This is a genomic window from Streptomyces griseosporeus (assembly GCF_014656055.1).
Classification (GTDB): domain Bacteria; phylum Actinomycetota; class Actinomycetes; order Streptomycetales; family Streptomycetaceae; genus Streptomyces; species Streptomyces griseosporeus.
The window spans coordinates 444,752-502,422 of record NZ_BNBR01000004.1; the positions used below are offsets into that span (position 1 = coordinate 444,752).

50 protein-coding genes and 2 tRNA genes (2 of these 52 running past the window's edge) are annotated in these 57,671 nt (G+C 72.1%); 31 read left to right on the forward strand and 21 right to left on the reverse strand.

The genetic code is table 11. The features are described 5' to 3' along the window. The 5 genes from IE308_RS21010 to IE308_RS21030 form a co-directional block, all read left to right on the forward strand. On the forward strand, nt 1-618 hold the 3' portion of the coding sequence (locus tag IE308_RS21010; protein WP_229908980.1) for an MFS transporter. It extends 690 nt beyond the left edge of the window; the window shows 618 of its 1,308 coding nt (coding positions 691-1,308); its start codon lies beyond the left edge, outside the window; the stop codon is at nt 616-618. 29 nt (nt 619-647) lie between these two features. After that, a complete protein-coding gene (locus IE308_RS21015) occupies nt 648-1,601 on the forward strand; it encodes an EamA family transporter (RefSeq protein WP_110628204.1) in 954 nt (317 codons plus the stop codon). A gap of 28 nt (nt 1,602-1,629) precedes the next feature. After that, nucleotides 1,630-2,586: a DMT family transporter gene (locus IE308_RS21020; protein WP_190219114.1), complete on the forward strand. Its 957-nt coding sequence runs from the start codon at nt 1,630-1,632 to the stop codon at nt 2,584-2,586. 68 nt (nt 2,587-2,654) lie between these two features. Beyond that, the gene (locus tag IE308_RS21025) at nt 2,655-3,569 is read left to right on the forward strand and encodes a LysR family transcriptional regulator (RefSeq protein WP_190219115.1); all 915 of its coding nucleotides are present in this window, start codon (nt 2,655-2,657) and stop codon (nt 3,567-3,569) included. 74 nt (nt 3,570-3,643) lie between these two features. Beyond that, entirely contained in the window at nt 3,644-5,155 is a 1,512-nt protein-coding gene (locus IE308_RS21030) for a M14 family zinc carboxypeptidase (RefSeq protein ID WP_190219116.1), read from the forward strand. A gap of 299 nt (nt 5,156-5,454) precedes the next feature. Here the strand turns inward: IE308_RS21030 and pepN (IE308_RS21035) are convergent, their stop codons facing one another. Together pepN (IE308_RS21035) and IE308_RS21040 are read right to left on the reverse strand one after the other, a co-directional pair. Next, the gene (pepN, locus tag IE308_RS21035; RefSeq protein WP_190219117.1) at nt 5,455-8,067 is read right to left on the reverse strand and encodes an aminopeptidase N; all 2,613 of its coding nucleotides are present in this window, start codon (nt 8,065-8,067) and stop codon (nt 5,455-5,457) included. 15 nt (nt 8,068-8,082) lie between these two features. Next, nucleotides 8,083-8,997, reverse strand: coding sequence for a LysR family transcriptional regulator (locus tag IE308_RS21040; protein ID WP_190219118.1), 915 nt, complete (start codon nt 8,995-8,997; stop codon nt 8,083-8,085). 108 nt (nt 8,998-9,105) lie between these two features. On the opposite strand from IE308_RS21040, the gene IE308_RS21045 reads away from it, so the two are divergent. Next, entirely contained in the window at nt 9,106-10,293 is a 1,188-nt protein-coding gene (locus tag IE308_RS21045; protein ID WP_229908981.1) for an MFS transporter, read from the forward strand. Nucleotides 10,294-10,297: 4 nt separating this feature from the next. Then, on the forward strand, nt 10,298-10,783 hold the full coding sequence (locus IE308_RS21050) for a DUF1203 domain-containing protein (protein WP_190219120.1): 486 nt from the start codon (nt 10,298-10,300) through the stop codon (nt 10,781-10,783). Nucleotides 10,784-10,796: 13 nt separating this feature from the next. On the opposite strand, the gene IE308_RS21055 is transcribed toward IE308_RS21050, so the two are convergent. Beyond that, nucleotides 10,797-11,813 carry an aspartate-semialdehyde dehydrogenase gene (locus IE308_RS21055; protein WP_110628196.1) on the reverse strand — a complete coding sequence of 339 codons (1,017 nt, stop codon included), beginning with the start codon at nt 11,811-11,813 and terminating at the stop codon, nt 10,797-10,799. A 330-nt stretch (nt 11,814-12,143) separates the two neighbouring features. Here IE308_RS21055 and IE308_RS21060 point away from each other — a divergent pair, with 330 nt between their 5' ends. Both IE308_RS21060 and IE308_RS21065 read left to right on the forward strand, forming a co-directional pair. Beyond that, nucleotides 12,144-12,686 (forward strand): sigma-70 family RNA polymerase sigma factor, encoded by a 543-nt coding sequence (locus IE308_RS21060; protein WP_110628195.1) that lies wholly within the window; start codon nt 12,144-12,146, stop codon nt 12,684-12,686. Nucleotide 12,687: 1 nt separating this feature from the next. Continuing rightward, nucleotides 12,688-13,434, forward strand: a complete 747-nt coding sequence (locus tag IE308_RS21065; RefSeq protein WP_190219121.1) for a hypothetical protein — start codon at nt 12,688-12,690, stop codon at nt 13,432-13,434. A gap of 56 nt (nt 13,435-13,490) precedes the next feature. Here the strand turns inward: IE308_RS21065 and IE308_RS21070 are convergent, their stop codons facing one another. Beyond that, on the reverse strand, nt 13,491-16,778 hold the full coding sequence (locus tag IE308_RS21070; RefSeq protein WP_190219122.1) for a S8 family serine peptidase: 3,288 nt from the start codon (nt 16,776-16,778) through the stop codon (nt 13,491-13,493). Between the two features lie 329 nt (nt 16,779-17,107). Here IE308_RS21070 and IE308_RS21075 point away from each other — a divergent pair, with 329 nt between their 5' ends. Next, entirely contained in the window at nt 17,108-18,736 is a 1,629-nt protein-coding gene (locus tag IE308_RS21075) for an IS200/IS605 family accessory protein TnpB-related protein (protein ID WP_190219392.1), read from the forward strand. 9 nt (nt 18,737-18,745) lie between these two features. Here the strand turns inward: IE308_RS21075 and IE308_RS21080 are convergent, their stop codons facing one another. After that, nucleotides 18,746-19,291, reverse strand: a complete 546-nt coding sequence (locus IE308_RS21080) for a CGNR zinc finger domain-containing protein (RefSeq protein ID WP_190219123.1) — start codon at nt 19,289-19,291, stop codon at nt 18,746-18,748. Nucleotides 19,292-19,404: 113 nt separating this feature from the next. Between IE308_RS21080 and IE308_RS21085 the strand changes: the two genes are divergently transcribed. From IE308_RS21085 to IE308_RS21105, 5 genes are all read left to right on the forward strand, one after another. Further along, nucleotides 19,405-19,848, forward strand: a complete 444-nt coding sequence (locus IE308_RS21085) for a VOC family protein (protein WP_110628191.1) — start codon at nt 19,405-19,407, stop codon at nt 19,846-19,848. Between the two features lie 3 nt (nt 19,849-19,851). After that, nucleotides 19,852-20,739, forward strand: coding sequence for a pyridoxamine 5'-phosphate oxidase family protein (locus tag IE308_RS21090; protein ID WP_190219124.1), 888 nt, complete (start codon nt 19,852-19,854; stop codon nt 20,737-20,739). 10 nt (nt 20,740-20,749) lie between these two features. Continuing rightward, complete coding sequence (locus IE308_RS21095) at nt 20,750-21,202, forward strand: NUDIX hydrolase (RefSeq protein WP_190219125.1); 453 nt, start codon at nt 20,750-20,752, stop codon at nt 21,200-21,202. Nucleotides 21,203-21,432: 230 nt separating this feature from the next. Further along, nucleotides 21,433-23,217: a TIGR03767 family metallophosphoesterase gene (locus IE308_RS21100; protein ID WP_190219126.1), complete on the forward strand. Its 1,785-nt coding sequence runs from the start codon at nt 21,433-21,435 to the stop codon at nt 23,215-23,217. A gap of 102 nt (nt 23,218-23,319) precedes the next feature. Beyond that, nucleotides 23,320-24,453: a serine hydrolase domain-containing protein gene (locus tag IE308_RS21105; protein WP_110628187.1), complete on the forward strand. Its 1,134-nt coding sequence runs from the start codon at nt 23,320-23,322 to the stop codon at nt 24,451-24,453. 87 nt (nt 24,454-24,540) lie between these two features. Here IE308_RS21105 and IE308_RS21110 read toward each other — a convergent pair whose 3' ends face one another. Then, nucleotides 24,541-25,605 carry a hypothetical protein gene (locus IE308_RS21110; protein WP_110628186.1) on the reverse strand — a complete coding sequence of 355 codons (1,065 nt, stop codon included), beginning with the start codon at nt 25,603-25,605 and terminating at the stop codon, nt 24,541-24,543. A 206-nt stretch (nt 25,606-25,811) separates the two neighbouring features. Then, complete coding sequence (gene pepN, locus IE308_RS21115) at nt 25,812-28,394, reverse strand: aminopeptidase N (RefSeq protein WP_190219127.1); 2,583 nt, start codon at nt 28,392-28,394, stop codon at nt 25,812-25,814. A gap of 187 nt (nt 28,395-28,581) precedes the next feature. On the opposite strand from pepN (IE308_RS21115), the gene IE308_RS21120 reads away from it, so the two are divergent. The 4 genes from IE308_RS21120 to IE308_RS21135 all read left to right on the forward strand — a co-directional run bounded on the left by IE308_RS21120 (nt 28,582) and on the right by IE308_RS21135 (nt 32,018). After that, nucleotides 28,582-29,220: a mycothiol-dependent nitroreductase Rv2466c family protein gene (locus IE308_RS21120; protein ID WP_110628184.1), complete on the forward strand. Its 639-nt coding sequence runs from the start codon at nt 28,582-28,584 to the stop codon at nt 29,218-29,220. 381 nt (nt 29,221-29,601) lie between these two features. Continuing rightward, nucleotides 29,602-30,069 (forward strand): hypothetical protein, encoded by a 468-nt coding sequence (locus tag IE308_RS21125; RefSeq protein ID WP_190219128.1) that lies wholly within the window; start codon nt 29,602-29,604, stop codon nt 30,067-30,069. Between the two features lie 15 nt (nt 30,070-30,084). After that, on the forward strand, nt 30,085-31,509 hold the full coding sequence (locus IE308_RS21130) for a hypothetical protein (RefSeq protein ID WP_190219129.1): 1,425 nt from the start codon (nt 30,085-30,087) through the stop codon (nt 31,507-31,509). A gap of 152 nt (nt 31,510-31,661) precedes the next feature. After that, complete coding sequence (locus IE308_RS21135; protein ID WP_190219130.1) at nt 31,662-32,018, forward strand: hypothetical protein; 357 nt, start codon at nt 31,662-31,664, stop codon at nt 32,016-32,018. 108 nt (nt 32,019-32,126) lie between these two features. Here IE308_RS21135 and IE308_RS21140 read toward each other — a convergent pair whose 3' ends face one another. From IE308_RS21140 to IE308_RS21175, 8 genes are all read right to left on the reverse strand, one after another. Further along, nucleotides 32,127-32,774, reverse strand: a complete 648-nt coding sequence (locus tag IE308_RS21140) for a superoxide dismutase (protein WP_190219131.1) — start codon at nt 32,772-32,774, stop codon at nt 32,127-32,129. Nucleotides 32,775-32,876: 102 nt separating this feature from the next. Further along, the gene (locus tag IE308_RS21145; protein WP_190219132.1) at nt 32,877-34,265 is read right to left on the reverse strand and encodes an amino acid permease; all 1,389 of its coding nucleotides are present in this window, start codon (nt 34,263-34,265) and stop codon (nt 32,877-32,879) included. A 138-nt stretch (nt 34,266-34,403) separates the two neighbouring features. Next, a complete protein-coding gene (locus tag IE308_RS21150; protein ID WP_110628179.1) occupies nt 34,404-35,294 on the reverse strand; it encodes a TauD/TfdA dioxygenase family protein in 891 nt (296 codons plus the stop codon). A gap of 31 nt (nt 35,295-35,325) precedes the next feature. Next, nucleotides 35,326-36,672: an LLM class flavin-dependent oxidoreductase gene (locus IE308_RS21155; protein ID WP_268256487.1), complete on the reverse strand. Its 1,347-nt coding sequence runs from the start codon at nt 36,670-36,672 to the stop codon at nt 35,326-35,328. Continuing rightward, nucleotides 36,669-37,403, reverse strand: coding sequence for an ABC transporter ATP-binding protein (locus IE308_RS21160; protein WP_190219133.1), 735 nt, complete (start codon nt 37,401-37,403; stop codon nt 36,669-36,671). Before IE308_RS21160 ends, IE308_RS21155 begins: the two co-directional genes overlap by 4 nt. Further along, a complete protein-coding gene (locus tag IE308_RS21165; RefSeq protein WP_190219134.1) occupies nt 37,379-38,230 on the reverse strand; it encodes an ABC transporter permease in 852 nt (283 codons plus the stop codon). Before IE308_RS21165 ends, IE308_RS21160 begins: the two co-directional genes overlap by 25 nt. 5 nt (nt 38,231-38,235) lie before the next feature. Further along, complete coding sequence (locus IE308_RS21170) at nt 38,236-39,300, reverse strand: ABC transporter substrate-binding protein (protein WP_190219135.1); 1,065 nt, start codon at nt 39,298-39,300, stop codon at nt 38,236-38,238. 228 nt (nt 39,301-39,528) lie between these two features. Then, nucleotides 39,529-40,728, reverse strand: a complete 1,200-nt coding sequence (locus IE308_RS21175) for an ROK family transcriptional regulator (protein WP_190219136.1) — start codon at nt 40,726-40,728, stop codon at nt 39,529-39,531. Nucleotides 40,729-41,195: 467 nt separating this feature from the next. Here IE308_RS21175 and IE308_RS21180 point away from each other — a divergent pair, with 467 nt between their 5' ends. Further along, on the forward strand, nt 41,196-41,777 hold the full coding sequence (locus IE308_RS21180; protein WP_110628175.1) for a biotin transporter BioY: 582 nt from the start codon (nt 41,196-41,198) through the stop codon (nt 41,775-41,777). Nucleotides 41,778-41,958: 181 nt separating this feature from the next. Here IE308_RS21180 and IE308_RS21185 read toward each other — a convergent pair whose 3' ends face one another. Beyond that, nucleotides 41,959-42,675, reverse strand: a complete 717-nt coding sequence (locus IE308_RS21185; protein WP_190219137.1) for a hypothetical protein — start codon at nt 42,673-42,675, stop codon at nt 41,959-41,961. 207 nt (nt 42,676-42,882) lie between these two features. On the opposite strand from IE308_RS21185, the gene IE308_RS21190 reads away from it, so the two are divergent. Then, nucleotides 42,883-44,592 carry a serine/threonine-protein kinase gene (locus IE308_RS21190; RefSeq protein WP_268256488.1) on the forward strand — a complete coding sequence of 570 codons (1,710 nt, stop codon included), beginning with the start codon at nt 42,883-42,885 and terminating at the stop codon, nt 44,590-44,592. Nucleotides 44,593-44,596: 4 nt separating this feature from the next. Here IE308_RS21190 and IE308_RS21195 read toward each other — a convergent pair whose 3' ends face one another. Further along, nucleotides 44,597-46,051, reverse strand: coding sequence for an amino acid permease (locus IE308_RS21195; RefSeq protein WP_190219139.1), 1,455 nt, complete (start codon nt 46,049-46,051; stop codon nt 44,597-44,599). A gap of 218 nt (nt 46,052-46,269) precedes the next feature. Here IE308_RS21195 and IE308_RS21200 point away from each other — a divergent pair, with 218 nt between their 5' ends. Together IE308_RS21200 and IE308_RS21205 are read left to right on the forward strand one after the other, a co-directional pair. Further along, entirely contained in the window at nt 46,270-46,758 is a 489-nt protein-coding gene (locus IE308_RS21200) for a ribose-5-phosphate isomerase (protein ID WP_110628171.1), read from the forward strand. A 50-nt stretch (nt 46,759-46,808) separates the two neighbouring features. Continuing rightward, complete coding sequence (locus tag IE308_RS21205) at nt 46,809-47,618, forward strand: Fpg/Nei family DNA glycosylase (RefSeq protein WP_190219140.1); 810 nt, start codon at nt 46,809-46,811, stop codon at nt 47,616-47,618. Between the two features lie 194 nt (nt 47,619-47,812). On the opposite strand, the gene IE308_RS21210 is transcribed toward IE308_RS21205, so the two are convergent. After that, the gene (locus IE308_RS21210; protein ID WP_190219141.1) at nt 47,813-49,069 is read right to left on the reverse strand and encodes a GNAT family N-acetyltransferase; all 1,257 of its coding nucleotides are present in this window, start codon (nt 49,067-49,069) and stop codon (nt 47,813-47,815) included. 162 nt (nt 49,070-49,231) lie between these two features. On the opposite strand from IE308_RS21210, the gene IE308_RS21215 reads away from it, so the two are divergent. The 3 genes from IE308_RS21215 to IE308_RS21225 all read left to right on the forward strand — a co-directional run bounded on the left by IE308_RS21215 (nt 49,232) and on the right by IE308_RS21225 (nt 51,313). Beyond that, the gene (locus IE308_RS21215; RefSeq protein ID WP_110628168.1) at nt 49,232-50,410 is read left to right on the forward strand and encodes a PP2C family protein-serine/threonine phosphatase; all 1,179 of its coding nucleotides are present in this window, start codon (nt 49,232-49,234) and stop codon (nt 50,408-50,410) included. Between the two features lie 29 nt (nt 50,411-50,439). Continuing rightward, entirely contained in the window at nt 50,440-50,901 is a 462-nt protein-coding gene (locus tag IE308_RS21220; protein WP_190219142.1) for an HD domain-containing protein, read from the forward strand. 217 nt (nt 50,902-51,118) lie between these two features. Then, the gene (locus tag IE308_RS21225) at nt 51,119-51,313 is read left to right on the forward strand and encodes a hypothetical protein (protein ID WP_110628166.1); all 195 of its coding nucleotides are present in this window, start codon (nt 51,119-51,121) and stop codon (nt 51,311-51,313) included. Between the two features lie 67 nt (nt 51,314-51,380). On the opposite strand, the gene IE308_RS21230 is transcribed toward IE308_RS21225, so the two are convergent. Beyond that, nucleotides 51,381-51,451: transfer RNA gene (locus IE308_RS21230), tRNA-Gly, on the reverse strand. 155 nt (nt 51,452-51,606) lie between these two features. Between IE308_RS21230 and IE308_RS21235 the strand changes: the two genes are divergently transcribed. From IE308_RS21235 to clpX, 5 genes are all read left to right on the forward strand, one after another. Next, nucleotides 51,607-51,683 (forward strand) — tRNA-Pro (locus IE308_RS21235). Between the two features lie 261 nt (nt 51,684-51,944). Next, a complete protein-coding gene (gene tig / locus IE308_RS21240; RefSeq protein ID WP_190219143.1) occupies nt 51,945-53,330 on the forward strand; it encodes a trigger factor in 1,386 nt (461 codons plus the stop codon). 363 nt (nt 53,331-53,693) lie between these two features. Then, nucleotides 53,694-54,305, forward strand: coding sequence for an ATP-dependent Clp protease proteolytic subunit (locus tag IE308_RS21245; RefSeq protein ID WP_162655716.1), 612 nt, complete (start codon nt 53,694-53,696; stop codon nt 54,303-54,305). 138 nt (nt 54,306-54,443) lie between these two features. Then, nucleotides 54,444-55,124 (forward strand): ATP-dependent Clp protease proteolytic subunit, encoded by a 681-nt coding sequence (locus IE308_RS21250; RefSeq protein ID WP_110628163.1) that lies wholly within the window; start codon nt 54,444-54,446, stop codon nt 55,122-55,124. A gap of 169 nt (nt 55,125-55,293) precedes the next feature. Beyond that, nucleotides 55,294-56,580, forward strand: coding sequence for an ATP-dependent Clp protease ATP-binding subunit ClpX (gene clpX / locus IE308_RS21255; protein WP_110628162.1), 1,287 nt, complete (start codon nt 55,294-55,296; stop codon nt 56,578-56,580). Between the two features lie 127 nt (nt 56,581-56,707). Here clpX and IE308_RS21260 read toward each other — a convergent pair whose 3' ends face one another. Both IE308_RS21260 and IE308_RS21265 read right to left on the reverse strand, forming a co-directional pair. Then, the gene (locus IE308_RS21260; protein ID WP_190219144.1) at nt 56,708-57,040 is read right to left on the reverse strand and encodes a hypothetical protein; all 333 of its coding nucleotides are present in this window, start codon (nt 57,038-57,040) and stop codon (nt 56,708-56,710) included. Nucleotides 57,041-57,153: 113 nt separating this feature from the next. Then, nucleotides 57,154-57,671, reverse strand: the 3' portion of a protein-coding gene (locus IE308_RS21265) for a hypothetical protein (protein WP_190219145.1). Its footprint extends 418 nt past the window's final position; the window shows 518 of its 936 coding nt (coding positions 419-936); its start codon lies beyond the right edge, outside the window — the gene reads right to left on this strand; its stop codon occupies nt 57,154-57,156.

Sequence of the window (57,671 nt, forward strand, 5' to 3'; positions counted from 1 at the left end):
AACGCGCTCAGCTACTCGGCCCTGTCGGTGCTCTTCCCGCTGTTCCTGCTGGAGTGGCTGCACGCCCCCGCGGCGCTCACCGGATCCGCGTTCACCGTCAACACCGTGCTGTGCGCGCTCGCCGGGGTGTACGTCGGCAGCCGCGTCCGGCGCGCCGGCGCCCGCCGGACCAGGCCCGCGGCCCTCGGCGGCACCCTGTTCTCCGCCGCGTTCGCCGCGCAGATCGTGCTCGGCACCGTACGCCCCGCCTCCGGTGCCGTCCTCGGCGTCGCCCTCGGTGCCGTGGTCGTCGTCTACACGCTCGGCGAGCTGATCCACAGCCCCGCCGCCGAGGTGCTCGCCGTGTCCGCGGCCCCGGAGGAGGCACGCGGCCGGTACATGGCCGCCTACCAGATCTCCTGGTCGCTGGCGAAGGCCGTGGCGCCCTCGCTGTTCACCGTCCTCTTCGCCGCGGACGGCCGGCTGCCCTGGGCCGTCCTGATCGTCACCTCCACCGTCGCCGCCGCCCTGCTCATCCGGGTCGAGCACCGCCTGCCCGCCGACGCGGTACGCCCCGTCCCGGTCACCGTCGCCCGCGGCGACGCCCCCGCCTCCACCGGCCACTCCGTCGCGGCCTGACGCCCGACAGCCACCCGAGGGACCCCGCCATGAACCGCACCGCCACCGTCCTGCTCACCGCCCTCGCCCCCGCCTCCTGGGGCACCACCTACGCCGTCACCACCGAGTTCCTGCCGCCCGACCGCCCCCTGTTCACCGCCCTGCTGCGGGCCCTGCCCGCCGGGCTGCTGCTCCTCGGCATCACCCGGGTGCTGCCCAAGGGCATCTGGTGGGGACGGGCGGCCGTGCTCGGCGCGCTGAACATCGGCGCCTTCTTCCCGCTGCTGTTCCTGTCCGCCTACCGGCTGCCCGGCGGCATGGCCGCCGTCGTCGGCTCGGCCGGACCCCTGTTCGTCGTCGGGCTCTCGGCGCTGCTGCTCGGGCAGCGGCCCACCGCACGGTCCGTCGTCACCGGGATCGTGGCCGCGTCCGGCGTCAGCCTGGTCGTGCTGAAGGCGGCCGGCGCCCTCGACGCGCTCGGCGTGGCCGCCGCCGTCGCCTCCACCGCCTCCATGTCGGCCGGCACCGTCCTGACCAAGCGGTGGGGCCGCCCCGACGGCGTCGGCCCGCTCGCCCTCACCGGCTGGCAGCTGACCGCCGGCGGCCTGCTCATCGCCCCGCTCGCCCTGCTGGTCGAGGGCGCCCCGCCCGCGCTGGACGGCCCCGCGATCGGCGGCTACCTCTACCTCGCGCTCGCCAACACCGCCGTCGGCTACTGGCTCTGGTTCCGCGGCATCGGCCGCCTCAGCGCCACCCAGGTCACCTTCCTCGGCCCGCTCTCCCCGCTGACCGCCGCCCTCGTCGGCTGGGCCGCGCTCGGCCAGAGCCTCACCCCGCTGCAACTGGCGGGCATGGCGCTGGCGTTCGGGGCGACGGTGGCGGGGCAGCTGGGCCGGCCGGGACAGCCGCCCGCGGGTGCCGCGCCCGTCAGAACGTTCAGTTTCCGCGAAAGGAATGCTCGAAAAGATTCGATGGACGTGACAGGTCCCGCGCTGCGACGGTAGGGCCCCACCCCCTCCCCGAAGGAGTTTCGTGGCCGTCGCCGCACCCCGCACCCACCTCACCCCCGTCCCGAGGGCAGCCGCCCTCGGGATCGGCTTCGCCGCCCTCGCCACCCTCGTCTGGTCCGGCAGCTTCGTCACCTCCCGGGCGCTCGGCGACAGCGTGCCCCCGGTGCAGCACGCCTTCTGGCGGTGGGTCGTCGCCCTGGCGGTCGTCGCCCCCTTCGGCGCCCGGCAGGCCTGGCGGCAGCGGCACCTGATCCGGCGCCACCTGGGCCACACCCTTCTCGCCTCCCTCCTCGGCGTCGCCGTCTACAACACCCTCGTCAACCAGGCCGGAGCGACCACCCCGGCCGCCAACATGGGCATGATCATGGCCGCGTCGCCGGTCCTGATGGCGCTGTACGAACGCGCCGCCGGAATCCGCCTCGGCGCCCGCCGCACCGCCGGACTGCTCACCGCCTGCGCGGGCGTGCTGCTGCTCGCCGGGCGCGGCGCCGGCGGACCCGCCCCCGGCGACCTGTGGATGATCGCCGCCGCCTGCTGCTTCGGCTCCTACAGCGCCCTGCTGCGCCGCCGCCCGGAAGGACTCGGCGGTACGGCCTTCCTGTTCACGACGTTCCTGCTGGGCACCGTGATGCTGCTGCCCGCCCAGGCCGTGAGCCTCGCCGTGCAGGGCGGCTTCACCCCGACGCCCGGCACGGTCCTGCCCCTGCTGTACGTCGGCGTGGTCTCCTCCGCGCTCGCCTTCTTCGCCTGGAACCGGGCGATCGCCCTCGTCGGCCCCGCCCGCGCCGGCGTCGTCTACTACCTCCAGCCCGTCTGCGTGGCCCTGCTCTCCTGGGCCCTGCTCGACGAGCCGCTGGGCTGGGCCCAGGCCGGCTGCATGGCGCTGATCCTCGGAGGGGTCGTCCTCGGCGCGGGACCCGCGCGCGCCGGAAAGTCCGCAGCCGGGCGCGCCGGAAAGTCCGGAGCCGGGCGCGCCTGAAGGCCCCGGAGCCGGGCCCCCTTACGCCGCCGCACAGCGCCCCCGACGCCGCCGTATAGGTTGCCCCCATGGCCGACCGGGACCGCTGGGACCTCCGCAAGCTGCACATCCTGCGCACCCTGCGCGAGCAGGGCACCGTCACCGCGACCGCCGAGGCGCTGCGGATGACCCCGTCGGCCGTGTCGCAGCAGCTCACCAACCTCGCCCGGCAGCTCGGCGTGCCGCTGCTGCGGGCCCGCGGCCGGCGTGTGGAACTCACCGACGCGGCCCGGCTCGTGCTGCGGCACGCCGAGGCCGTCTTCGAGCAACTGCAGCGCGCGGACGGCGAGTTGGCCGCCTACCTGCGCGGCGAGGCGGGCGAGGTGCGGGTCGGCGCGTTCTCCACGGCGGTGCCCGCCCTCGTCGTACCCGCCGTGCGCGGCCTGCGCGCGGCCCACCCCCAGGTGAGCGTGCGGGTCCGCGAGACCGAGGCGCAGGAGGCGTACGAGCTGCTGGCCGCCGGCGACGTCGACCTCGCGCTGTCCCTGGCCGCGCACGCCCCCACCACCGAGGACCGCCGCTTCCTGCTGGTGCCGCTGCTCGCCGACCCGCTGGACGTGGCCCTGTCCCGCGACCACCCGCTGGCCGCCGCGCCGGAGCTGCGGCTCGCCGACCTCGCCGCCGAACCGTGGATCTTCGGCGGCAGCGGGCCCTGGTCGGACATCACCCGGGGCGCCTGCGAGGCGGCCGGCTTCAGCCCCGTGCCCGCCCACTCGGCCGCCGGGTGGACCGCGATCCTCGCCATGGTGGAGGCCGGCATGGGCGTGGCGCTGGTGCCGCGCACCGCGGCCGGGCGCCGGGACGGCGTGGTCATGCGGGAACTGACCGCCGACCGGCCCGTGCGGCACGTCGTCGCCGCGGTGCGCAAGGGCGGCGAGGACGCGCCCGCGGTGGGGCGGGTGCTGGAGGCGCTCCGCGCGGTCGCCGCACCCGCGCACCCTTGACACACCACCCCTCACCTCGGGTGGGTCCGGGCGCGCTCTTGACCGCCCGAGCGGCCCCCGGGACGCTTGGCTGGATGCGGACATCGCGAACATCGCGGACATCGTCGTATCCCTCGGTCTCCCCGACGCACCACGCGCCGGTCTCCTCGACGCAGCACGCGCCGGTCTCCCCGGCGCCCCCGCCACCGGCCGCGCCGACCGCGGACGTCCCCGCCGCCCCGGCACCCAGGACCCCGGCCGCCCCGGCGCCGTACGCCCCGGTCGCCCCGGCCCGGCCGGCGGGCCGGGCACCCCGCGCCTCCGCCTCCCCGGCGCCGCGAGTGCCGTACCCGCCGCTCGACCTGCTGGAGGCGCGGGCCCGGGCGCTCGCCGCCGCCGCGCCCGGTGTCATACGGCTGCGGGTCGCCGGGACGAGCCGGGCCGGGCGCCCGCTGTGGCTGCTGTCCGCGGGGCACGGTGAACGGCAGCTGCTGACCGTCGCGGGCGCGCACGCCAACGAACCCGTCGGCGGCGCCTCCGCGCTCCGCCTGGCCCGTCTGCTCGCCCACCGGCCCGCGCTGCTGGACCGGCTCGACTGCACCTGGCACCTCCTGCTCTGCCTCGACCCGGACGGCGCCCGCCTCGCCCACGGCTGGCAGCCGGAGGAGCCGGCCCCCTCGCTGGAGGAATGCCATCTGCGCTGCTACCGGCCGGCGTTCGACCGGCAGCCGGAGTCACTGCCCGCGCCCGGCGACGACCGGCCGCCGCTGCCGGAGTCGGCGACACTGCTGCGGCTCCTCGACGACCTGCGGCCCGTCGTCCAGTTCACGCTGCACGGCATCGAGGTCGGCGGCGCCTTCACCATGCTGACCCGGCGCGTCCCCGGCGCCGCGTCCGCCTTCCGCGCGACCGCCGCCCGCCTCGGCGTCCCCCTCGACCACCACCCCTGCGACGGCCCCGACTGGCAGCTCGACCCGCCCGGTGTGCTGCACCTGCCCGCCGGCCGCGCCGCCGACCCCGACGACGCCGGCGAACGCGACCCCAGCGGCTACGTCGCCGGCAGCACCTGGCTGCACCCGCGCCGCCACGGCACGCTCACCGCGCTCGTCGAGGCGCCCGCCTGGGCCGTCCCCGCGGTGAGCGACGCCCGGCCCGCGGCCGACCCGCGCGGCGAGGTCGCCCGGTTGACCGGCATGCTGCTGCGGCGCACCCGGCTGCTCACCGACCTCCTCGCCGGCGCCCCCGACACCGATGTGCCCGAGGGCCTGGCCCCGCTGCGGGACGCCGCCCGGGAACTCCTCGCCATCGCCCCGGCCGTGGTCACCACCTGGACCGCCGAGGAGCACACCGGCTCCCGCGGCCACTTCGCCACCCTCGGGGTCGCCGCCCGCCGCATCCCGCTGCGCGCCGCCGCCATGATGCGCCGCGCCCTCGCCCCCACCGCCCCGCGCACCGCGGACGCGCTCGCCGGGCTGGTGCGCGAGTGGTGCGCGGAGATGACGAGGACGTACCGGCCGCTGTGGATCCCGGTGTCCGCGCAGACGGGCCTGCACGTGCGGACGATGCTCGACGTGGCGACCCGCCTGTGCACGACGCGGGACACCTGAGACCGGCGATCTGCCGGCGCACCGCACGGCACAGCTGAGGCCGGCGGTCTGTCTGCGCGCGGTACGGCACAGCTGAGGCCTGCGGTCTGCCGGCGCACGGCACGGCACAGCTGAGGCCGGCGGTCTGCCGGCGCACCGAAGGCACAGCCGACCGTGGCGGCCCGCCGCCGCACCACCGCACCGCCCGGGACGGCCGACCGGACCACGGACGCACCGCGGGCTGCCGACCGGTCCCCGGACGCACCGCGGGCGGGTGACCCGTCTGGGTCACCCGCCCGGTGTGCCGAGGCGCGCGTCGGCTACTCGGTCGCCGCCGCGTCCGCCGCCTGCGCCCGCAGCGCCCGCTCGACGCCCGCGCGGGACTCCGAGACCAGGCGGCGCAGGGCCGCGTTCGGCTCGGCCGACGCCAGCCAGGCGTCCGTGCGGTCCAGGGTGTCCTGGGACACCTGCACCGACGGGTAGAGGCCGATGGCGATCTGCTGGGCCATCTCGTGCGAGCGGGACTCCCAGATGTCCTTGACCACCTCGAAGTACCGGGCCGTGTACGGCGCGAGCAGCTCCCGCTGGTCGGTCTGCACGAAACCGCCGATCACGGCCTCCTGCACCGCGTTCGGCAGCTTGTCGGAGTCCACGACCGACGCCCACGCCTCCGCCTTGGCCTCCGGCGTCGGGCGCGCGGCGCGCGCGGTGGCGGCGTGCCGCTCACCGGCGGCGGTCCGGTCCCGCTCGTACTCGCCGGCGATCTCCGCCTCGTCGTACCGGCCGACGGCCGCGAGCCGCTGCACGAACGTCCAGCGCAGCTCGGTGTCGACGGCCAGGCCCTCGATCGTCTGCGTGCCGTCCAGCAGCCCCTCCAGCAGGTCCAGCTGCTCGGGCGTGCGGGCCGTCGCCGCGAACGCCCGCGCCCAGGCCAGCTGGTGGTCGCTGCCCGCCTCGGCGGCCCGGAGGTGGGCCAGCGTGGCGTCGGTCCAGCGGGCCAGCAGCGTCTCGCGGGCGGCCGGGTCGGCGTACAGGTCGATCGCCAGCTTCACCTGCCGGTGCAGCGACTGCACGACGCCGATGTCGGACTCCTTGCCGATGCCCGACAGCACCAGCGACAGGTAGTCGCGGGTGGCCAGCTCGGCGTCCCGGGTCATGTCCCAGGCCGACGCCCAGCACAGCGCCCGCGGCAGCGACGCCTCGAAGTCGCCGAGGTGCTCGGTGACCGTCCGCAGCGAGTCCTCGTCCAGGCGGACCTTGGCGTACGACAGGTCGTCGTCGTTGAGCAGCACCACCGCCGGCCGGCGCCGGCCCACCAGCTGCGGTACGGCGGTCAGCTCGCCGTCCACGTCCAGCTCGATCCGCTCGTCACGGACCAGCTTGCCGCTCGCCTCGTCCAGCTCGTACAGGCCCACCGCGATCCGGTGCGGGCGCAGCACCGGCTCGCCCTTGGCGCCGGCGGGCAGCGCGGGCGCCTCCTGCCGGATGCCGAAGGAGGTGACGACACCCTCGGCGTCCGTCTCGATCTCGGGGCGCAGGATGTTGATGCCGGCCGTCTCCAGCCACGCCTTCGACCAGGCCTTCAGATCGCGCCCGGAGGTCTCCTCCAGCGCGCCCAGCAGGTCGGACAGGCGCGTGTTGCCGTACGCGTGCCGCTTGAAGTAGGCCTGCACGCCGCGGAAGAACTCGTCCTCGCCGACGTACGCCACCAGCTGCTTCAGGACGGAGGCGCCCTTGGCGTACGTGATGCCGTCGAAGTTGACGAGCACGTCGTCCAGATCGCGGATGTCCGCCATGATCGGGTGGGTGGACGGCAGCTGGTCCTGCCGGTACGCCCAGGTCTTCATCGAGTTCGCGAACGTCGTCCACGAGTGCGGCCAGCGCGAGCCCGGCGCGGCGGCCTGGCAGGCGATGGACGTGTAGGTGGCGAACGACTCGTTCAGCCACAGGTCGTTCCACCACTCCATGGTGACCAGGTCGCCGAACCACATGTGGGCCAGCTCGTGCAGGATCGTCTCCGCCCGCACCTCGTACGCCGCGTCGGTCACCTTCGACCGGAAGACGTACTGGTCGCGGATGGTCACCGCGCCCGCGTTCTCCATCGCGCCCGCGTTGAACTCCGGCACGAACAGCTGGTCGTACTTCTCGAACGGGTACGCGAAGTCGAACTTCTCCTGGAACCAGTCGAAGCCCTGCCGGGTGACCTCGAAGATCGCGTCGGCGTCGAGGAACTCGGCCAGCGAGGGCCGGCAGTAGATGCCGAGCGGCACGGACTGCCCGTCCTTCTCGTACACGCTGTGCACCGAGTGGTACGGGCCGACGATCAGGGCCGTGATGTACGACGAGATCCGCGGCGTCGGCTCGAAGACCCACACGTTGTCCTGGGGCTCCGGGGTCGGCGAGTTGGACACCACGGTCCAGCCCTCGGGCGCCTTCACGGTGAACTGGAAGGTGGCCTTCAGGTCCGGCTGCTCGAAGGAGGCGAAGACCCGGCGGGCGTCCGGCACCTCGAACTGGGTGTACAGGTAGGCCTGGTTGTCGACCGGGTCGACGAACCGGTGCAGGCCCTCGCCCGTGTTGGTGTATTCGCAGTCCGCGACGACCCGCAGGATGTTGCGGCCCTCCAGCAGGCCGGGCAGGGCGATGCGGGAGTCCTGGAAGACCTCCGCCGGGTCCAGCGCGTCCCCGTTCAGGGTCACCTCGTGGACCGTGGGCGCCACCAGGTCGATGAAGGACGTGGCGCCTCCCCCACTCTCGGCTTCGCTCGAGCGGGAGGTGCCCCCACCGGCGACGTCGAAGCGCACCGTGGTCACGGACCGGTAGGTGCCGCCCTCCTGCGCGCCGGAGAGGTCGAGATCGATCTCGTACGAGTCAACGGTGAGCAGCTTCGCCCGCTGCTGCGCCTCTTCGCGAGTCAGGTTTGTGCCAGGCACGCGGTCATCTCCTCGTCATGTGTGGATTGCGCCATCCTTCCACGTGAGGTCCCGCTCGGGCGACGATCCTCCGGCGGCCACGGCCCGCGCCAGCGCCCGCACCGGCTCCGTCTCCCCGTCCCGGTGCCACACCAGGCCCAGCACCGAGTCGGGCAGCCCGTCCACGGGGACGAACACCACGTCCCGCCGCCGGTGGTAGACGGCCGTCGGCCGGCACAGCAGCATCGCCGCGCGGCCCGCGGCCACCTGCGACAGGCCCTCCTGGAGGGTCGTCACCTCGGGCCCGGGCACCGCCGACGGCGCCTGCGCGGCCCGCCAGTACGCGGGCGCGGGCGCGGCCGGCGTCACCAGCGGCACCGCCGCGACCTCCGCCGCCGACACCGCCGTACGGCCAGCGAAGGGGTGCCCGGCGCCGACCGCGACCGTCTGCCGCTGCCGGGGGAAGACCGCGCCCAGCACCAGGTCCGGCTCCTCGACCGGCAGCAGCACCGCCGCCGCGTCCACGGCACCCGAGCGCACCGCGCCGAACGGGTCGCTGTAGGGCAGCTCCACCAGGTCGGTGACGTACCCCGGATGCCGGTCCGTGAGCCGGCGGACCACCTCGGTCAGCCGGTCGTCGGCCGTCCCCTGGAAACCGAGGCGCAGCGTGCCCGCCACGCCCCGCGCCTCCGCGGCCGTCTCCGCGAGCGCCGCCGCCAGGCCGTCGTAGGCCGGACGCAGCCGCGCCAGGAACCGCTCGCCGAGCGGGGTCAGCGCGACCCGGCGGCTCGTGCGGTGCACCAGCCGGGCCCCCACCCGCCGCTCCAGCGACCGCAGCAGCTGGCTGACCCGGCTCTGCGACACGTACAGCCGCTCGCCCGCCCGCCCGAAGTGCAGCTCCTCGGCCAGTACCAGGAAGCACTCCAGTTCACGGATCTCCAGTCCCGGCACGCCCCTCGCCCCTCCCGCCCCGGCCGTCCGCCGTCGATGAGTCCTGCTCATGGAAGGTTGAGGAGATCGCCGTTGTTCCACCGGGGCGCCGGGCCGAAGGGTGAAGGGGTGTCCTCCACTCACCGTTTCGCCGGTCCCCTCTTCCTCGCCGCCGCCACCTTCTCCGTCGTCACCGGCGAGATGCTGCCGGTCGGCCTGCTCACCTCCCTCGGCGCCGGGCTCGGCGTCTCACCCGGCACCGCCGGACTCGCCGTCACCCTGCCCGGGCTGGTCGCCGCCGCGGCCTCGCTGCTGCTGCCGGTCGCCGTGCGGCGGGCCGACCGCCGCACCGTCCTCGCCGGGCTGCTGCTCCTGCTGGCCGCCGCGAACGTGCTCTGCGCGCTGGCCCCGCACCTCGCTGTCCTGCTCCTCGCCCGGGCCCTGGTCGGGGTGTGCATCGGCGGGGTGTGGGCGGTCGCGGCCGGGCTCGGACCGCGGCTGGTGCCGCCGGAGCGCGCCGCGCGGGCCACCGCCGTCGTCTTCAGCGGGATCGCCGTCGCCTCCGTGCTCGGCGTACCCGCCGGCACCTGGCTCGGCGCCCTGGCCGGCTGGCGCTGGGCCTTCGCCGCGCTCGCCGTGCTCTCCGCCGCCGTGGCGGGCGCGCTCGCCCTCGCGCTGCCGCCGCTGCCGCCCGAGGCGCCCGTACGGCTCGCCACCTTCCCGGACCTGCTGCGCACCCCGCCCGTACGGCGCGGGCTGCTGGCCGTCGCGCTGCTGGTCACCGGCCACTTCGCCGCGTACACCTACGTCCGCCCGGTGCTGGAGCGGGTGCCCGGGCTCGGTTCCGGCACGGTCAGCGCCCTGCTCCTCGCTTACGGCCTCGCCGGCGTCGCCGGCACCTTCACCGGCGGCGCCCTCGCCGCCCGCGACCCGCGGCGTGCGCTGCTCGCCATCGCCGCCGGGCTCGGCACGGTCGTCCTCGCCCTGGTCCCGGCAGGGGGCTCGCTTGCCGCGACGGCCGCCCTGCTCACCGTCTGGGGGCTGCTCTACGGCGGGGTCTCCGTCTCCGCCCAGAACCTGCTCTCGGGCGCCGCCCCGCAGGCCCGCGAGGCCGGCTCGGCCCTCTTCGCCGGCGTGTTCAACACGGCCATCGCGCTGGGCGCCCTCCTCGGCGGCCGGACGGCCGACAGCGGTGGCCCGGCCGCGGTGCTCGCCCTCGGCGGGGCGCTGGCCCTGCTCGCCGTACCGGCCGTCGCCCGCGCCCGGACACGACGTCCGAATCCCGCCGGTACCGGACGGGCGAGAGCGCGAGCCTGAGACCATGACCACCGAAACGAGCACCTACACCGCCCGTCCCATCCCGCCCGACGCCCTCGCCGAGCTGCGCGTCACCGACGACGCGGGCCGCGTCCCGTCCCCGCTCACCGACGACGAGGGCGGCGCCCCGCTGCGCTGCTGCCTGCGGCACAGCCGGGTCGGGGAGCGCATCACGCTGGTCTCGTACGCCCCGCTGCGCCGCTGGGCCGCCGAGACCGGCGCCCGGCCCGGGCCCTACGACGAACAGGGCCCCGTCTTCATCCACGCCGACGAGTGCCCGGGCCCGGAGGGTGACGGCCTCGCCTTCACCAACGCGCACCGCGTGCTGCGCCGCTACTCCGCCGACGGGCACATCCTCGGCGGCGAGCTGGTCGAGGAGGGCTTCGGCGAGCGCGAGGTGCAGAAAGCGTTCGACGACCCGGCCGTGGCACTGGTCCACGTCCGGGCCGTCGAGTACGGCTGCTTCTACTACGAGATCAGGAGGCCGTAGCCCCCCTGGCCCGTCAGCCCTTCAGCTCCGCGGCGACCAGCTCCGCGATCTGCACGGCGTTCAGCGCCGCGCCCTTGCGGAGGTTGTCGTTGGAGATGAACAGGGCGAGGCCGTTGTCCACCGTCTCGTCGCGGCGGATGCGGCCGACGTACGACGGGTCCTTGCCGGCCGCCTGCAGCGGAGTCGGGATGTCCGACAGCTCGACCCCGGGGGCGTCCTTCAGCAGCTCGGTCGCGCGCTCCGGGCTGATCGGGCGGGCGAACCGGGCGTTGACCTGGAGGGAGTGACCGGAGAAGACCGGCACGCGGACACAGGTGCCGGAGACCTTCAGACCGGGGATCTCCAGGATCTTGCGGGACTCGTTGCGCAGCTTCTGCTCCTCGTCGGTCTCGTTCAGACCGTCGTCGACGAGGTTCCCGGCGAAGGGCAGCACGTTGAAGGCGATGGTGCGCTTGTAGACGCCCGGCTCGGGGAAGTCCACGGCCTCGCCGTCGTGGGTGAGCTTGTCGGCGTCGGCGATCACCTTCTGCGCCTGGCCGTGCAGCTCGGCCACGCCCGCGAGCCCCGAACCGGACACGGCCTGGTAGGTGGCGACGACCAGCGCCTCCAGGCCGGCCTCGGCGTGCAGCGGCCGCAGGACCGGCATCGCGGCCATCGTCGTGCAGTTCGGGTTGGCGATGATGCCCTTGGGGCGGTTCGCGATCGCGTGCGGGTTGACCTCGGAGACCACCAGCGGCACCTCGGGGTCCTTGCGCCACGCCGAGGAGTTGTCGATCACGACGGCGCCCTGGGAGGCGACCTTCTCCGCCAGCGCCTTGGAGGTGGCGCCGCCCGCGGAGAACAGCACGATGTCCAGGCCGGTGTAGTCGGCGGTGGACGCGTCCTCCACCGTGACGCCGTCCAGCTCCGTGCCGGCGGAGCGGGCCGAGGCGAACAGCCGCAGCTCGTCGACCGGGAAGTTCCGCTCCTTGAGGATCCTGCGCATGACCGTGCCCACCTGACCGGTGGCTCCGACGATTCCGACCCTCACGGCGACTCCCTCTGCTTTCCCCACTTGACGGGCTTGTCCAACGAGGCTTTTCCATCATGCGGCCGACCCGGGCCCGCCTGTCCAATTCTTTGCGGCCGGTGCCCGAGGAATGGGACGCGCCGAGCCCGGCCCCGGTTCCGGAAATTTCCCCAGGACCCGTGCTGAGCTGCAGGAATTCATCCTCCGGGCGTCCCGCGCCGCAAGCTCGCCTGCCCACCGGGCCCTCGGCCACACGCGGTGTGACGTACGCCTCTCGGCCGTTGCCGGGACCCGGTGAACGTTCCGCCGGGCCGCGGCGTCGTAGGAGAAACACGGTGAGGGGGGTGGCTTGTGCTGCGCAGAAGAGCGAGGCGCGGCCCGCAGGCGTACGCCGCCGCGGCCGGCGATCCGCTGGACGCGGCGCAGGAACGCCGGGTGCGGGCGGTGCTCGCGCTCGGCGGGGTACCGCAGGCGGACCTGCCGGACGGGGTACAGCAGGTCCGTCTGCGGCTCCTGGAGCGGGCCGCGAGCGGCCGGGAGGCGCCGCGGGACGTCTCGGCGTGGGCGGCGGTCGTCGCCTCCAACCTGGCGATGGACTGGCACCGCGCCAAGCGCCGCCAGGAGCGGCTGGGGGAGCGCCTGGCCGCGCTGCGTCCGCCGGAGCACGTGCCGGGGGAGGGGGAGGACACCCGCCTGCTGTCCCTCGCCGTCGCCCAGGGCCTGGACGAGCTGCCCGACGCCCAGCGTCAGGTCCTCGTCCTGCGCTTCTACGCCGACCTGCCGGTGCGGTCCATCGCGGAGGAGCTGGGCGTGCCGGAGGGCACGGTCAAGAGCAGGCTGCACACGGCGGTCCGGGCCCTGCGGGCCCGCCTGCACGAGGACGAGGTGGTGTGACGTGACCGCCGGACACGACGACCGGGACGGCCTGGACGGCCAGGACGGCCTGGACCCCCTGCTGGCCGTGCTGATGGACGAGCCGGCGCCGCCGGGCGCCGACGCCGCGTACCTCGCCGGGCGCCGCGCGGCCGAGGCGGACGTGGCGCTGCTGCGCCGCGAGCTGACGGCCCTGGGCGACGCCCTGGCCGGACCGCCCGCCGCGCAGGACACGCCGGAGCAGCAACCGGCCCCCGTGCGGGCCGTACGCCCCGTGCGGCGCCGCCGGCTGCTGCCCGCCGCGCTCGGGCTCGCCGCGGCCGGTGCCGTGGTGACCCTGCTGGGCTGGCTGGTGGTGCAGACGGGCAACGGCACGGGAGGCGGCGACGACAGCGCCACCGGTGCCACCGCCTCGGACGCCAAGCCGGCCTTCGGGGGACGGTTCGACAACCCGGAGTACTTCGCCTGCGCCGCGCTGATCGCCGAGGGCGACGTGACGGACGTACGGCGGGTGCCGGGGGCCGCCGGGCACCGGGTCACCCTGCGCGTCACCCGGGCCTACAAGCCCGAGCGGACCGCGCCGACGGTGACCGTCACCGTCGAGGACGAGACCGCGCCCGCGCCCCGCGCCGGCGACCACGTCCTGGTGGGCCTCCAGCGCGAGGCCCTGATCGCCGACCTGTGGATCAGCGGCGAGACCGCCATCGCCCCGGAGCGGCAGACCCTCACCGACCAGCTGACGGCCGCCCAGGGCCTGCCCTGCCCGTGACGCGAAGGGCGGGCGCCCGGAACCCGGACGCCCGCCCCACAGCCGTACCCCTGGTGCTACGGGGTGACGGTGCCGATCTTCACGCTGCCGACGCCCGCGACCGTGCCGCGCGCGTTGACCAGCTGGACCTGGCCGAAGAACTCACGGCCCTCCGGCGCGGCCGCCGCGGCGGTGATGTTCGCGGACACCGAGGCGGACTCGCCCGTGCCCAGCTTCACCGGCGCCGCACCGTCGACGGTGACGGTGCCGAGCGAGGCGGAGAAGAACACGTCGCGGTAGTCGTACGCGGTGGAGCCGGCCGGGACCGCGTAGCCGGCGACCTCGATGGTGTACGTGCCGGCGGCCGGGTTGGCGACCGAGACGGCCTCCTCCGAGTCACCGTCGGCGGACTGCCCGACGACCGTGCCCGCGGCGTTCTTCACCGTCAGGTCCAGGTCGGCGGAGGCGTCCGAGACGTTGCCGATGGCGACGTCCAGGGACTTCGCGCCCTCGGGCACGACCACCGTGCTGACCTGCGTCTCGCCCTGCTTGATGGTCGGGCGGGCGTTCTTGGCGGAGCCGAGCGGGCCGCCGACCAGCTTGCCGTCGATCGCGGCGAACGCGTTGGTCACCTTCCAGGACGCGGCGACCGGCGTGCCGACCTTCGCCTCGGGCACCGTCACGGTCTCCGGGTCGAAGGCCGCGCCGAGCACGGCGACGTCCAGGGTGTACGGGTTGTCGAGCAGCGGCGAGGTGCGGCGCGCCTCGACCTCGACCTCCCACACGCCCGGCTGCGGGTCGGCGTAGGAGCGGACGTCCGGCTTGCAGCCGTTGCCGTCGAGGTAGTTGTTGTAGCAGTTCGGCGTCGACGTCGGGTCGACCGGGACGCCGTACGGGTGGATGGAGATGAACCGGGTCTGGCTCTTGTCCTTCAGCCCGCCGATCGCGACCTCCAGCGCCTTCGCGCCCTCGGGCACGGTCAGGAAGTACGACTGGCTGCTGTTGCGCTGCACGGTCGCCGACCGGGTGACGGTGTGGGCCACCGGCGTGGCGACCACGACCGTGGTCAGCACCTGCTTGTCGATGCCCTCGGTGCGCGGGTCGTCGACCTCCAGGATCGCGCTCTTGATGCCGGCCGAGCGCGGGTTCGCCTGCACCTTGACGGTGACCGGCTGGTTCAGCGGCAGCTTCACCTCGTCGTCGCCGACGATCCGGAAGGTGTCACCGGCGTTGTTCTCGAAGTGCAGCTCGTGCCGCAGCGCCTTGTCCGGGCCGGACGTACGGGTGATCGTCACGTCGTACGTCTTCTTCTGCCCGGCCTTCAGGCCGCCCTCGCGGTCGTAGAGGCCGGTGCCGAAGCCCGGCTCCTTCAGCGCGGCGTCGATCGCGGTGTCGACCGGGGCCTTGACCGTGTAGTCGTGGGCGGTGGCGCCGTCGACGATGGCGTCCCAGGCGTCCACGATGTTGATGCGGCCCGCGCCCTCCTCGTAGGCCTGGGTGCCCTTGATGTGGTCGGCGGTCGAGGTGAGCGCCGTGCGCAGCGTCGCCGGGGTGAGCGCGATGCCCTTCTGCTTGGCGGCGCTCAGCAGCAGCGCGCTGGCGCCCGCCGCCTGCGGGGAGGCCATCGAGGTGCCCTGGAGCATCGAGTAGCCGGCCGGGAGGCTGTAGCCCGCCTCGGCGACCGGGGAGCCCGGCAGCCAGGTCTGGGTGGTGTTGATCGCGGCGCCGGGCGCGGTCAGCGTCGGCGCGAAGCCGCCGTCCTCACGCGGGCCGCGCGAGGAGAACGGCATCATCGCGTACGACTTCTCCACGACCGAGCCGTAGTTGGCGGCCCAGGTCTGCTTGGAGATCGCCGCGCCGACCGAGATGACCTTGTCGGCCAGGCCGGGGTCGCCGATGGTGTTGGTGCCGGGGCCGGAGTTGCCCGCGGAGATCACCAGCTGGACGCCGTAGGTGTCGATGAGGCGCGTGTACAGCTCGGCGCGAGCGTTGTTGCCGTCGTTCAGCGCCGGCAGACCGCCGATCGACATGTTGACGATGTCGACGCCGCGGTTGGCGACCAGGTCGATCATGCCCTCGGTGAGGGCGACGTTGGTGCAGCCGCCGCTCCAGGTGCAGGCCCGGGAGGAGACGATCTTCGCGCCGGGGGCGGCGCCGTTCATCTTGCCGCCGAACAGGCCGTTGGCGGCGGTGATGCCGGCGACGTGGGTGCCGTGCTCGGACTCGATGACGCCGATGTTGACGTAGTCGGCCTTGGCGCCGGCCGCGTTGTAGACGACGTCCTTGCGGATCTCGACGACGAACGGCTGCCGCTCGACGACGTCCGTCGCCGGGTTGTCGGTGCCGAAGTACCCGACCTGGAAGCCGTCCTTGTACGGCTTCATCGCGGTGTCGTCGGTGAAGTCGTGGTTGTTGTTCAGGTCGACGCGGACCGTGCCGGCCGCCGCGTCGTACAGCACGCCCCACACGTCGGTGGTGTCGCCGTCGCGGTTGGCGTCGCCCTTGGCGTCACCGCCGGTGGTGGCGGCCTCGCTGAAGAGGTTGAAGCCGTAGTTCCCGGCGGGCGCGGTCCAGGTCTGGCCGCCCGCGGTGAAGGTGGGGCCGGCGACCTTGAGGGTCATCCGCCGCCAGGTGGCGTCGCCGTCGCTGACCGGGTCGGTCGCGGTGACCCAGTCGACGATCTTCCGCTCGCCGGTGGTGGTCTTCTGCAGCGCCGGGTGGCCGAGGTCCACGCCTGAGTCGAGGATGCCGATGGTGACGCCCCGGCCGTCCGCCTTCGGGTGCTCGGCGACGAAGTCGACGGCGCCCGTCTCGAAGGACGGGTTGTACGGGTTCTCGGCGGGCGTGTTCTTCCCCGGTGCCGGGTAGCTCGCCGTCGCGCCCTGGGCCGCCTTGGCGGTGTCCGCCGTCGGCGTCGGGTCGTCGAGCGGGATGTCCTGCTTGAGGTCGATCGCGTGGACCGAGGAGAGCTTCGCGGCGGCGGCGATGGCCGCGTCGGCCTTGCCGGTCGGGACGGTGGCCCGCACATAGCCGACCTTGTCGTAGGTGCGGCCCACGACACCGCCCTCGACGGCGTCGAGCTGCCCGGCGACCTGCTCGGTGCTGCCCGGAGCGGTCGCGATCATCATCGTGACGGTCTTGTCGCCGTCGGCCTTGGCGTCGACGAGCAGGTCGGCGTCGTCGGAACCGAGCTTGTCGGCGGCGGACTTGACGCCCGGGTCGGCCGCGGTGGGCGGGGTGTCCGCCGAGAAGGCCATGGGTATCGGGCCGGCCGCGGACAGCGCGGTCACGAGACCCGCGGCGGCGGCGATGCGCGCCACGCGTCTCGCGCCCGAGATCGGGGCGCGCTGGGGGGTGTGGGTCATCGGCATCCCTTGGAGGTAAAGGAACGTACGGACGAGCGCGCACAGCTTTACCCAAGGGATGAACCTTTGGGGAGAGTTGACCGAATCGAAATGGATGTATGGGGAAAACCCTTGGTCCTGTAAGTGCGTGGAGAGTGCTGCCGTCAGACCGCCCACGTGTGCGCTTTCGTGACTGTGAGGGGGCTTCGGCGCCTGACCCGTCGGGGTGTGGGGAGGGACGTCGGGTCGATGGGAACGGCAGTTCTTGCGTCGAATACGTGACCTTCCCGTGCGGTGGTCGTTGAGTGCGGTGACGGACGGTCTTCGGCACGGGGGTGGGGGTGACGTCGGTGCGTGGGCTGCGGGAGGTGGCGGCGCCGTTCGTGGTGCCTGGCCCCGCTGGGGTCGCGGTCAGGGACCGCCTCAAGGGCCTGACCTCCGACGACGAGAAGGTGCTCCGCCTGGTCGGTGACCACCTGGGCACGCTGGCCTCCCGCGATCTGAGGGTGCGGTGCGCGGACGGTCTGGAGCACGGCGCTGGCCGGTGGGCCGAGCGTAAGCGGGAGCTGACGGGTGAGTCGTCGTCGCGGTGGGCGGGCAGCATCACCAAGGCCACGCAGGATCAGTGGGGGTTGGCCAGGCGCGCCCAGGCCGCGCATATCCACAGCCTGGAGGCCGGGATCGGCACGATTCGGCGCCGGCTTTCGCTGCCGATCGGGGCCAGGGGGACGAAGAAGGCGGCGGGCGGCTACCGCAGCGAGCAGGAGTGGTTCGCCAAGTCGCGCCGCCTGCGGATGCTGGAAGACCGGCTGGAGCGGGCGCGGTCCGACCAGGAGGCCGGCCGGGTACGGGTAGTACGCGGCGGCAAACGGCTGCTGACCACCCGCCACCACCTTCAGCAGGCCCAACTCACCCAGCAGGAGTGGCGCCGCCGATGGGAAGCCTCCCGTCGCTTCCTACAGGCGGACGGCGAGAGCGGCAAGCGGTACGGCAATGAGACCATCCGGGTCAGCCCGGACGGACAGGTGAGCATCAAGCTTCCGGCCCCGCTCGCCCACCTCGCCAACACCGTGCACGGCCGCTACGTGCTGGCCGCCTGCGTCAGATTTGCGCACCGGGGCGAGACCTGGCGCGACCGCATCACGGCGAACCGGGCGGTGGCCTACCGCATCCACGAAGACACCGACCGGGGCCGCTGGTATCTGACCGCTTCCTGGACCATCCCCCCGGCCCGGGCCGTGCCCCTGGCCACCGCGCGGGCGAACGGCCTGATCGGCGTGGACACGAACGCCGATCACCTGGCTGCCTGGCGGCTCGATGAACACGGCAACCCGGTCGGTGCCCCGCGCCGCTTCGACTACGACCTCACGGGCACCGCCGCATACCGTGATGCACAGGTCCGCCACGCCCTCGTCCGTCTCCTGCACTGGGCCAGGCGACACCACCTGGCGATCGCCATCGAGGACCTGAACTTCACCGCCGAGACCACCCGGGAGAAACACGGCCGCCACAAACGCTTCCGCAAGTTGATCTCCAACATGCCCGTCAGCCGGCTGCGCGCCCGACTGGCGTCCATGGCCGCCGAACTCGGCATTCCCCTCGTGGCCGTCGATCCGGCCTACACCAGCCGCTGGGGCGCCAAGTACTGGCAAAAACCGCTTACCAGCAAGAACAGGAAGACCACCTGCCACGACGCAGCCGCCGTGGCGATCGGCAGGCGCGCCCTGGGGCACCCGATCCGGCGACGGACGACACCGCCCCCGCACGACCAGAGCGATCGTGCGGGGCATCGGACCGTCCAGGCCGCACCGGACACCCCAGGGCGTGAGGGACCCCGCCCCCGCACACCCGGACCATGGACACGATCCGTCGGTGCCGGACGCGGCGCGAACGCGGGCGACCAGAACACCCACCACCGTTCGGGGTGTTCGGCTGAGCATGAGTTCTGGCAACAGGACTCACTCCCGCCCAGCCTTTAGGAACGGTTTTTACCCTTCCTTCGCCCGGGCGTAGTGCCGGGACGCCTTGGCCCGGTTGCCGCAGACCGCCATCGAGCACCAGCGGCGGGTGCCGTTCCGCGAGGTGTCGAAGAAGTGCAGAATGCACGCTTCGTGCGCGCAGGAGCGGATCCGGTCCGGCGCGGTGGCCAGCAGCTGGAGGTAATCGCGGGCGGCGAGCCAGGCCGGCCCCCACGAGACGTCCTCGAACTCGGGCATCTCGCCCGGCCCTTCGGCGGTGAGCGTGGCCCGGATCCGGCCGTGCGCGAGGACGGCGTCGACGCGCGCGGCGCCCTCGGCGAAGGACCCGTCCACGGCCGTCTTCAGCGCGTCCCGCACCTCCAGGGTGTGCCGCAGGGTCGCCGCGTCGGCGGCGAACCGGTCCCGCAGCCCGTTCGCGGCCAGCCAGACCGCCAGCCCGTCGGTGTCGCGCAGCAGGTCCTGCACGGCCCCGTCCCGCATCCACCGCGTGTTGAGCAGGTCGAGCGCGAGCGGCTCACCGGTGAGGGGGCGCGGGTCCTGGGGGGTCGGGGACATGGCGGACTCCTTCCGTACTAACCGCTCAAGAGTACGTCACCGGTTGACGTCGCTCCGGCTAACCACTAACGTCACTTTCATCGGTTAGAGCACCTTGCCTGAAAGGGGCAGTCATGACCCTGCGCACCGGCCACATCGGCCTGAACGTCACCGACCTGGACCGCTCGCTCGCCTTCTACCGGGACGTGCTCGGCTTCGCCGTGCTCGGCGAGGGCAAGGAGGAGGGCCGGCGCTTCGCGTTCCTCGGGGAGGGCCCGGCCCCGGTGCTCACCCTCTGGCAGCAGGCCGAGGGGGCGTACGACAGCGGGCGCGCCGGACTGCACCACCTCGCGCTGGAGGCGGAGTCCATCGAGCGGGTCCGCGCCTACGAGGAGGCCCTGCGGGCGTACGGCGCCTCGTTCCAGTACGACGGCGTGGTCGCCCACCGCGAGGGCGCGGCCTCCGGCGGCATCTTCTTCCACGACCCGGACGGCACCCGGCTGGAGATCTACGCGCCGAGCGGCGCCGAAGAGGCTCCCGCCCCCAGCGAGGCCGCTCCGACCTGCGGATTCTTCTAGGCCATGGGCGTCTACCACGCCGGCTCGCGCGCCCTCCAGGACCGGCTGGGGGTGCGTGAGCGCGCCGACCACGTCGGCCGGTCCATCGGCCCGGACATCAAGACCGTCGCGGCCGCCTTCCTGGAGCTCCAGCCGCTGCTGCTGATCGGTGCCGCCGACCCGGCGGACGGGGCCGTCTGGGCGTCGGCGCTGACCGGGCCGCCCGGATTCGTGCGGGCGACGGGCCCGCACCGCATCGCCGTGGCGGGCGGGCTGCACCCGGCCGACCCGCTCGCCCCGGCGCTCGCCACCGACGGCACCCCCGTCGGCACGATCGCCCTCGACCCGCGCACCCGGCGCCGGATGCGCCTGAACGGCCGCCTGCACCCGACGGACCGGGGCTTCGCCGTCGACGCCGAGCAGGTCTTCGCCAACTGCCCGAAGTACATCCAGCGCAGGGAGAGCTACACCTGGGTCGCCGACCGCACCCCGGGCCCGGCCGTGACCGGCACCGAACTGACGCCGGGACAGCTGGCGTCCATCGCGGCGGCCGACACCTTCTTCCTCGCCACCGTCCACGGGAACGGCGCCGACGTCAGCCACCGCGGCGGCAACCCCGGCTTCGTGCGCGCCGTCTCCCCGCGCGAACTGACCTGGCCGGACTACCCCGGCAACGCCATGTTCCTCACCCTCGGCAACCTCGCCGCCGACCCGCGCGCCGGGCTGCTGTTCCCGGACTGGACGACCGGCACCACCCTCCAGCTCACCGGCGAGGCCCGCACCGCGTTCGACGCCGGCGGCGAGCGGACCGTGCGCTTCACCGTCCACCGGGTGATCGAGACCCCGTCCGCGCTCCCCCTGCGCTGGTCGGCGCCCGAATACTCACCTGCCAACCCGGAGCCGCCGCGCTAACTTGCCTGAAATGCGCGCAAAGTTGAGGGTGGCGGCCTACGCCGTGTGTGTCCGCGACGGACAGCTCCTGCTCGCCCGTTCACCCGCCCCCGACGGCACCCCCGAGTGGGTGCTGCCGGGCGGCGGCATGGAACACGGGGAGGACCCGCACGAGACCGTCGTACGGGAACTGGCCGAGGAGACCGGCTACCGCGTCGAGGTCACCGGCCTGCTCGGCGTCGACTCCTCCCGCCACGTCTGGCCCGCACGCCGCCCCTTCGACCGGGCCGTCGACCACCACGGGCTGCGGATCGTCTACGAGGGCCGGGTGGTCGGCGGCGACCTCGCCCACGAGGTGAACGGCTCCACCGACATGGCCGCCTGGCACGACCTGGACGCGGTGCCCGCACTGCGTCACATCCGCCTCGTCGACATCGCCCTGCGGCTGTGGCGGGAGCGGCCCGCGACCGGGCGGGTGTCCTGACCGGGTACCCCGGCGCATGAACACAAAGTGACCGGACTCCGGCCGCCCGACGAGCAGTCGGGGACGCCCGCGGGCGGCCGTGATCCACGTCCGACGATCGGCGTCGCCCGTTGCGGTGACGTTCACGCACAGGTCATCCCCGGTGCCAAGCATCCGACGTGAGCGGGACGTTCGCGTCCGCGACCGCCCGCGGCCACGTCCGCTGCGTCCGCACCCGGGGAGATCGCGCCATGCCGCGCACACGCTCCGTCACCGACCCCGAGCCGGGGTCCGCCCGCCACGCCGACCCCCGGCCGGGGGTCGCCCGCCGTACCGTCCTCGCCGCCGGGGCCGCCGTCTCCGCCTCGGTCGGCACCGGCTACGCCCTGCGCCCCACCGACAGCCAGGCGGCGCCCGCGCCCGCCGCCTCGCCCGGGCGGCGGCCCGCCGTACCGGCAGCCCGGCCCGCCGCCCCCCTCGCCCCCTACACCCGCGGCACCACCCTCGCCTCCGTCGCCACCGCCCCGGCCGGCCCCGCCTACCGCAGGCTCGGCAGCGGCCCCGGCTGGAAGCGGGTCGTCCGCGACGAGCCGGCCGCCGCAAGGACCGGCCGTGCCGGGCGCCGCACCACGCTCGCCGCGTTCGTCCAGCTCACCGACCTGCACGTGACCGACGCGCAGCACCCGCTGCGCCTGGAGTTCCTGCGCACCGCGCTGCCGCACGCCTGGCGCCCGCACGAGGCGCTCACCGTGCACGGCGCGATCGCCCTCGTCGAGCGGGTCAACGCGCTGCGCGCCGGCCCCGTCACCGGCAGCCCGCTGCGGTTCGTCGTCACCACCGGCGACAACACCGACAACAACGCCCGCAACGAGCTGGACTGGTACCTGACGGTGCTGAGCGGCGGCCGCGTCACCCCGAACTCCGGCGACCTGCGCCACTACGAGGGCGCGCTCAGCAGCGGCCTGAACCTGTACTGGCAGCCCGACTCCGCCGCCCGCGACGCCTACAAGCAGCGCGGCTTCCCCCACCTGCCCGGCTTCCTCACCGCCGCGACGCGCGAGGTGCGCAGCCCCGGCCTGCGGCTGCCCTGGTACTCCACCGTCGGCAACCACGACTCCATCCTCACCGGCTGCTTCGGCCACGGCGACAGCCACCTCACCGAGTTCGCCACCGGCGCCCGCAAGCTGTTCACCGTCACGCCCGCCGAGGCCCGCAGGCTCCAGCAGGCCATCAACGACGGCTCCGACCCCAAGGGCCTCGGCCTGCGCGACCTGCTCAAGGCCCACGCCCGCGATCTGCGCCCGGTCACCCCGGACGAGCGGCGCGCCTTCTACACCCCCGAGGAGCACGTCCGCGCCCACCTCGACCCCGCCCGCACCGGCCCCGGCCCCGTCGGCCACGGCTACACCGCCGCCAATCTCGCCGAGGGCACCCAGTACTACACCTTCCGCGTCTCCGACGACGTCCTCGGCATCAGCCTGGACACCACCGACGCCTACGGCACCTTCAGCGGCTCGGTCGGCGAGGCCCAGATGCGGTGGCTGGAGCGCACGCTCACCGCCCACCGCGACGAGTACGTGCTGGTTTTCAGCCACTACACCAGCCGCTCGATGCCCCCCGCGCAGAAGGACCCCGCCCGCCCCGACGAGCGCCGCTACAGCGGCGCCGACCTGCTCGACCTGCTCGGCCGCCACCGCAACGTCGTGGCCTGGATCAACGGGCACGAGCACCGCAACCGGATCACCGCCCACACCGGCGGCGCGCACCCCTTCTGGGAGGTCTCCACCGCCTCCCACATCGAGTTCCCGCAGCTCGCCCGCGTCATCGAGCTGACCGACAACCGCGACGGCACCCTCTCCCTGCACACCACCCTCGTCGAGTCCGCCGCCCCGCACCGCACCGACCACGCCGACCTCGGCCAGACCGGCCTCGCCGCCCTCTACCGGGAGCTGTCCTTCAACGCCAACGAGGGCTCGGTGAAACTGCTCGGGGACCCCGGGGACCGCAACACGGAGCTGCTGCTGCCGAAGGGCTGAAACACGCCCAACCGGGGAGAATCGAGGCAACCTCCGGCGGGCGTGCCGGGTTTCTCCCCGTGATCGCCACGATGACGATCGACCACGACGATGGGGGAAGACATGGCGGTACGAAAAGCTCTGGCGGGCGCGGCGGCACTCGTCGCGTCGGTGGCGCTCGCCGCGCCCGCCCTCGCAGCGGGCCCCGCGCACCACGACGCCACCCGCGCGGCGCTGCGCGCGGCCGTCGCGGACGGCGTGCCCGGCGTCACCGCGACGGTGACCGAGGGCCGCACCGGCTGGTCGGCCACGGAAGGCGTCGGCGACCTGCGCCGCGGCACGCCCCGCTCGACCGCCGACCGGTATCGCGTCGGCAGCGTCAGCAAGACCTTCGTCGCCACCGTCCTGCTCCAACTGGAGGCGGAGGGACGGCTCTCCCTGGACGACACGGTCGAGAAGTGGCTGCCCGGCGTGGTCCGGGGCCACGGCCACGACGGCCGCCGCGTCACGGTCCGGCAGCTGCTCAACCACACCAGCGGCATCTACGACTACACGAGGGACGACGGCTTCGTCCGGACCTACTTCCTCAAGGACGGCTTCCTCCAGCACCGCTACGACACCCTGCGGCCGCAGGAGCTGGTCGCCATCGCCATGTCCCACGAGCCGATCTTCGAGCCCGGCGAGTCCTGGACCTACTCCAACACCAACTACATCCTGGCCGGCATGATCGTCGAACGCGTCACCGGCCACTCCTACGGCGACGAGATCCGCCGCCGCGTCATCGCCCCGCTCGGCCTGCGGGGCACCTCGGTCCCCGGCACGCGGCCGACGCTGCCGCAGCCCAGCAGCCGCGCCTACGGCAAGCTCGCGAAGACGGCGACGGGCCCGACGTACGACGTGACGGAGCTGAACCCGTCCCTGGCGGGCGCGGCGGGCGAGATGATCTCCGACTCGGCCGACCTGAACCGCTTCTACCGCGCCCTCCTCGGCGGCCGTCTGCTGCCGCCCCGCCAGCTGGCGGAGATGAAGGACACGGTCGACACCGCGGGCCACCTGCCCGGCGTCCGCTACGGCCTCGGCCTCGCCGACCGCGAGCTCGGCTGCGGGGTGCATGTGTGGGGCCACAACGGCGGCATCCACGGCTCGGGCACCGACGCGGTCACCACCGAAGACGGTCGGCACGCGCTGGCCTTCAACTTCAACGCCGACTGGACCGGGGACAACGACGCCGTACTGGAGGCCGAGTTCTGCGACTAGCCGCCGATACGAGGAGGGGCCACCACCGCCCCCCTCCGGCGGTCGTGGCCCCTCCTCTCCCCTCCTGGCGTCCGCCCCGGTCCGTCACTACCGGGGCAGCACCACCACATAGGCGGCCGGGTCCCGGTCACCGGCCGCCATCAGGGCCGTACGGACCACCGTCGCCTGCTGCTCCATCGCGTCGCGCAGCTTCTTCGGGGTGATGTGGACGACCGTGATGCCGAGCCGCTCCAGCGTCTCCCGCTTGCGCGCGTACTCCGACCACATGGCGTCCTCGTCCTGCCGGGGGGCGCGCGTGTCCAGCTCGACCGCGACCGCCTGCTCCGGCCAGTACGCGTCCAGACCGCCCAGGTGCGGGCCGCCCGGCAGCCGCAGGTCCACGTTCCACACCGGGTCGGGCAGCCCGTACTCGCGGACCATCCGGTACAGCCGGTCCTCGGCGATCGCCCGGCCCTCCGCCAGCAGCGAGTCCACCGCGTCCACCACATGCGGCCGGCCCAGCAGCTTCGCCTCGTTCAATTCCCGCACGACCGCCGCCGGTTCGCAGTGCCCGCCGCGTACCGCCTCGGTCAGCAGCCGCCGTACGACGCCCGCGTCCGGCAGTTCGGCGACCGCGTCGGCCAGCGCGCGCGGGACCGGCGCCACCGGAACGCCCGTGACCTGCTGGGGCACCGGCAGGACCGGCGTGCGGATCACCCGCGCGCAGCCGATGGAGCGCAGCCGGCGCAGCCGCGGCACCAGGACGTCGATCCTCTCCAGGGAGAGCAGCGGGGGCGTGGAGGTGAAGCCGTGCAGGGTGAGCGCCGCCTGACCGGTGATCATCGCCTCCCGGTAGGCGGGCGGCGTGCCGTGCGGGTCCTCCGCGCCCGGCTGGGCCGGCACCCCCGCCGCCCCCGGCGTGCCCGACTCCCGTGCCGCGTACAGCAGCACCGCGTGCAGCCGCTCCTCGCTCGTGGGCGGGCCCGGGTGCAGCAGGACCACGCCGGGCAGCAGCTGCTGCCAGGCGCCGCCGGGACGGCACTGCTCGGTCAGCTCGGCGGTGGTCACGCCGTGCGTCCGCAGCTGCGCCACCGTCAGGACGCGCCGCCGGCCCGCGGCGAGGTGGCGAAGGGGGCGGGGGGAGGCCGGGGGGAGCGGGGTGTTGTGGTTCATGCCGCTGAGATTCCCGCGTCCGATCCGCCCCTTAACCGCTGTTACACGCCTGTCGACAAAAGCGGACAAGCCTGCACTAAAGGATGCGTGTTCGGATGCCGAGTAGGCGCGGAAAACCCCTGGTCCGAACGGGGTGGACCAGGGGTTACGGCTCCGATTGCCCGAATTTCGTAACGGTCACCGACCGCCCAGGCTCAGGCCAAAGGTCAGGCGGTTGCGGCCTCCGCGTCGCACGCCTGTCCGCGCAGCGCCCGCGCCAGGTCGTCCCGCGCCTCCAGCACCAGCCGGCGCAGCGCCGGGGCCGCGTCCTCGTGCGCCGCGAGCCAGGCGTCCGTCGCGGCAAGCGTCCCGGGGGAGTCCTGGAGGGACGGGAACAGACCGCGCACCACGTGGATGCCGATCTGGATCGACCGCTCGGCCCACACCCGCTCGATCGCCGCGAAGTACTTCTCCGCGTACGGCGCGATCAGGTCCCGCTGCGAGGACTGCGTGAAGCCCTCGATCGTCGCCTCGGTCAGCGCGTTGGACAGCGCGTCCGACTCCACGACCTGCGCCCACGCCTGCGCCTTGACCGCCTCGGACGGGCGGGCGGCCAGGCAGCGCACCTGGTGGCGCTTGCCGGAGGCGGTGTCGTCCCGGGCCAGCTCGGCGGCGAGGACCGCCTCGTCGGCGGCGCCGTGCGCGGCCAGCGGCTCCAGGAACGCCCAGCGCAGCTCCTGGTCCACCTCAAGGCCGTCGATCTTCTCGGTGCCGTCCAGCAGCGCCCGCAGCAGCGCCAGGTCCCCGGCGCCGGAGGCGACCGCCGCGAAGAACCGCGCCCAGGCCAGCTGGTGCTCGCTGCCCGGCCCGGCGGCGCGCAGCTCGCGCAGCGCGCCCTCCGCCAGCAGCCGGGCGCCGGTCTCCCGCCAGGCGGGGGCCGCGTAGTGGACGAGCGCCGACTGCGCCCAGGCGTGCAGCATCTGGAGCACGCCGATGTCGGACTCGCGGCCCGCGAACCGCAGCACCAGGCCGACGAAGTCCCGCGCCGGGAGCAGCGCGTCCCGGGTCAGGTTCCACAGCGCCGACCAGCACAGGGCGCGCGCGAGCGGGTCGGTGAGGTCGCCGAGGTGGGCCTTCAGCGTCTCCAGCGAGGTCTGGTCGAAGCGGGTCTTGCAGTAGGTGAGGTCGTCGTCGTTGACCAGGACCAGCTCCGGCGCCGCCGACCCGGCCAGCTCCGCCACCACCGTCCGCGCGCCCTCGACGTCCGTCTCGGCCCGCGCGTACCGCTCCAGCGTCCCGGCGGCGGTACGGCGGTACAGGCCGACGGCGACGCGGTGCGGGCGCAGCTCCGGGTGGGACTCCGGCGCCTCCTGCACGACGGCCACCTCCTCGACCAGCCCCTCGGCGTCCAGCAGCACCTGCGGGGTGAGGGAGTTGACGCCGGCGGTCTGCAGCCACGAGCGCGACCAGGCGGCCATGTCCCGGCCGCTGGTCTCCTCCAGCACCGACAGCAGGTCGGCGAGGCGTGTGTTGCCGTACGCGTGCCGCTTGAAGTAGCGGCGGGCGCCCTCCAGGAACGCCTCCTGTCCGGCGTACGCCACCAGCTGCTTGAGCACCGAGGCGCCCTTGGCATAGGTGATGCCGTCGAAGTTGAGCTTGGCGTCCTGCAGGTCGCGGATGTCGGCGGTGATCGGGTGCGTGGAGGGCAGCTGGTCGGCGCGGTAGGCCCAGGCCTTGCGGCGGTTGGCGAAGGTGATCCAGGCGTCCTGGAAGCGGGTCGCGCCGACGTTGGCGAAGGTGCCCATGAAGTCCGCGAAGGACTCCTTCAGCCACAGGTCGTCCCACCACACCATGGTGACCAGGTCGCCGAACCACATGTGCGCCATCTCGTGCAGGATGACGTTGGCCCGCGCCTCGTAGGACGCCTGCGTCACCTTGCCGCGGAAGATGTACTCCTCGCGGAAGGTCACCAGGCCCGGGTTCTCCATCGCGCCGAGGTTGTACTCGGGCACGAAGGCCTGGTCGTACTTGCCGAACGGGTACGGGTAGTCGAAGTGGTCGTGGAAGAAGTCCAGGCCCTGCTTGGTGACAAGGAAGACGTCGTCGGCGTCGAAGTAGGGCGCGAGGCCCTTGCGGCACATCGCACCGAGCGGGATCTCCAGCCGGGTGCCGTCCGCGAAGGTCCGCTCGTAGGTGTCGGTGACGTAGTGGTACGGCCCCGCGACCACGCACGTGATGTACGTCGAGATCGGCTTGGTCTCCGCGAACCGCCAGACGCCGTCCGTGAGCTGCCCGGTGCCGTTGCTCCACACCGTCCAGCCCTCCGGGGCGCGCACCTCGAAGCGGAAGGGCGCCTTCAGGTCAGGCTGCTCGAAGTTGGCGAAGACGCGGCGGGAGTCGGCCGGCTCGTACTGCGTGTACAGGTAGACCTCGCCGTCCTCGGGGTCGACGAAGCGGTGCAGGCCCTCGCCGGTGCGGGAGTACGCGCACTGCGCGTCGACGACCAGCTCGTTCTCGGCGGCGAGGTCGTCGAGGAGGATGCGCGCGCCGTCGAAGACCTGGCCCGGGTCGAGGTCCCTGCCGTTGAGCGAGACGGCGGTCACGCTCGGGGCGACCAGGTCGGCGAAGCTGCTCGCGCCCGGCTCGGCGCAGCGGAAGCGGATGGTGGTGACCGAACGGAAGGTGCGCGGCCCGTCGCCGTCCTGCTCGCCGACGGCGGAGCGCAGGTCGAGGGACACCTCGTACCCGTCGACGGACAGCAGTGCGGCCCGCTCCCGGGCCTCGTCACGGGACAGATTCTCACCGGGCACGGACGGTTCTCCCTCACGGCGTCTCGGATGCTGAACAGGACCGATCCTGCCATGTGCTCCTGACGCGGCACAGCGGGAAAACCCTCGCCGGGCAGTGGTCGGGGAGCCGGCGGGAATGGGCGGCGCGGCGTGTGTGTTCCCGCTCCGGAAGACGCTTACCGGTGAACCGTTCCTCCCGAGGAGAGACATGTCGGAGAAGACCCCCGTCGACTTCTGGTTCGACCCGCTGTGCCCGTGGGCCTGGATGACCTCGCGCTGGGTGCTGGAAGTGGAGAAGGTCCGCGACATCGAGGTCCGCTGGCATGTGATGAGCCTCGCCGTCCTCAACGAGAACAAGCTGGACGAGCTGCCCGAGCACTACCGGGAGATGCTCGCGACCAAGGCGTGGGGTCCGGTCCGCGTCGTCATCGCCGCGCAGGAGGAGCACGGCGCGGAGGTCCTCGGCGACCTGTACACCGCGCTCGGCACCCGCATCCACAACCAGGGCATGGGCCCGGAGAAGGAGGCGGTGGCCGCCGCCCTGAAGGACGTCGGCCTGCCCGACTCCCTCCTGGACCACTGGGACGACACCCCCTACGAGGAGCAGCTGCGCGCCTCCCACAAGGAGGGCATCGAGAAGGTCGGCCAGGACGTCGGCACCCCGGTCATCGCGGTCCCCGGCGCCGACGGCGAGCAGCTCGCCTTCTTCGGCCCGGTCGTCACCCCCGCCCCCAAGGGCGAGGAGGCGGCCCGCCTCTGGGACGGCACCCTGGCGGTCGCCTCGGTCCCCGGCTTCTACGAGATCAAGCGCACCCGCACGAAGGGCCCGGACTTCAGCAACCTGTAGTCCCGCCTCTCAGAACCCCTCGGGCAGATTGCCCCCCACCTGCCAGTTGTCCTTGCGCTGGACACGCCGGCACCCGGGGGTGGTGCAGCGGTGATAGGCCGACGGACGGAACTTCTCGTCCCGCTCGCTCGGATACCCGCTCACCACCCCCCGGGTGGCTGCGGCCTCGTCCTCCCGCAAGTCCCTGAAGTACCGCAGGGCCCCCTTACAGGTCGCATTGGGACACCGCACATCACCCATACAGACCTCCTCGACGGAAGAAGAGGAGCGTAGCCCCCACCTGCCGACCGTGACTCCGGAGCCGGCCCAGCGGGAGCCACTCTTCAAGACAAGATCCGTGGAAGGGGAACTTCCGTGGGTGTTAGCACTGTCATGAGACGTATGGGATGGGACGAGTGGCAGCAGTTGAAGGCGGATGCCATCGAGCGCCGGACCGCCGGGACGCAGATCGACAGTGCCGGCAGTTCAGGTAGTGGTGGCGCTGATCTAGTCGTCCACCAGGATGATCTCGGGGCGGTCGGGCACGAAGCCTTTTCTCTGTTCCAGCGTATGCGTGACAAGGTCGACATAGCGGGCGCCGGCGCTGACAGCGGGGGAAGCGGTACGTCTATGCAGGCAGCGACGGAATTGACCGCCCGCAAGTTCACCGCGGGTGCGGAGCTCTCCACGACGGTGGAGGTGTGGACTTCTCAGGTGAAGAGCGTTCTGCAGGCGTGTGCCCACATCTCCAATCACCTGGATTTCTCGCGCAAAACACACGCGCACGACGACGTCAAGATCGGTGTCCAGTTGAGGAACCGCGATGGGTCGGCCGTTCAGGCCTCCGTTCTCGGTAGCTACTTCCACTGACACCCGGGGGACAGCGTGGATTACAGCGACCTGTTGGAAGTCGACCTCGGCACGCTCCAGTCGGCAGTAACAACCTGGAAACAGGTCGTGACCGACTTGGCGGCATTCGCTGACGAAGCCCGAGACGGGATGCAGGCCAAATCCGACCGAGCCCGGTGGGCTGGTGTGAATGCTGATGTGACGCGTGAGTTCGTAACGAAGACCGCGAAGGAGATCGCGGATCTGCACCAGGAAGCGAAAAGTATCTGGAGCGTTCTTGACGACGCGCACAGCGAACTGGAGGCCCTTCAGCGCCGTGCCAAAGCTCTCACCCACGCGGCTGCCAAAGACGGGTTCGTCGTAACGGGTGGAGCAGACGGAACTGTCAAGGTGATGGAAGCGCAATGCACGGTCGAGGGCAGCGGGCAGAAGACGAAAGATCTGCTCCACTGGTACGCCGACACCCTGGCGTCAGTCGTCAGCCACGCAGCGGAGGTAGACGCGGCCCTGACCAGAGCACTGCGAGCGAGCCATGGGGGTGACCCGTCCAACGCAGGCCATGCGACTTACACTTCGCTCGACGAGGACATGTATCCGCGCGCGCAGAAGTTGGCCGGGCTCGGAGATGACGCGAATGAGGGGCAGCGTGCAGAGCTGCGCCGCTTGTGGCAGTCGCTCAGCCCTGAAGCCCGCGCTCGGCTGTGGGCCGAGCACAGAGATGACTTGCTTGCTGCCGGACTGCTCGATCCCCAGGCGAAGCGGGCCGCTGCTGACGATGGATCCGGTGCGTTCGACGTAAAAGACCCAGGCGCCGAGGACTACTGGATCCAGGCGCAGGCGGTCGCCATGGCTAACTCGGGTGACTTCATCGGTTACACGGATGCTGCTCGGCATATGGACCACTACCTCAACGGCACAGGAGAGACGCTCGATCTCGATGTTGACCGAATGCTCTCTGATGATCAGGCACTGCGACTGACTTCGCAGCAGTCCCTCCTCGACCACCAGGACGAGTGGCGTAGACAGGCGCTGGAAGCCTACGAAAGGTCCGGCGGGAAGCCTGTGGCCATACCGATCGAAACCCCAGGACAGGGCTATACACATAGTGACCGAAATTGGTACCTGGCAATCGGCAGAGGTATGACCAATACGACGGGCATGCTCACCGTTGTGCCTGGTGCAGACGGTAAGCCCAAGGTCTCACTCGATTACCAGGTCAACGTCTGGGACCGGTACAACTGGGACCCGGGCAAGCAGACTCCGATCGGGGGGACCGAGGTGACCGACGCTGACATGGCCCGGCTCCACACCACCGGTCTTGCCAAGGAATTCGACATGCGAGGCAGTGGTTCCGTGCAGCACTACGACCTGGGTTCGGGCTCGGGTGAGATTCCTGACCCGGTCGATCCGGGACGCGACGGCACCCGCACGGACATCGGGCGCAACGGAGATGCCAGGTGATGGTGAACCGCTCACGGGCCGTTATGGCCTTGTTGTCAGCTCTGTCCGCCCTCGCGCTCGCGGGATGCGGTGGCGGCACGGGCGGCGGTTCGCGGACGCAACAGGTCCCGTACTGGGCAGAGGGCGTCGGGTTCGCGCAGGTCGCTGAGGAGTTGGGGGTCCCCGTCCCTGCCGCGGCCACGGCCCGCAAGGGGGCCCGGCAGGTCGGGTTTCAGGACGACGTGCTGCTGCTGGCGTTCGTGCTGCCGGACCGGGACGTGAACGGCTTCATCGCCGCGCTGGCGCCGCAGGATCCGCTCGTGCACCGCGAGCGGGCGGTCGCCGACCCCGCCGGTTTCCACCCCACCACGCCCTTCGGGCACCTCGGGCTGCCCGAGCCCGAGACGCTCGACGGGGTGCTCGCGGGGCCCGTCTGCGCGCCCTGCGCCGGGAAGCTGGACGAGCTGGAGGTCGTCGTCGCGCCGCTGGGGGGCGGGCGCAGCCGGGTCTATCTCCGCGGGGTCGACTGATCGCGACAGCGGGAAGCCCCCGTGAGTCACGTCCTCACGGGGGCTTCTTTTATCCGCCTGCCACGTGAAGGGTGAGAAGACGATCACGAGGCAGGAGTCGGTGGGAGGTCAGGGGGTGAGCAGGAGGGGGTTCGGGTGGGACTTCGCCGCCGCGTGGCGGCGGGCGACGTCCTGCCAGTTGACGACCTGCCACATCGCCTCGATGAAGTCGACCTTCTGGTTGCGGTACTGCAGGTAGAAGGCGTGCTCCCAGGCGTCGAAGACCAGGATCGGGGTCGCGCCCTGGCCGACGTTGCCCTGGTGGTCGTAGACCTGCTCGACGATCAGCCGGCCGCTCAGCGGCTCGTACGCGAGGACGCCCCAGCCCGAGCCCTGGGTGGTCGCCGCCGCCTTGGAGAGCTGGGACTTGAAGGCCGCGAAGGAGCCGAAGGACTCCTTGATCGCCTCCGCCAGATCGCCCACCCCGTCGGCCGCCAGCGGCTCCCCGCCGCCCTCCTTCGGGCCGGTCATGTTCTGCCAGTAGATCGAGTGCAGGATGTGCCCGGAGAGGTGGAAGGCCAGGTTCTTCTCCAGGCCGTTGAGCGACCCCCACCGCTCCGCCTCCCGCGCCTCCGCCAGTTGCTCCAGCGTGTCGTTGGCGCCCTTCACATAGGCCGCGTGGTGCTTGTCGTGGTGCAGCTCGATGATCTCGGGGCTGATCACGGGCGCGAGCGCGGAGTAGTCGTAGGGCAGGTCAGGCAGCGTGTAGACGGGCATGGGGAGATCCCTCCGGCTGTTATTGCGAGTCATTCGCAATAACAAGCTAGCAGCAAAAAGCCCCTGTGTGGATCACACAGGGGCTTCTCGGAGAGGGAGGCGTCAGCGGCGGGCCCTCTGCCACGCGTAGCCGACCGCCGCCAGCGCCAGCGTCATCCCGCCGGTCGAGTACAGCTGCACCCGCGTGTCCGGCTCCCGCGCCATCAGTACGAACACCGCCGCCATCCCGGCCAGCGCCACCCACGTCAGCCACGGGTACGCCCACATCCGCACGACCAGCTTCCCGGGCGCCTCCCGCTCCAGCTGCCGCCGCAGCCGCAGCTGCGCCACCGCGATGAAGATCCAGACGACGAGGATCACCGCGCCGATCATGTTCAGCAGCCAGGAGAAGACGTCGTTCGGCCGCCAGTAGCTCAGCAGCACACAGACGAAGCCGACGACGCACGACACCAGCACCGCCACCCGCGGCACCCCACCGGACACCTTCGCCAGCACCTTCGGCCCCTGCCCGCGCGCCACCAGCGAGTAGGCGATCCGCGAGGAGCCGTAGATGTTGGCGTTCATCGCGCTCAGCAGCGCCACCAGCACGACCACGTTCATCAGCTGACCGGCGCCCGGGATCCCCAGCTCGTCCAGGGCGGCGACGTACGGGCCCTTCTCCACCACGGCCTTGGAGTCCCACGGCACGAGCGTGACGATGACCGCCATCGAGCCGATGTAGAACAGCGCGATCCGCCACATCGCGGTGCGCACCGCCCGCGCCACGCCCTGCACCGGGTTCTCCGACTCGGCCGCCGCGATGGTGACCGTCTCCAGACCGCCGTACGCGAAGACCGAGGCGAGCAGGCCGACGACCAGGCCCTCACCGCCGTTCGGCAGGAAGTCCGTCAGGTTCGACGTGCCGGGGGAGTCCGAGCCGGGCAGCACGCCCGCGATGGCCAGCACGCCCAGCACCAGGAACAGCGAGATCGCGCCGACCTTCAGTGCCGCGAACCAGAACTCGAACTCGCCGAAGTTCTTCACCGCCGCCAGGTTCGCCCCGCAGAAGACGACCATGAACAGCGCCACCCACGCCCACTCCGGCGTGCCCGGCAGCCACCCGGTGACGATCTTCGCGGCGCCGATGCCCTCCAGGCCGACCGCCGTGCACAGCAGCACCCAGAACGACCAGCCGGCGGTGAACCCCGCCCACGGCCCGATCGCCCGCTCGGCGTGCGCCGAGAAGGACCCCGACGACGGATACGCCGCCGACATCTCGCCCAGCATCCGCATCACGAGCATCACCAGGATGCCGGAGAGGGTGTAGGCGACGACGATCGACGGGCCGGCGGCGGCGATGCCCGCGCCGGATCCGACGAACAGGCCGGCGCCGATCACCCCGCCGAGGGCGATCATCGACAGGTGGCGCTGCTTGAGGCCGTGCGAGAGGGCGGCGCCCTCCGGCGCCTGCGGCTCCCGCGTCGGCGTGTCCGAGGTCGTGCTGCTGTGCATGGGGGTGGTTCTCCCGTGGGCAAGAGACGGGCAAAAACCCCGCCAGTCTGGGCGGCCCGTCCGCTCACCCGGACAGACCGCCCAGTATCCGGACGCCCCCCTTGCGGAGAGTGATCTTCCGGTTACCTCGCCTCCCTGTTACGCCGCCACGGGCGTGTAGTGCGAGGCGTCGCCCTCCACCGACCAGCTCTCCTTGCCCTCGATGCCCACCGGCACGTCACCGGCGACGGTCACCCGGTGCAGCCGGCGCGGCTGTCCGTCGTAGTTGTCGACGGCGTAGTGCTGGGTGATCCGGTTGTCGAACAGGACCAGCTCACCCTCCGCCCACCGGTGCCGCAGCACGTTCTCCGGGCGCGTGACGTACCCCTGGAGCAGGTCCAGCACCTTGCGGGACTCCCCGGCCGACAGGCCCACGATCCGCTGCGCGAACCCGCCGATGAACAGCCCCCTCTCCCCGGTCAGCGGGTGCACCCGCACCACGGGGTGGACCGTGCGGTACTTGATGGACGTGAACTGCGCGCGCTGCGCGGCCTTCTCCTCGTCGATCTCCTCCTCCGGTACGGCGTAGTCGTAGTCGTTGGTGTGCTCCGCCCACAGCCCGTCGGCGAACCGGCGCAGCGGCTCGGGCAGGTCGCGGTAGGCGGCGGCCGCGCTGGCGATCAGCGTCTCGCCGCCGTACGGCGGGATCGTCAGCGAGCGCAGGCTGGTGGCCTGCGGCGGGTTGAGGACGAAGGTGACGTCGGTGTGCCAGTGGTTGGCCCGGCCCCGCTCGCTGTCCACGGGCAGCACGTTCGGGGCGTCGTCGACGGCACCGACCGTCGGGTGCGCGGTGGTCAGGTCGCCGAAGTGGCGGACGAACGCCTGCTGGCCCGCGTCGTCCAGGCCGCGCGCGTCGAAGACCAGCGCCTTGTGGACGTTGAGCGCCTCCCGGACGGCCGTGACCTCCTCCGGGGCGAGCGGCCGGGTGATGTCGACGCCGGACACGCGGGCGCCGATGCGTGCGGTGACCTTGGTGATCTCCAGGGACATGGGACGGGTCCTCTCCTCGGGCGGGGGCTGCTCAGACAAGGGCTGCGGTGTACTGGTTGACGGGGCGCGGCAGGCCGTAGCGCTCGCGCAGGGTCCGCCGGGGGCCGTACTCGGTGCGGAACAGGCCGCGGGCGCGCAGGATCGGCACGACATGGTCGACGAAGGCGTCCAGGCCGGAGGGCAGCACCGCGGGCATGATGTTGAAGCCGTCCGCGGCGCCCCGGGTGAACCAGGTCTCGATGGTGTCGGCGACCTGCTCGGGCGTGCCGGCCAGGGTGAAGTGCCCGCGCCCGCCGCCGAGCCGCCCGATCAGCTGCCGCACGGTCAGCCGCTCGCGCCGGGCCAGTCCCACGACGAGCGTGTAGCGGCTCTTGGCGCCCTCGACGGCGTCCTCCGTCGGCAGGCCGGCGGGCAGCGGCGCGTCCAGCTCCAGCGTGCCCGGCGCGAGCTGGAGCAGGCTCTCCAGACGCTCCACGGCGTGCCGGTGCACGATGTGCTCCTCCAGCACCCGCTCCGCCTCCCGCGCCTCCGCCTCGGTGGAGCCGAGCACCGGCACGATGCCCGGCAGCACCTTCACGTGGTCGGGATCGCGGCCGGCCGCGGCGGTACGGGACTTCAGGTCGGCGTAGAACGCCTGCGCGTCGGCGAGGGTCTGCTGCGCCGTGAAGACCGCCTCCGCGTACCGGGCGGCGAACGCCTTGCCGTCCTCACTGGAGCCCGCCTGCACCAGCAGCGGGTGCCCCTGCGGACCGCGCGGCACGTTGAGCGCGCCCTCGACACCGAAGTACGTCCCGCGGTGCCGGGGCGGATGGATGCGGCGCTCGTCGCCCCAGACGCCGGCCTCCTTGTCGGCGACGACCGCGTCGTCCTCCCAGCTGTCCCACAGCTTGCGGGACACCTCGACGAACTCGGCGGCACGGGCGTACCGCTCGGCGTGCGCGGGCTCCTCGTCCAGGCCGAAGTTGCGGGCGGCCTCCCTCCCCGCGGTGGTGACGATGTTCCAGCCCGCCCGGCCCCCGCTGACGATGTCCAGCGAGGCGAACCTGCGGGCCAGGTTGTAGGGGGAGTTGTAGGAGGTGGACGCGGTGGCGATGAGGCCGATGTGCTCGGTGGCCGTCGCCAGCGCGGTCAGCAGGGTGAGCGGCTCCAGCGCGCCCGAGGGGCGCTGGCCCACGCTGTTCCACAGCTGGGGGCCGTCGGCGAGGAACAGCGAGTCGAAGGTGCCGCGCTCGGCGATCCGGGCCAGCCGGACGTGGTGCCCGAGGTCCACATGGGCGTACGGGTCGCTCTCCGGAAGCCGCCACGACGCCTCGTGGTGCCCGGTGTTCATCAGGAAGGCGTTCAGGTGCAGCTGCCGGGGATGTTCTCTGCTGGTCACTGGTGGTCCTCCGTCACGCCGAGCGCGGCGAGCAGCCGCTCCCGGTACTCCCCGAGCAGCGGGTCGCTGTACGAGCGCGGGTGCGGGCGGTCGATGGTCAGGTCGAGGCCGATGCGGCCCCCTTCGAGGACGAGCACGCGGTCGGCGAGCACGATCGCCTCGTTCACGTCGTGGGTGACGAGCAGCACCGACGGCCGGTGGCGCTCCCACAGCTCCCTCAGCAGGCCGTGCATCCGGATCCGGGTGAGCGCGTCCAGCGCCCCGAACGGCTCGTCGGCCAGCAGCAGTTCGGGTTCGCGGACCAGGGAGCGGGCGAGCGCCGCCCGCTGCGCCTCGCCGCCGGACAGCTCGCCGGGCCAGGACCGCTCCCGGCCCGCGAGGCCGACCTCGGCGAGCGCCTCACGGCCCTTGGCGGCGGCCTCCTTGCCGTCGGTGCCGAGCAGGACGTTGTCGAGGACGCGCCGCCAGGGCAGCAGCCGCGAGTCCTGGAACACCACCGACACCCGCTCGGGGGCGACGAGTTCACCACTGCCGGTCACCTCGTGGTCGAGGCCGGCGACCGCCCGCAGCAGCGTGCTCTTGCCGGAGCCGCTGTGCCCGAGCAGGGCGGTGAACTGCCCGGCGGGGATCTCCAGGTCGATGCCGTCGAGGACGGTCCGCCCGTCGAAGGAGCGGGTCAGCCCCCGCAACGAGACGGCCGGGCGGGTCAGTTGCTCAGTGTGCGGCGCCACGACAGCACCCTCCGTTCGACGATCCGGACCGCGCTGTCGGAGACCAGGCCGAAGACCCCGTAGACGAGCAGGCCGACGAGGATGACGTCCGACTGGCCGTAGTTCTGCGCCTGGAACATCAGATAGCCGAGCCCGCTGGTCGCGTTGATCTGCTCCAGGACGACCAGGCCCAGCCAGGAGCCGGTCACCCCGAGCCGCAGCCCGACGAAGAAGCCGGGCAGCGCGCCGGGGATCACGATCTGCCGGACGAAGGCCAGCCGGGACAGGCCCTGCACCTCGGCGAGTTCGACGAAGCGGTGGTCGATGCCGGACAGCGCGGCGTGCGTGTTGAGGTAGATGGGGATGTAGACGACGATCGCGATGATGGCGATCTTGAAGGTCTCCCCGATGCCCAGCCACAGGATGAACAGCGGGATCAGGCCGAGCGTCGGGATCGCCCGGTTGAGCTGCACAGAGCCGTCGATCAGCGCCTCCCCGACCCGGCTGAGGCCGGACACCAGGGCGAGGACGACACCGGCGGTCAGCCCGATGGCGAAACCGGCTCCGGCGCGCTGGAGCGAGGTGAGGATGTCGGTGGTGAGGGTGCCGTCCGTCCACAGGTGGACGCCGGTCCTCAGCACCGTCCAGGGCGCCGGGACCGCTCCCGGGTCCAGCCGTCCGGCGGCGGAGGCGGCGGCCCACACCGCGAGCAGCAGGGCCGGGCCGACCAGCCGGGAGGCGGGCAGCCGCCTGCCGGGGGCGAGGGAGCGGCGGCGCCTGCGGGCGGCCGGCGCCGTGACCGGGGCGAGGACGGGTGCGGTGGCGGCGGTGGTCGTGGTGGTCGTCATGGCCGTCACCTCCGGTATTCCGCGGGTACGGAACGGGCGGCGATGCCCTCGAAGCGGTGGTCGAACAGCGAGCCGACCTTGAACGGCTTGACGAAGCCGCCCTCGGCGAGCAGATCGGCTGTCTCCTGCTCCCAGCGGATCGCCTCGTCCCAGGTCGGCGGGAACAGCGGCTTGTTGGCGAGCGCGCTGATCGACTTCGCCTGCTGGAGCGTGAGGTTCTGCGTCCCCACGTAGAACTCCTCGTTCCAGATGTCGGGGTGCTCGTACTGCCACACCTGGCCCTGCGCCCACTGCGGGATGTACGCGGCGATCGCGGCGGCCTTCGCGCGGTCGTTCAGCACGGACACCGGCGCCCACAGCAGGTTGAGCAGGTCGACCACGTCGGTGGGGATGCTGTGGGCGCCCTTCGGGCCGTACTGCTTCAGGTACGCCGGTGCCTGCTGGTTGGCCAGCGGGGCGATGTCGACCTGCCCGGACTGCAGGGCGGTGAGGAACTGGTTGCTGGTCAGCGGCACCAGCTTCACGTCGTCGTAGGCCAGGCCCGCCTTCTTCAGCGCCCGCAGCAGCACAACGCCCTGCGCCTGCCCCTGCGAGAACGCGAGCTTCTTTCCCCGGAAGTCGGCGACCGACCGGATGTCGCTGCCGGGTTTCGTGGCGAAGAGGTAATTCGGCTTGCGGGTGATGTTGATCGCCACGATCTTCGCGGCGAATCCCTGGTAATGCGCCTGGATCGGCGGGATGCCCGCGTTGTTCGCGAGGTCCAGGGACTTGGCGCGGAAGGCGTTGATGACATCGGGGCCGGCGCCGATGTTCAGCCAGTTCGACACCTTGAAGGGCAGCGGCGGCAGTTTCGCCAGCTTGAACTGCAGTTGCTGCACGTTCTGGTACGAGGCGATGTTCAGGCTGGTGCCCGCCGGGACCTTGTCCAGCAGGGCGGCGGTCGAGGCGGCCTCGGTGGTGGCGGCGCTCGACTCGGCGCAGCCGCTGAGGCCGGCGACAGCGGCGGTGACACCGAGCACGGACGTGAGGAACAGCCTCCGGTCGAGACCGGGGGCAGCGGAGGACGGCATGGGAGAACTCCCTGGGATTTCACGCGGAAAGGCGGAACTGCGGAAAGACGGGAAGGCGGAGAGAAGGCGTGCGGAACCCCGGCGCGGAAGCGGCAGGAAAACGGGGCTGCAGGCAGGAGAAGTACGCGCTCCAGGCGCGTCAACGCGTCAGCAACAAAGGGTGCGACAGCTCATGGGAAGGATGGTCCCGGTCACGGATGACCCCTGTCAACATTCGAAGTTTCTGAATTAATTAAGGTCAGGTGACACGGCCAGCGGATCCCGGTAGAGCGCGTCGAGGGCGACCGCCCCGCCTGCCACGGCCAGCACCGAATCCGGGAAACTCGTCGGCAGCACGGACGCCGCCCGCTCCGCCCCGACCGCGGCGCGCAGCGCCTCCAGGCAGTCCTCGCGGTGGATCGAACCGATCTCGGTGACGACGACGGTCTCCGGGTTGAGGACGTCCAGCAGCAGCGCCACCGCCCGCCCCGTCATCCGGGCCCGCTCCACCAGCAGCCGTACCGCCACCGGATCGCCGGCCGCCGCCGCGCGCACCACGTGCACCGGGTTCACCCCGTCGGTGACGCCCGCCGCCCGGGCCCGCCGGCACAGCGTCCGCTCGCTCAACTCCGCCTGCAGGCAGCCTCTACGGCCGCAGCCGCACGGCTCCCCGCCGCCGGGCAGCGGAAGGTGGGCGATCGCGCCGGCCTGCGAGCGCGGCCCGTGGTGCACCTCGTCGTGGGTGGCGAACGCCGCGTCGACCACGTTGCCGGCGAACAGGTGCAGCACGCTGCGGCTGCCGCGAGCCCGTCCGAACAGCCGCTCCGCGTTGACCAGGGCCCGGGCGTGCCCGTCCACGTGGACCGGCAGCCCGGTGCGCTGCTGGAGCACTTCGTGCACGGGGACGTCCCGCCAGCCGAGCAGCGGATGGTCGACGATCGTGCCGGCCTCGTGGTCCACCCAGCCGCCGGCCGCGCAGCCGATGCCGAGGGCCCCGCTGCCGGGCGCCGAGGCCAGCAGTTCCGCCAGCGCGTCCGCGGCCCGGGCCAGCACCCGCACCGGGTCGGCCGGGTCGTGGGCCAGCTCGCGCCGTGCCACCACCCGGCCGCGCAGATCGAGCAGCGCGACCGTGGTGTACGGCACCGCCACGTGCACCCCGCCCACCACATGACGGCGGTCGTCCAGGTCGAGGGGCACGTGCGGGCGCCCCACGCCTCTTGCCTGCCGGGGCGCGGCGGCCTCCCGGATCAGGCCGCGCTCGGCGAACAGGGCGCAGTAGTCGGTCACCGACGCCGGCGACAGCCCGGTGAGCCGGGCTATGGTGCTGCGCGCCACCGGGCCGTGCTCCAGCACGGACCGCAGGATGACGCTCGCACTGGTGCGCCGCCGGTCACGGTCGGCGACCCGGGGGACGGTGGACAGGGGCAGGGGTGTCGCGGTACGGGGCATGGGCCACTTCCTCGGGAGCCGGTCCGACACTGCGCCGATTCGATCGGCGGGCCGGATCCGCTCCGCCCCGCCTCACACCGGACGGCGACAGGCGGCCGCACTCACGCGCCGCAGGTCGACATGGCGACGCGACGAGAAGTACCGGGCCTGGGCAACCATGCGGTCGAACCTAGCAAAGCGGCCGACGGCTGCCCAGACGCCGACCGACGGGCGAGACGGCCGTCTCACAGACGCCGCCTTTGGTGGAACCCCACAGCCGTCGGAACCACCCGACGGCCGGCCCCGGGTATCCCCGGCCACCTCACCGCAGTGACCGGTATCACGTCGAACCGGGTGTAACCCGCACGCGTTGTGCGAAGCCCACCATGGCGCCGATCCCGGCTTTGTCGGCGGCTGACGGTGATCGGCCGACGGCCGCCGGTATAGCGTCACGGTGTCCCCTGATCACCCATCCCCGCGGAGACCCCATGAGCACCGCCGCCACTCCCGTCCGCACCGGACAGGTCCTCGCCGACCTCCTCCCGGCCTCCCGCGTCCGCGACGCGGCCCTGGTCCTCGGTGGCGCCGCCCTCACCGGCCTCGCGGCCCAGATCTCCGTGCCGATCCCGGGCACCCCGGTGCCGGTGACCGGCCAGACCTTCGCCGCGCTGCTCGTCGGCACCTCCCTCGGCGCCGGCCGGGGCTTCCTCTCCCTCGCCCTGTACGCGCTCGCCGGCATCGCGGGAGTGCCGTGGTTCGCGGGCGGCGCCTCCGGCGCGGCGGCCCCGTCGTTCGGCTACGTCCTCGGCATGCTGCTCGCCGCGACCGTCGTGGGCGCGCTGGCCCGCCGCGGCGGCGACCGCAACGTGTGGCGCACGGCCGGCACGATGCTGCTCGGCGAGGCGATCATCTACGCCGTCGGCGTCCCGTACCTGGCCCTCGCCACCGGCATGACCGCCTCGGCCGCGATCGCCGCCGGCCTCACGCCGTTCCTGATCGGCGACGCCCTCAAGGCGGCCCTGGCGATGGGCCTGCTGCCGACCGCCTGGAAGCTGGTCGACAAGAAGTAACGCCCCGGGGGCAGCCCCAGGCAGCCCCCGCCGGAAAGCCCCGCAGCGGTGGAGTCCCCGCAGCCGGGCAGCCCCCGCATCACCCTCCGAAGAGGCCCGCCGGGTCGTACAGCGACCGCAGACCGGCGAGCCTCTTCGCCGTTTCCGGCTCGTGCAGGCCCTCGGTCCGGTCCCCGGAAACTCACCCCTGCGTGCGGCGCCGCCGCGCCCACGACATCCCTGCGGCCCCGGCGGCCACCAGCGCCGCCGCGGCCGCCCCGAGCGGGAGCGCGGCCCGGCCCACTCCGGTCTTCGGCAGCTGGTCGGCGCCCGGCGCGACCGGCCTGTTGTCGGTGCCGAGGAGGAGCGGGGTCGCGGGGGCGTCCGGCGACGGGTTCGTCGTACCGAACGGCACCGGGCCCTGCTGCCAGAACGTCTTCTTCCCGTCGCTGCTCTGGACGGGCAGGCAGATCCTTCCCCTCTTGCCCAGGTCGTAGGTGGCGTCGACGGTGTACGCCTTCGAGGCGCCGGGCTCGAGACGGCCGACCGCACAGCTGAAAGCGCTGTTCGAACCTTCCGGCAGATCCTTTGCGGCGAGTGCGGAACAGCCCTTGACGGAATGGACCTCAAGACCGTCGAATCCCACCACCAAAAGCCGGATGTCACCGCTGTCCTTGCTGCCCGCGTTCTTCACCGTCGCGGTAATCGTTGTTTTGTGCGAACTGTTGTCGACCGAGATCTTCTCCGGCAGCAGCGTGCTCAGTTCCACGCCCGCCGGTGCCGGGTCCACGGCCTTTCCCCCCTTACCGCTGCCGGGCCCCTGGTCATCGGCCCAGGTGGGTCCGGAAAGGATCACCACCGCCGAGAAAGCCGTCGTGACCAGCGCTCCCGCGACCGTCGTCGTACGACGAGAACTCATGTTCGTCCCCCTTGCGTCCCCCTGGACTGCGCCTGAATTCGCAGTACTTGAAGAGGTACCACAAGATTTCCCCGCACTATGCTGATACGGCGCGAACTGTGGCCGATATGTTTCACCGGGGGCGGTCGTCGAGGGGGTGCCACGGAATTGGTGGGAAATACGGGAGGCGGCGGGAACACGGGCCGGGGCGGTATTCCCGGGTTGCAGGTGGCGGGCCGTTATCGGCTGGTCGAGAGTATCGGCCAGGGGGGAATGGGACGGGTGTGGCTCGCGGTCGACGAAATACTGGACAGGCTGGTCGCCGTGAAGGAGATACGCATCGACGGCCCGGACGCCGAGGACGCGCGCACCCGGCGTGAGCGCACCCTGCGCGAGGCCCGGGCGACGGCCCGCATCGACCACCCGCACGTCGTCCGCGTCTACGACGTCGTGGACGAGGGCGAACTCCTGTGGATCGTCATGGAGTTGGTGGCGGGCCGCTCCCTGGAGCGCCTGACGGCCGAGCGGGGCGCCCTCGGCCCCCGCGAGGCGGCGCGGATCGGCCTCGGCCTGGTCGCGGCGCTGCGGCAGGTGCACGCGCGGGGCGTCCTGCACCGCGACATCAAACCCGGCAACGTCCTGGTCGACGCGGACGGCGACCGGGTCGTCCTCACCGACTTCGGTATCGCCGCCATCCAGGACGCCAAGGCGCTGACCATGGTCGGCATGCTGGTCGGCTCGCCCGACTACATGGCCCCCGAGCGCATCGCGGGCCGCCCGCAGGGCCCGCCGTCCGATCTGTGGTCCCTGGGCGCGACGCTCTGCGCGGCACTGGCGGGCCGCTCCCCGTTCTCCCGCGAGACGACCCTCGCGACCCTGCACGCGGTCTTGTACGAGGAGCCCGAACTGCCGGCCGCCGCAGGCCCGTTGCGGACGGTGCTGGCGGCCCTGCTGCACAAGGACCCGGCGGCCCGCCCGACCCTGGACGCCCTGGAGGAGGCCCTGCGGTCGGTGGCCGGCCCGGACCAACCCCCGACGGCACAGCCACCGGGGGAGCGGCCGGAGCCGGCAAGCGGGACGAACGGCCCCGCCGAGGCACCGGCGCCGGTCCTCCTGGACGCCTCACGACCCCAGCCCCCACCCGGAGTACGGGAAGAGCCCCCGCGGCCCCGACACCCGGGCGCGGCCACTGTCACCCCGGTCGCCCCTCACTCGGCGCCCACCGCGCCACGCCCCCACCCCGGCGTCTCCGACCCGCCCGCCGGGACCGACACCCGCACCCGGCGCCGTACGGCCCTCGTCGCGGCCGTCGGCGTCCTCACGGCCGCAGCGCTCGTGGCCGTCGCGGTGACCGTGCTGCCCGGGGACGGCCGGCCGTCGGCACAGGGCCACCACACCGCGGCCACCGCGGCATCGGCCCCCACGGCCCAGGACACCACCGCGTCGGCCGAGGCCACCGCCCCGTCGCCGTCCGCTCCCGCACCCACCGTCGCGGGCACCTCCCGGCCCCCCGCCCTGCCGCCCGGCGCGCACCGGGAGGCGGGCGGCTACGCGTGGGTCACGCCCTTGGGATGGCGCCGGGACGTGCGCACGGGCTCCGAGGTGCACTACACGTCCCCGGACGGGACACAGGAACTGGCGGCCAAGGCGTCACTGGCCCGGGGCCGCCTCATCGACACCTGGCGGCGCTCCGAGCGCGACGCCCGGCGCGGCCGGGAGTACCGCACGATCCGCCTGGAGGAGACGACGTACCGCGGGCACCCGGCGGTGGTGTGGGAGTACACCTTCACCCTGGACGGCGCCGCCTGGCACGCCCGCCTCCTCGGCTTCACCGAGGAAGGACGGACGTACCAGGTGAACACGTGGTACCGGCCGGGCGCCGAGAGCCGCGCGCTGCGGATCTACGAGGACGTGAAGGCCGGCTTCACCGTCCTCTAGTCGCTCACAGCTCGGCGCGCGCCTCCGCCCGGCCCTTGAGGACCTGCTGCTTCACCACGGCGATCACCAGCACCACCGCCGCCACGAGCAGCGACAGCAGCACCGTCTCCCGGCCGTCGTGCTCGGTGTCCGTGAGCATGTAGCCCAGCACGAACACGATCATCGCGGCCGTCGCCCACGTCAGGTACGGGTACAGCCACATCTTCACGACCAGCTTCTCCGGCGCCTCCCGCTGGATGATCTTCCGCATCCGCAGCTGCGAGAAGCAGATCACCAGCCACACGAACAGCGCGACCGCGCCGGAGGAGTTGAGCAGGAAGAGGAAGACCGTGTCGGGGAACTTGTAGTTGAAGAACACCGCCACGAAGCCGAAGACGACCGAGACGAGGATCGCCGTCTGCGGCACGCCCCGGCTCGTCGTCCGCGCGAACGCCTTGGGCGCGTCACCGCGCTGGCCGAGCGAGAACGCCATGCGGGAGGCCGTGTAGAGGCCGGAGTTGAGACAGGACAGCACCGACGTCAGCACGATGAAGTTCATGATCTGACCGGCGTGCGCGATGCCGAGGGAGTCCAGGGCGGCGACGTAGGAGCCCTCGTCGGCGATCGACTTGTCGTTCCACGGCAGCAGCGTGACCACCACCAGGATCGAGCCCAGGTAGAACACGGCGATACGCCAGATGATGCTGTTCGTCGACTTGGTGACGGCCCGCTGCGGGTCCTCCGACTCGCCGGCCGCCAGCGTGGCGATCTCGCTGCCCATGAAGGAGAAGACGACGAGCAGCACACCGGTGAGGATGGCGCCCGGTCCGTGCGGCAGGAAGCCGCCGTGGTCGGTCAGGTTGGACAGGCCCGCCTTGTCGCTGTCGACGCCGGGCAGGACACCGAAGACGGCCAGGCCGCCGATCACGATGAACGCGCCGATGGCGACGACCTTGATCCCGGCGAACCAGAACTCGAACTCGCCGTAGGAGCCGACGGAGACCAGGTTGGTGGCGGTGAGCACCACCATCACGATCAGGGCCCAGCCCCACTGCGGTACGGCGGGGATCCACCCTTCGAGGATCTTCGCGCCGGCGGTCGCCTCGACGGCGAGCACGACGACCCAGAAGAACCAGTACAGCCAGCCGATCGAGAAACCGGCCCACGGGCCGAGCGCGCGGTCGGCGTGCGCGGAGAAGGAACCGGAGGTCGGGTTGGCCGCGGACATCTCACCCAGCATCCGCATCACCAGCACCACGAGCGTGCCGACGAGGGCGTACGAGAGGAGGATGCCGGGACCTGCGGTGGCGATGCCGGAGCTGGACCCCACGAAGAGTCCGGCGCCGATCACACCGCCGATGGCGATCATCGACAGATGGCGGTTCTTGAGTCCTGCCTGGAGACCGGATCCGGAGTTCCCGGGATCACCGGTGCCTCCCTGGCCGTGTCCGGCCTTCGTGACGGTCGGCTGCGAGGTCATGGGACGGAATTCCTTTGCGCCGTTCGATCTTGTGGATCTTTCTCTCCCGTACGAGCGGTGTACGAGCCGGTCCAGTGAATCCGAGGTGACGGAATTCGTGAACCTCTGATTCCGTATTGTTAACTTGAGCTTTTCCTGAGGTTCTGTGGTCTTGCTCACACATTTCGGGCACACCACCCCGCCCTGCCGTCCGGCAGGTCCCATGTCACACTCATCCCATGCGCGTGTATCTCGGCTCGGACCATGCCGGCTTCGAACTCAAGAACCACCTCGTCGAATGGCTCAAGGCGGCGGGCCACGACCCCGTCGACTGCGGCCCGCACATCTACGACGCCCAGGACGACTACCCGCCCTTCTGCCTGCGCGCCGCGGAGCGCACGGCCGCGGACGACGGCGCCCTCGGCATCGTGATCGGCGGCTCCGGCAACGGCGAGCAGATCGCCGCCAACAAGGTCAAGGGCGTACGGGCGGCCCTCGCCTGGAGCGAGGAGACCGCGGCGCTCGGCCGCCAGCACAACAACGCCAACGTCGTCGCCGTCGGCGCGCGCATGCACACCCAGGAGGAGGCGACCAAGTTCGTCGAGGTCTTCCTGAACACGCCGTTCTCCGGCGACGAGCGCCACGTCCGCCGCATCGACATGCTCTCGTCCTACGAGACCACGGGTGAGCTGCCCGCCATCCCGGCGCACCACCCGCAGCAGGACTGACCGCGCCCGCACGGGCAGCCAGGCACCCGGGGCTGGAAGGGACACGCACCGTGCCGGAGGGGCACACGATTCACCGGCTGGCGTACGACTACGCCGCCCGCTTCTTCGGCACGGCCCCGCGGGTCACCAGCCCCCAGGGCAAGTTCTCCGACGCCGCCGACCTGCTCAGCGGCTCCCCGCTGACCGCCACCGAGGCCCACGGCAAACACCTGTTCCTGCGGTTCCGCGACGCCGACTGGGTCCACATCCACCTCGGCCTGTTCGGCAAGGTGGCCTTCGGCGACGCCCCCGCGCCCCCGCCCACCGACACCGTCCGCCTGCGCCTCGCGAACGACACGGCCTGGGCCGACCTGCGCGGACCCACCACCTGCGCCCTGATCACCGACGCCGAGAAGCGGGCGATACACGACCGCCTCGGCCCGGACCCGCTCCGCGAGGACCCCGACCCGGACGCGGCCTGGCGCCGCATCTCCCGCAGCCGTACGACGATCGCCGCGCTGCTCATGGACCAGAAGGTCGTCGCCGGCGTCGGCAACGTCTACCGCGCCGAGGTCCTCTTCCGGCACGGCATCGACCCCTACCGGCCGGGCAAGGACCTCACCCCCGCCGCATGGCAGGCGATCTGGACCGACCTGGCCGCCCTCATGCGCGAGGGCGTACGGCACAACCGCATCGACACCGTCCGCCCCGAACACACCCCCGAGGCGATGGGCCGCCCGCCCCGCGTCGACGACCACGGCGGCGAGGTGTACGTCTACCGCCGGGCCGCCCAGCCCTGCCACATCTGCGGCGACGAGATCCGCACCGCCGGCCTCGCCGCCCGCAACCTCTTCTGGTGCCCCACCTGCCAGAAGGCCTGAGGCCCGGCTAGGCCGTGTCTTTCGGATCACCCCGGGGCCGCGGGGCTTGGCACGCACATCTGCCGCGTTGTCGTCAGTCGCCGACGCGCCGCGTCGACTCCCTCCTCCGCCTTGCAGCTGCACGCACCAAGCCCCGCTCACCGGCACCACGAAGGCACCGCGCCCCCGAGTCGGGCTGATCCGAAAGACACGGCCTAGAAGCCGTGCGGCAGCCACGGGGCCACCGCCGAGCCGAACCCGACGGACGCCTCCGCCAGCGCGCCCCGCCGCAGCTCCCGCACCCGGCCCGCCGCCGCGAGCGCCGTGAGGGAGACGCCGCCGAGGTAGGCCGCGCCCAACTCCCGCACCGACAGGGCGAGATCCGCGGCATCCCGGGTGCGCTCGCAGGACGCGCCCTTCGCGTCGCCGGTCAGCCGCCAACGCCCCTCGTTCCACGGGCAGAAGGCGTCCTCGACCTCCAGCACCACATCCACCGGCACCTGGTACGTACGCGCCGCCAGCGCGGCCCCGACGTCCACCGGGCGGACGTACAGCGCGTCCCGCAGCCGCACCTGGCAGCGCCGGATGTCCGACACCTGGTACTGCCAGGCCTCGTCCACCGGACGGCCGTGCAGCTTCACCGTGCTCGTCAGGTCGACGCCGAACACGAACCGCCACAGCGCCGCCTCGGCCGCCGGGTCGAGCCCGTACAGCTCCTCCAGGAACACCGTGCCGTCGTGCCCGCTCGGCCCCCAGCCCAACTTGGTGCGGAACCGGGCGAATCCGACGACCTCGCCGTCCCGCTCCGCCACCACGCACTGCAGCGGCGACGCCCCGTCCCGCCCGTCCTCCGGATCCAGCAGACCCACCCGCTCCCAGCCCGGCCGGTGCCGGGCCAGCATCCCGGGCCTGCGCGGCACCGCAGCGGCGTACACCGCCTCGCACGCGTCGAGGGCGTCGGCGGGCGCCGCGTACCGCAGCCGTACGCCGTCCGTGCCGGGCGGCACCGACAGCGACACCCGCGCGGTGTCGATCTCCGCGCCGACCTGGAAGGTCCCCGCGCCGTACCCGAACCGGCCGTAGATCCCCGGCTCGGACGCGGTCAGCACCGCCAGCGGCTCCCCCCACCGCCGTACATCGTCCAGCTGCCGCCGCATCATCGACGTCAGCACCCCGCGCCGCCGGTGCGTCGCGGCCACGCTCACCATCGTGACGCCCGCCGCCGGGACCACCGCCCCGCCCGGCACGGTCATCCGGAACGAGAACGCCCCGGCCGTGCCCACGACCAGGTCCCCGTCCCAGGCTGCGACAAAGCGGTCGAACTCGGTCAGCTCCCGCCACAGCGCGCGCTCCTCGTCCGACTCCGTGGCCCCGCCGAAGGCCCGCAGCAGGTTGTCGTAGAACCGGTCCCAGTCGTCCTGCCGCAGCACCCGCAGCTCGGTCGCGGACCCCGCCGCCCAGTCAGTCGCCATGAACCATGCCTACCAGGGCCCTTGCGGACGGGCCAGGGAATTTCCCCCGGGCCCCCGCGCGCCGGCGGCACGTGAAGTTCACTGTGAAGTCGAACCTCGGACGGGGGACAAGTGGGACCTCCCGTGCCAAGCAGCTGGTCCGATGGATAGGGTCCCGAACTGATGGCAGCAGGACGAGAACGGCGCGCGGCGGCCGACACGTTCCCGGCCCGGTGGAAGATGCAGTGGCACCGGGTCCGCGTCGGCGTGCGCCGGTCCGCGGTCGACTACTTCCGTGGCGACGGCTCGGACTGGATCGCCCTCGCCGGACTCTTCCTCACCATCCCGCTCATCGCGGGCATGACCCTCGTCGACCCCGTCTGGTTCTCCCCGGCCGCGCTCGTGCTGCCCATCGTCGCCGGCGGCCTGCTGCTGCGCCCGGCCAGCCTGCTCGGCCTGTACGCGGCCGCCGCCACCGCCCTCATCGTGGAGTCGGTACGGCTCGGCCCCTACACCGAGGGGCCCTCCCGGGTCACCCCGGGCGTCGTCCTGGTCGTCGCCGCGTGCGGCTTCGTCGGCCTGCTCATCGCCCAGTTCCGCAGCCGCGTCGGCGTGCCCTGGCGGCGCGGCGGCACCATGCTCTTCGACCTGCGCGAACGCATCCGCGTCCAGAGCAAGCTGCCCCGGCTGCCGCGTGGCTGGCACCACGAGATGGCGCTGCGCCCGGCCGGCGGCCAGTCCTTCTCCGGCGACTTCGTCGTCGCCGCCCGCACCAACGGCGGCCGCACCCTGGAGGTCGTCCTCACCGACGTCTCCGGCAAGGGCATGGACGCCGGCTCCCGCGCCCTGCTGCTGTCCGGCGCCTTCGGCGGACTGCTGGGCTCCCTGCCCCCGCACGCCTTCCTGCCCGCCGCCAACGGCTATCTGCTCCGCCAGGAATGGGAGGAGGGCTTCGCCACCTCCATCCACCTCGTCCTGGACCTCGACTCCGGCGACTACGAGCTGTACTCCGCGGGCCACCCGCCCGGCCTCCAGCTCAGCGCGGGCAGCGGCCGCTGGGAGGAGAAGGCCGCCGAGGGCCCCCTCCTCGGGGTGTACGACGGCGCCCAGTTCGACCCGGTGAAGGGCTCCCTGCGCCCCGGTGACGTCCTGATGCTGTTCACCGACGGCCTCGTGGAGACCTCCGACCGCGACATCGTCGAGGGCATCGACCGGCTCACCGGCGAGGCCGACCGCTATGTCCCCGGCGGCTTCCACGGCGCCGCCTGGCACCTCATCGAGGCGGTCGCCAAGGACGTCAACGACGACCGGGCGCTGCTGCTGATCTGCCGAGAGGGCCCGACGGCCGCCGCGGCCCGCTGACCCCGCGCGGCGGCTGCCACACTGGGCCGATGACCGAGACCCCGAGGACCGGGACGTTGTCGCTCGCCGAGGTGGAGGCCGTCGCCCGCGCCGCGCACGCCGGCCAGACCGACAAGGCGGGGCGGCCGTACGCCGAGCACCTGCGGGCCGTCGCCGAGGGCGTGCGCGCCCGGGGCGGCGACGCCGAGCAGATCGCCGCGGCCTGGCTGCACGACGCCGTGGAGGACGACGCCCTGTCCGAGCAGTGGCTGGCAGATGCCGCGCTGACCCGTCGTACGAAGGACATCGTCCGCGCGGTCACCAAGCGGGGCGGCGAGCCGCCCGAGGCGTACGCCCGGCGCATCCTCGGCACCCCGGGCGCCCTCCTGGTGAAGGAGGCCGACCTGGCGCACAACGCGGACCCGGCCCGGCTCGCCGTCCTCGACGCGGCCACCCGCGCCCGGCTGACCGAGAAGTACGCCCGCATGCGCGCCCTGCTCGGCCTCGCCTGACGGCCGGCGTCAACTCGTCTCACTCCGCGGCGCCCTGAAGGACGAAACGTTCCCCCAGGTCAGACCGTCATCGGCGGTTCAGGCAGCGGCGGATGCGACCGACGATGTGTCACACGCCGCATGAGGTGGCCGGGTTGGTGGCACGATGGTCCTGCGGGGGTGTGCGGGGTGGCACCTCCGGGCCGGGAGAGCGGACCGACCGAGGGTGTGATCGATTGTGGCCATTTCACTGTCCGTCGTGCTGCTGTTGGCGATCATCCTGGTGGTGATGATCCGCGCGGGCTCCATCAAGGCCGGCCCCGCCATCGTGGCCGTCCTCTTCGGCTTCTTCCTGGCCTCGACCGGCATGGCCCCGTCGATCCAGCGCTTCCTCGACTCCATAGCGCAGTCGATCAACTCGATCAGCTTCTGACCCGCCCCGGACACGCCTCAGGGCCGGACCGAGAGGAGAACCTCCGGTCCGGCCCTGAGCCGTACAGAGCGGGCGACGGGAATCGAACCCGCGTAGCCAGTTTGGAAGACTGGGGCTCTACCATTGAGCTACGCCCGCACACAGTGCGCCGCAGGCCAGACGGGCCGCGGCACTGCAAGGCATCCTAGCGGGTCGCCCCCCGTCGCCGCACACCCCGTTTCCGCCCGCCGCGGCGGGCACGAAATGCGGCGGCCCCACTGCCTGCGGGCATGTACCCTACGTGTCGCACCAGACGGGGTGTGGCGCAGCTTGGTAGCGCGTCCGCTTTGGGAGCGGAAGGCCGTGGGTTCAAATCCCGCCACCCCGACCACCTGCTCGACCACCTGCTCCGCGATCTGGCGGTCATGTGGTCGACCACCTGCTCGAAGCCGCCCGGTCATCGCCCGCCCACCGCCCGATCACCGCGCGGGCTCCGTGAGTGATCGCCTTTTGGGCGGCTCGGCGGCTGCGGTTACTATGCAAGCTGCGCGCCCGTGTGTCTCACCCTCTGAAGTCCTCCGGGCGGCGAAATCCGCCGGGGCCGGTCTGGCTCCGGCAGAACCCGAGAAGTCAGCCACAAGGAGACCGAACCGTGAAGAGCGCCGTGGAGACCCTGAACCCGACCCGGGTTCGGCTCACTGTCGAGGTGCCCTTCGAGGAGCTCAAGGACAGCCTCGACGCGGCGTACAAGAAGATCAACCAGCAGGTCACGGTGAAGGGCTTCCGCAAGGGCAAGATCCCTGCCCGTGTCATCGACCAGCGGTTCGGTCGCGGCGCCGTGCTGGAGGAGGCCGTCAACGACGCGCTTCCCAAGTTCTACACGGAGGCGGTCAACGAGGCCGAGCTCTCCGTCCTGGGCCAGCCCGAGGTCGACATCACGGAGCTGAAGGACGGCGAGACGCTGAACTTCACCGCCGAGGTCGACATCCGCCCCGCCCTGGAGCTCCCCGAGGACTTCTCGTCCATCGAGGTCGAGGTCGACGCCGTCGAGGTGACCGACGAGGACGTCGAGAAGTCCGTCGAGCAGCTGCGTGAGCGCTTCGCCTCCACCACGCCGGTCGAGCGCGCCGCCGAGGACGGCGACGTCGTCACCGTCGACCTGGAGGCCAAGGTCGAGGGCGAGGTCCTCGAGGACGGCATCGCCAACGGTGTCTCCTACACCATCGGCTCCGGCGAGCTGCTCGACGGCATCGACGACGCCGTCAAGGGCCTGTCCGCCGGCGAGGAGGCCACCTTCACCTCCGAGCTGAAGGGCGGCTCCGCGGCCGGCAAGGAGGCCGAGGTCACCGTCAAGGTCACCCAGGTCGCCAAGCGTGAGCTGCCGGAGCTGGACGACGAGTTCGCGCAGCTCGCCTCCGAGTTCGACACCCTCGAGGAGCTGAAGGCGGACAGCCGCAAGCGCCTGGCGAACATGAAGCAGTACGACCAGGCCACGCAGGCCCAGGAGCGCGTCCTGGAGAAGCTGCTGGAGCTGGTCGAGGTGCCCGTCCCCGAGAAGCTCCTCGAGGACGAGATCAACACCCGCAAGCACAACCTGGAGCACCACCAGCTCGGCCAGATGGGCCTGACCCTCGACAAGTACCTGGAGATCCAGGGCAAGACCGCCGAGGAGTTCGAGACCGAGACCCGTGAGGCCGCGGTCAAGGGCATCAAGACCCAGTTCGTCCTCGACGAGCTGGTCAAGCGCGAGAAGCTCAACGTCAACCAGGAGGAGCTCACCGAGCACCTCATGCGCCGTGCCGCCTCCTCCGGCATGTCGCCCGACCAGTTCGCCCAGGCCGTCGTCGAGGGCGGCCAGGTGCCGCTGCTCGTCGGCGAGGTCGCCCGCGGCAAGGCCCTGGCCCTGGTCGTCGAGGCCGCCACGGTGAAGGACACCAACGGCGAGGTCATCGACCTGGACGACGAGGAGGAGACCGAGGCCACCGACGCCGAGGCCGCCGACTCCACGGAGTCCGCCGAGGAGAACACCGAGGCCTGAGCAGCCCTGCGGCGCCTCTGACGCACGTACGAGCGGGCCCCTGGGAGCTTTCCCGGGGGCCCGTCCGCATCCCCGGGCGCGGTGACCGACGCAAGGGGCGCGGGGAATTGCGCGACCCGCCACGACGGACCCGCGGCCCGACGACAAGCCCCGCCACCCCCGCGAACCGAACCCGGTCGGCCCCGCGGAGCGCTACGCCCCCGGCGAACACCGTCATTCCCGGGATTCCCCGAAGGGACCCGCGCGTTAGGGTCCATGAATACGAGGGCAGGGGAGTCTCCGAGATCGACTCCCGCCCCGCAGGGAAACGTGAGACGGCCCGGCGCCGTCGCAAGACGAGCAGGTGGATACGTGACGAATCTGATGCCCTCCGCCGCCGGCGAGCCTTCCATCGGCGGTGGCCTCGGCGACCATGTCTACAACCGGCTGCTCAACGAGCGGATCATCTTCCTCGGCCAGCCGGTCGACGACGACATCGCGAACAAGATCACCGCACAGCTGCTGCTCCTTGCCGCCGACCCGGACAAGGACATCTACCTGTACATCAACAGCCCCGGCGGTTCGATCACGGCCGGCATGGCGATCTACGACACCATGCAGTACATCAAGAACGACGTGGTGACGATCGCCATGGGCCTCGCGGCCTCCATGGGTCAGTTCCTGCTCAGCGCGGGCACCCCCGGCAAGCGCTTCGCGCTGCCCAATGCCGAGATCCTGATCCACCAGCCCTCCGCCGGCCTCGCCGGCTCGGCCTCGGACATCAAGATCCACGCCGAGCGGCTGCTGCACACCAAGAAGCGCATGGCCGAGCTCACGGCCCTGCACACCGGCCAGTCGGTCGAGCAGATCACCCGCGACTCGGACCGCGACCGCTGGTTCGACGCGTACGAGGCCAAGGAGTACGGCCTCATCGACGACGTGATCGCCACGGCCGCCGGCATGCCGGGCGGCGGCGGCACCGGGGCGGGCTCCTAAGGGCCCCCAGCGGCCCTCAGCGGCCCGCGCGGCCCTCGGTCGGCCCAGGAGGCCGGCCACGGCCCCTCCGGCCCCCGGGGACCCGCACCTGGACCCACACCGCCCCAGCCACCGCCCCAGCCCCTCTCAGGAGACACCGTGAACGACTTCCCCGGCAGCGGCCTCTACGACCGTACGCGCGCCGAGTACACCGGCCCGGCGGCCGAGTCCCGCTACGTCATCCCGCGCTTCGTGGAGCGCACCTCCCAGGGCATCCGCGAGTACGACCCGTACGCGAAGCTCTTCGAGGAGCGCGTGATCTTCCTCGGCGTCCAGATCGACGACGCCTCCGCCAACGACGTCATGGCGCAGCTGCTGTGCCTGGAGTCGATGGACCCCGACCGGGACATCTCGGTCTACATCAACAGCCCCGGCGGCTCCTTCACGGCGCTGACGGCGATCTACGACACGATGCAGTTCGTGAAGCCGGACATCCAGACGGTCTGCATGGGCCAGGCGGCCTCCGCCGCGGCCATCCTGCTGGCCGCCGGTACGCCGGGCAAGCGCATGGCCCTGCCGAACGCGCGCGTGCTGATCCACCAGCCCTACAGCGAGACCGGCCGCGGTCAGGTCTCCGACCTGGAGATCGCCGCGAACGAGATCCTGCGGATGCGCTCGCAGCTGGAGGAGATGCTGGCCAAGCACTCCACCACGCCGATCGAGAAGATCCGCGAGGACATCGAGCGCGACAAGATCCTCACGGCCGAGGACGCGCTGTCCTACGGCCTGATCGACCAGATCATCTCCACCCGGAAGATGAACAACGCCGCTGTCCGCTGACCGGACCGGTAATGTCTACCGCCCCTTGGTGCGGTCCACGTCAAAGTGAACCGTGCCAAGGGGGGCCCGAACGGGGGGCCCGGCAAGGTACCGTCGGACATAAGGCAGCACCAGGAGTCGCTGGACAGCAAGGTGTCCAGTCGTCTCCCAGGCGAAGGGGAAGCACACCGTGGCACGCATCGGTGACGGCGGCGATCTGCTCAAGTGCTCGTTCTGCGGCAAGAGCCAGAAGCAGGTCAAGAAGCTCATCGCAGGCCCCGGTGTGTACATCTGCGACGAGTGCATCGATCTCTGCAACGAGATCATCGAGGAGGAGCTGGCCGAGACCAGCGAGGTGCGCTGGGAGGAACTGCCCAAGCCCCGGGAGATCTACGAGTTCCTCGAGGGCTATGTGGTGGGCCAGGAAGCGGCCAAGAAGGCGCTCTCCGTCGCGGTGTACAACCACTACAAGCGCGTCCAGGCCGGCGAGAACGGCGGCGGCAGCAGCCGCGAGGACGCCATCGAGCTGGCGAAGTCCAACATCCTGCTGCTGGGCCCGACGGGTTCCGGCAAGACGCTCCTCGCGCAGACCCTGGCCCGCATGCTGAACGTCCCGTTCGCGATCGCGGACGCGACGGCGCTGACGGAGGCGGGCTATGTCGGCGAGGACGTCGAGAACATCCTGCTGAAGCTCATCCAGGCCGCGGACTACGACGTCAAGAAGGCCGAGACGGGCATCATCTACATCGACGAGATCGACAAGGTCGCCCGGAAGAGCGAAAACCCGTCGATCACGCGTGACGTCTCCGGCGAGGGCGTGCAGCAGGCCCTGCTGAAGATCCTGGAAGGCACCACGGCCTCGGTCCCGCCGCAGGGTGGCCGCAAGCACCCGCACCAGGAGTTCATCCAGATCGACACGACGAACGTGCTGTTCATCGTGGGCGGTGCCTTCGCCGGCCTGGAGAAGATCATCGAGTCCCGGGCGGGTGCGAAGGGCATCGGCTTCGGCGCGACGATCCGCTCCAAGCGGGAGCTGGAGTCCAAGGACCAGTTCGAGGACGTCATGCCGGAGGACCTGGTCAAGTTCGGCATGATCCCCGAGTTCATCGGCCGTCTGCCGGTGATCACCTCGGTCCACAACCTGGACCGCGAGGCCCTGCTGAAGATCCTCGTCGAGCCCCGCAACGCGCTCGTGAAGCAGTACCAGCGCCTGTTCGAACTCGACGGCGTGGAACTGGACTTCGAGCGCGAGGCCCTGGAGGCCATCGCCGACCAGGCCATCCTCCGCCAGACCGGCGCCCGCGGCCTGCGCGCCATCATGGAGGAAGTCCTCATGTCGGTGATGTACGAGGTCCCGTCCCGCAAGGACGTGGCCCGGGTCGTCATCACCCCGGACGTGGTCCACAACAACGTCAACCCGACCCTGATCCCCCGCGACGCGCGGGGCCGGGGCCCGGGCGAGCAGAAGACGGCCTGACGCCACCCACGACCCACACGAAGGGGCCCCGGTCGACCGACCGGGGCCCCTTTGTTGCGTCGGAAGGACCTTCGTTCAGAAGGCCGTACCGGTTGGTCCGACCGTTACCGACGCCCAGTTCGCCGACTCAGTGCGCGCGCTCGCACGCCGGCTGGGCGACGTCCCACTTGACGCCGATCTGGACAAGCCCATCGATGCAGAGGGGGTTGGCGGCCCAACCGAGCGGTAGGCGGATCGCCTTCTGGTTGCAAGCAGCCTTGACCTTGGGGCCTACCAGGTAGCCGTGATCTCTGACGTAGTCGAGGCATCCCCGGTAGCCGAGTGCCGACGCCGGAGTCGCGGTGACGATGGGCGTGATCATCGCAGCCGCCGTGATGCCCGCTGCAGCGAGAGCCCGAGTAACCCTCAGTGATTTCATCAACGTCCTCCCGTTTTTGATGTTGATGTCTGAGAGGGCCACCCAACCATGAAATCGAACACAGGTTCAATCCAGTTCGGCTCGCGTGGCTCGAACTGTGCGACGGGCTCGGGCGGTTGCTCAACCGGCCGAGCCCGTCGGTATCCGCGGAGATGTCAGGCCTTGACCCGGACCGCCTCGCGGAACTTGGCCGTGATGTCGGCCGCGGCCGCGGCGTCGGACTTCTTCTCCGCCATCATGTCGGCCAGGTTCATGGGCATGACCAGGCCCAGGGTGCTGTGGTCGCCCCAGGCGCAGTAGGTCACGTTCATCTCCTTCGGCCCCTCCTCGGAGGAGTCGGTGGGCTGCATCTTGGCGTCCTGGCACTTCAGGACGGCACCCTTGGCATTGTCGTACGACTTCGGCTCACCGATCATGGTGACCTTCACGTCGTCGTCCGCGTCCTTGCCGGACTCGCTCTTCATCTTGGCCAGGAAGGCGTCGACGACCGCTTCAGGGTCCTTGATCTCTCCGTAGACGCCACCGAACTTGATCATCTTCTGGGCCAGGGGGTTGTCCTTGTTGCCCGAGATGTAGGAGGCGCTGACGTCGGTGGGGTTCTTGACGCCCCACTTCTCGGCGTCCTTGATGTCCTCCTTCGTCATGGAGTCGTCGTCGCTGGCGTCCTTCTTGT

Bases quoted from the DNA above. Each gene is read 5' to 3' on its own strand.
- IE308_RS21085 (WP_110628191.1), top strand. From the start codon at position 19,405: ATGACCCTGCGCACCGGCCACATCGGCCTGAACGTCACCGACCTGGAC.
- IE308_RS21095 (WP_190219125.1), top strand. From the start codon at position 20,750: ATGCGCGCAAAGTTGAGGGTGGCGGCCTACGCCGTGTGTGTCCGCGAC.
- IE308_RS21015 (WP_110628204.1), top strand. From the start codon at position 648: ATGAACCGCACCGCCACCGTCCTGCTCACCGCCCTCGCCCCCGCCTCC.
- IE308_RS21220 (WP_190219142.1), top strand. From the start codon at position 50,440: ATGACCGAGACCCCGAGGACCGGGACGTTGTCGCTCGCCGAGGTGGAG.
- IE308_RS21150 (WP_110628179.1), bottom strand. From the start codon at position 35,294: ATGTCCCTGGAGATCACCAAGGTCACCGCACGCATCGGCGCCCGCGTG.
- IE308_RS21030 (WP_190219116.1), top strand. From the start codon at position 3,644: ATGCGGACATCGCGAACATCGCGGACATCGTCGTATCCCTCGGTCTCC.
- IE308_RS21120 (WP_110628184.1), top strand. From the start codon at position 28,582: ATGTCGGAGAAGACCCCCGTCGACTTCTGGTTCGACCCGCTGTGCCCG.
- IE308_RS21050 (WP_190219120.1), top strand. From the start codon at position 10,298: ATGACCACCGAAACGAGCACCTACACCGCCCGTCCCATCCCGCCCGAC.
- IE308_RS21125 (WP_190219128.1), top strand. From the start codon at position 29,602: ATGGGATGGGACGAGTGGCAGCAGTTGAAGGCGGATGCCATCGAGCGC.
- IE308_RS21110 (WP_110628186.1), bottom strand. From the start codon at position 25,605: ATGAACCACAACACCCCGCTCCCCCCGGCCTCCCCCCGCCCCCTTCGC.
- IE308_RS21245 (WP_162655716.1), top strand. From the start codon at position 53,694: ATGCCCTCCGCCGCCGGCGAGCCTTCCATCGGCGGTGGCCTCGGCGAC.
- IE308_RS21180 (WP_110628175.1), top strand. From the start codon at position 41,196: ATGAGCACCGCCGCCACTCCCGTCCGCACCGGACAGGTCCTCGCCGAC.
- IE308_RS21105 (WP_110628187.1), top strand. From the start codon at position 23,320: ATGGCGGTACGAAAAGCTCTGGCGGGCGCGGCGGCACTCGTCGCGTCG.
- IE308_RS21165 (WP_190219134.1), bottom strand. From the start codon at position 38,230: ATGACGACCACCACGACCACCGCCGCCACCGCACCCGTCCTCGCCCCG.
- IE308_RS21100 (WP_190219126.1), top strand. From the start codon at position 21,433: ATGCCGCGCACACGCTCCGTCACCGACCCCGAGCCGGGGTCCGCCCGC.
- IE308_RS21200 (WP_110628171.1), top strand. From the start codon at position 46,270: ATGCGCGTGTATCTCGGCTCGGACCATGCCGGCTTCGAACTCAAGAAC.
- IE308_RS21140 (WP_190219131.1), bottom strand. From the start codon at position 32,774: ATGCCCGTCTACACGCTGCCTGACCTGCCCTACGACTACTCCGCGCTC.
- IE308_RS21170 (WP_190219135.1), bottom strand. From the start codon at position 39,300: ATGCCGTCCTCCGCTGCCCCCGGTCTCGACCGGAGGCTGTTCCTCACG.
- IE308_RS21070 (WP_190219122.1), bottom strand. From the start codon at position 16,778: ATGACCCACACCCCCCAGCGCGCCCCGATCTCGGGCGCGAGACGCGTG.
- IE308_RS21195 (WP_190219139.1), bottom strand. From the start codon at position 46,051: ATGACCTCGCAGCCGACCGTCACGAAGGCCGGACACGGCCAGGGAGGC.
- IE308_RS21215 (WP_110628168.1), top strand. From the start codon at position 49,232: ATGGCAGCAGGACGAGAACGGCGCGCGGCGGCCGACACGTTCCCGGCC.
- IE308_RS21210 (WP_190219141.1), bottom strand. From the start codon at position 49,069: ATGGCGACTGACTGGGCGGCGGGGTCCGCGACCGAGCTGCGGGTGCTG.
- IE308_RS21080 (WP_190219123.1), bottom strand. From the start codon at position 19,291: ATGTCCCCGACCCCCCAGGACCCGCGCCCCCTCACCGGTGAGCCGCTC.
- IE308_RS21025 (WP_190219115.1), top strand. From the start codon at position 2,655: ATGGCCGACCGGGACCGCTGGGACCTCCGCAAGCTGCACATCCTGCGC.
- IE308_RS21185 (WP_190219137.1), bottom strand. From the start codon at position 42,675: ATGAGTTCTCGTCGTACGACGACGGTCGCGGGAGCGCTGGTCACGACG.
- IE308_RS21175 (WP_190219136.1), bottom strand. From the start codon at position 40,728: ATGCCCCGTACCGCGACACCCCTGCCCCTGTCCACCGTCCCCCGGGTC.
- IE308_RS21145 (WP_190219132.1), bottom strand. From the start codon at position 34,265: ATGCACAGCAGCACGACCTCGGACACGCCGACGCGGGAGCCGCAGGCG.
- IE308_RS21090 (WP_190219124.1), top strand. From the start codon at position 19,852: ATGGGCGTCTACCACGCCGGCTCGCGCGCCCTCCAGGACCGGCTGGGG.